The 57,671-nt window shown below is 43.7% G+C and carries 46 protein-coding genes (1 of these 46 running past the window's edge); 43 read left to right on the top strand and 3 right to left on the bottom strand.

Annotated features, from left to right (window positions below; genetic code table 11):
• Window positions 1-727: the 5' portion of a sulfatase gene (locus K6T99_10450; protein MCL6520242.1), read on the bottom strand. 686 nt of this gene lie to the left of the window's left edge; only the first 727 of its 1,413 coding nucleotides appear in the window; it begins with the start codon at window positions 725-727; its stop codon lies beyond the left edge, outside the window.
• 131 nt (window positions 728-858) lie between these two features.
• On the opposite strand from K6T99_10450, the gene K6T99_10445 reads away from it, so the two are divergent.
• Genes K6T99_10445 through K6T99_10435 form a run of 3 tightly spaced genes read left to right on the top strand, consistent with a single transcriptional unit; the run spans window position 859 to window position 5,294 of the window.
• Window positions 859-2,349 (top strand): hypothetical protein, encoded by a 1,491-nt coding sequence (locus tag K6T99_10445; GenBank protein ID MCL6520241.1) that lies wholly within the window; start codon window positions 859-861, stop codon window positions 2,347-2,349.
• 23 nt (window positions 2,350-2,372) lie between these two features.
• Window positions 2,373-3,371, top strand: a complete 999-nt coding sequence (locus K6T99_10440) for a hypothetical protein (GenBank protein MCL6520240.1) — start codon at window positions 2,373-2,375, stop codon at window positions 3,369-3,371.
• A 33-nt stretch (window positions 3,372-3,404) separates the two neighbouring features.
• Complete coding sequence (locus K6T99_10435) at window positions 3,405-5,294, top strand: hypothetical protein (GenBank protein MCL6520239.1); 1,890 nt, start codon at window positions 3,405-3,407, stop codon at window positions 5,292-5,294.
• Window positions 5,295-5,376: 82 nt separating this feature from the next.
• Here the strand turns inward: K6T99_10435 and K6T99_10430 are convergent, their stop codons facing one another.
• Window positions 5,377-5,925 (bottom strand): hypothetical protein, encoded by a 549-nt coding sequence (locus K6T99_10430; protein ID MCL6520238.1) that lies wholly within the window; start codon window positions 5,923-5,925, stop codon window positions 5,377-5,379.
• A gap of 415 nt (window positions 5,926-6,340) precedes the next feature.
• Between K6T99_10430 and K6T99_10425 the strand changes: the two genes are divergently transcribed.
• The 17 genes from K6T99_10425 to K6T99_10345 all read left to right on the top strand — a co-directional run bounded on the left by K6T99_10425 (window position 6,341) and on the right by K6T99_10345 (window position 22,961).
• Window positions 6,341-7,951, top strand: a complete 1,611-nt coding sequence (locus K6T99_10425; protein ID MCL6520237.1) for a D-aminoacylase — start codon at window positions 6,341-6,343, stop codon at window positions 7,949-7,951.
• Window positions 7,952-7,958: 7 nt separating this feature from the next.
• Window positions 7,959-9,035 (top strand): hypothetical protein, encoded by a 1,077-nt coding sequence (locus K6T99_10420; protein MCL6520236.1) that lies wholly within the window; start codon window positions 7,959-7,961, stop codon window positions 9,033-9,035.
• A 6-nt stretch (window positions 9,036-9,041) separates the two neighbouring features.
• Window positions 9,042-10,247, top strand: a complete 1,206-nt coding sequence (locus tag K6T99_10415) for a DNA adenine methylase (GenBank protein MCL6520235.1) — start codon at window positions 9,042-9,044, stop codon at window positions 10,245-10,247.
• Between the two features lie 36 nt (window positions 10,248-10,283).
• Window positions 10,284-10,928 carry a hypothetical protein gene (locus K6T99_10410; GenBank protein ID MCL6520234.1) on the top strand — a complete coding sequence of 215 codons (645 nt, stop codon included), beginning with the start codon at window positions 10,284-10,286 and terminating at the stop codon, window positions 10,926-10,928.
• 219 nt (window positions 10,929-11,147) lie between these two features.
• Window positions 11,148-11,615 carry a hypothetical protein gene (locus K6T99_10405; protein ID MCL6520233.1) on the top strand — a complete coding sequence of 156 codons (468 nt, stop codon included), beginning with the start codon at window positions 11,148-11,150 and terminating at the stop codon, window positions 11,613-11,615.
• A gap of 432 nt (window positions 11,616-12,047) precedes the next feature.
• On the top strand, window positions 12,048-12,911 hold the full coding sequence (locus tag K6T99_10400; GenBank protein MCL6520232.1) for a porin family protein: 864 nt from the start codon (window positions 12,048-12,050) through the stop codon (window positions 12,909-12,911).
• Between the two features lie 91 nt (window positions 12,912-13,002).
• Complete coding sequence (locus K6T99_10395) at window positions 13,003-13,173, top strand: Flp family type IVb pilin (GenBank protein MCL6520231.1); 171 nt, start codon at window positions 13,003-13,005, stop codon at window positions 13,171-13,173.
• Between the two features lie 105 nt (window positions 13,174-13,278).
• On the top strand, window positions 13,279-13,809 hold the full coding sequence (locus tag K6T99_10390; protein ID MCL6520230.1) for an A24 family peptidase: 531 nt from the start codon (window positions 13,279-13,281) through the stop codon (window positions 13,807-13,809).
• A 121-nt stretch (window positions 13,810-13,930) separates the two neighbouring features.
• Entirely contained in the window at window positions 13,931-14,107 is a 177-nt protein-coding gene (locus tag K6T99_10385; GenBank protein ID MCL6520229.1) for a Flp family type IVb pilin, read from the top strand.
• 54 nt (window positions 14,108-14,161) lie between these two features.
• Window positions 14,162-14,623 (top strand): pilus assembly protein, encoded by a 462-nt coding sequence (locus tag K6T99_10380; GenBank protein ID MCL6520228.1) that lies wholly within the window; start codon window positions 14,162-14,164, stop codon window positions 14,621-14,623.
• A 17-nt stretch (window positions 14,624-14,640) separates the two neighbouring features.
• Window positions 14,641-15,804 carry a Tad domain-containing protein gene (locus K6T99_10375; protein MCL6520227.1) on the top strand — a complete coding sequence of 388 codons (1,164 nt, stop codon included), beginning with the start codon at window positions 14,641-14,643 and terminating at the stop codon, window positions 15,802-15,804.
• A gap of 25 nt (window positions 15,805-15,829) precedes the next feature.
• On the top strand, window positions 15,830-16,741 hold the full coding sequence (cpaB, locus tag K6T99_10370) for a Flp pilus assembly protein CpaB (GenBank protein ID MCL6520226.1): 912 nt from the start codon (window positions 15,830-15,832) through the stop codon (window positions 16,739-16,741).
• Window positions 16,742-16,829: 88 nt separating this feature from the next.
• Window positions 16,830-18,473 (top strand): pilus assembly protein N-terminal domain-containing protein, encoded by a 1,644-nt coding sequence (locus K6T99_10365; GenBank protein ID MCL6520225.1) that lies wholly within the window; start codon window positions 16,830-16,832, stop codon window positions 18,471-18,473.
• Between the two features lie 11 nt (window positions 18,474-18,484).
• A complete protein-coding gene (locus K6T99_10360; GenBank protein ID MCL6520224.1) occupies window positions 18,485-19,702 on the top strand; it encodes an AAA family ATPase in 1,218 nt (405 codons plus the stop codon).
• A gap of 114 nt (window positions 19,703-19,816) precedes the next feature.
• The gene (locus tag K6T99_10355) at window positions 19,817-21,037 is read left to right on the top strand and encodes a CpaF family protein (GenBank protein ID MCL6520223.1); all 1,221 of its coding nucleotides are present in this window, start codon (window positions 19,817-19,819) and stop codon (window positions 21,035-21,037) included.
• Window positions 21,038-21,043: 6 nt separating this feature from the next.
• Window positions 21,044-22,006, top strand: coding sequence for a type II secretion system F family protein (locus K6T99_10350; GenBank protein MCL6520222.1), 963 nt, complete (start codon window positions 21,044-21,046; stop codon window positions 22,004-22,006).
• A 19-nt stretch (window positions 22,007-22,025) separates the two neighbouring features.
• Window positions 22,026-22,961, top strand: a complete 936-nt coding sequence (locus K6T99_10345) for a type II secretion system F family protein (protein MCL6520221.1) — start codon at window positions 22,026-22,028, stop codon at window positions 22,959-22,961.
• Between the two features lie 195 nt (window positions 22,962-23,156).
• Here the strand turns inward: K6T99_10345 and K6T99_10340 are convergent, their stop codons facing one another.
• On the bottom strand, window positions 23,157-24,029 hold the full coding sequence (locus K6T99_10340; protein MCL6520220.1) for a hypothetical protein: 873 nt from the start codon (window positions 24,027-24,029) through the stop codon (window positions 23,157-23,159).
• 564 nt (window positions 24,030-24,593) lie between these two features.
• Here K6T99_10340 and K6T99_10335 point away from each other — a divergent pair.
• From K6T99_10335 to K6T99_10225, 23 genes are all read left to right on the top strand, one after another.
• A complete protein-coding gene (locus K6T99_10335) occupies window positions 24,594-25,508 on the top strand; it encodes a polysaccharide export protein (protein ID MCL6520219.1) in 915 nt (304 codons plus the stop codon).
• A gap of 29 nt (window positions 25,509-25,537) precedes the next feature.
• Window positions 25,538-27,700, top strand: a complete 2,163-nt coding sequence (locus K6T99_10330; protein MCL6520218.1) for a polysaccharide biosynthesis tyrosine autokinase — start codon at window positions 25,538-25,540, stop codon at window positions 27,698-27,700.
• A 14-nt stretch (window positions 27,701-27,714) separates the two neighbouring features.
• Window positions 27,715-28,431, top strand: a complete 717-nt coding sequence (locus K6T99_10325; GenBank protein ID MCL6520217.1) for a sugar transferase — start codon at window positions 27,715-27,717, stop codon at window positions 28,429-28,431.
• 4 nt (window positions 28,432-28,435) lie between these two features.
• Window positions 28,436-29,368 (top strand): SDR family NAD(P)-dependent oxidoreductase, encoded by a 933-nt coding sequence (locus K6T99_10320; GenBank protein MCL6520216.1) that lies wholly within the window; start codon window positions 28,436-28,438, stop codon window positions 29,366-29,368.
• Window positions 29,369-29,389: 21 nt separating this feature from the next.
• On the top strand, window positions 29,390-30,283 hold the full coding sequence (locus tag K6T99_10315; protein ID MCL6520215.1) for an exosortase/archaeosortase family protein: 894 nt from the start codon (window positions 29,390-29,392) through the stop codon (window positions 30,281-30,283).
• Window positions 30,250-30,888 (top strand): EpsI family protein, encoded by a 639-nt coding sequence (locus K6T99_10310; GenBank protein ID MCL6520214.1) that lies wholly within the window; start codon window positions 30,250-30,252, stop codon window positions 30,886-30,888. The genes K6T99_10315 and K6T99_10310 overlap by 34 nt, the downstream gene beginning before the upstream one ends.
• Window positions 30,889-31,011: 123 nt before the next feature.
• Window positions 31,012-32,802, top strand: a complete 1,791-nt coding sequence (locus K6T99_10305; protein ID MCL6520213.1) for an O-antigen ligase family protein — start codon at window positions 31,012-31,014, stop codon at window positions 32,800-32,802.
• Window positions 32,803-32,938: 136 nt separating this feature from the next.
• Window positions 32,939-34,396 (top strand): flippase, encoded by a 1,458-nt coding sequence (locus K6T99_10300; GenBank protein MCL6520212.1) that lies wholly within the window; start codon window positions 32,939-32,941, stop codon window positions 34,394-34,396.
• Between the two features lie 2 nt (window positions 34,397-34,398).
• Window positions 34,399-35,583, top strand: coding sequence for a glycosyltransferase family 4 protein (locus tag K6T99_10295; protein ID MCL6520211.1), 1,185 nt, complete (start codon window positions 34,399-34,401; stop codon window positions 35,581-35,583).
• Window positions 35,584-35,595: 12 nt separating this feature from the next.
• On the top strand, window positions 35,596-37,929 hold the full coding sequence (locus K6T99_10290; GenBank protein ID MCL6520210.1) for a hypothetical protein: 2,334 nt from the start codon (window positions 35,596-35,598) through the stop codon (window positions 37,927-37,929).
• Window positions 37,926-38,786, top strand: coding sequence for a hypothetical protein (locus tag K6T99_10285; protein MCL6520209.1), 861 nt, complete (start codon window positions 37,926-37,928; stop codon window positions 38,784-38,786). The genes K6T99_10290 and K6T99_10285 overlap by 4 nt, the downstream gene beginning before the upstream one ends.
• Before the next feature lies 1 nt (window position 38,787).
• Entirely contained in the window at window positions 38,788-39,906 is a 1,119-nt protein-coding gene (locus tag K6T99_10280) for an NAD-dependent epimerase/dehydratase family protein (GenBank protein MCL6520208.1), read from the top strand.
• Between the two features lie 36 nt (window positions 39,907-39,942).
• Window positions 39,943-40,902, top strand: coding sequence for a glycosyltransferase family 2 protein (locus K6T99_10275; protein ID MCL6520207.1), 960 nt, complete (start codon window positions 39,943-39,945; stop codon window positions 40,900-40,902).
• Between the two features lie 17 nt (window positions 40,903-40,919).
• Window positions 40,920-41,600, top strand: coding sequence for a methyltransferase domain-containing protein (locus tag K6T99_10270; protein ID MCL6520206.1), 681 nt, complete (start codon window positions 40,920-40,922; stop codon window positions 41,598-41,600).
• Complete coding sequence (locus tag K6T99_10265) at window positions 41,593-42,798, top strand: glycosyltransferase family 4 protein (protein MCL6520205.1); 1,206 nt, start codon at window positions 41,593-41,595, stop codon at window positions 42,796-42,798. Before K6T99_10270 ends, K6T99_10265 begins: the two co-directional genes overlap by 8 nt.
• A gap of 6 nt (window positions 42,799-42,804) precedes the next feature.
• On the top strand, window positions 42,805-43,968 hold the full coding sequence (locus K6T99_10260; GenBank protein MCL6520204.1) for a glycosyltransferase family 4 protein: 1,164 nt from the start codon (window positions 42,805-42,807) through the stop codon (window positions 43,966-43,968).
• Entirely contained in the window at window positions 43,965-45,170 is a 1,206-nt protein-coding gene (locus K6T99_10255; GenBank protein MCL6520203.1) for a glycosyltransferase family 4 protein, read from the top strand. Before K6T99_10260 ends, K6T99_10255 begins: the two co-directional genes overlap by 4 nt.
• A gap of 1 nt (window position 45,171) precedes the next feature.
• Window positions 45,172-46,398, top strand: coding sequence for a glycosyltransferase family 4 protein (locus K6T99_10250; protein ID MCL6520202.1), 1,227 nt, complete (start codon window positions 45,172-45,174; stop codon window positions 46,396-46,398).
• A 43-nt stretch (window positions 46,399-46,441) separates the two neighbouring features.
• Window positions 46,442-47,608 (top strand): glycosyltransferase family 4 protein, encoded by a 1,167-nt coding sequence (locus tag K6T99_10245; protein ID MCL6520201.1) that lies wholly within the window; start codon window positions 46,442-46,444, stop codon window positions 47,606-47,608.
• Complete coding sequence (locus K6T99_10240) at window positions 47,605-50,196, top strand: hypothetical protein (GenBank protein MCL6520200.1); 2,592 nt, start codon at window positions 47,605-47,607, stop codon at window positions 50,194-50,196. The genes K6T99_10245 and K6T99_10240 overlap by 4 nt, the downstream gene beginning before the upstream one ends.
• A gap of 94 nt (window positions 50,197-50,290) precedes the next feature.
• Window positions 50,291-51,364, top strand: coding sequence for a DUF362 domain-containing protein (locus K6T99_10235; GenBank protein ID MCL6520199.1), 1,074 nt, complete (start codon window positions 50,291-50,293; stop codon window positions 51,362-51,364).
• A gap of 85 nt (window positions 51,365-51,449) precedes the next feature.
• The gene (locus K6T99_10230; protein MCL6520198.1) at window positions 51,450-55,220 is read left to right on the top strand and encodes a metallophosphoesterase; all 3,771 of its coding nucleotides are present in this window, start codon (window positions 51,450-51,452) and stop codon (window positions 55,218-55,220) included.
• Between the two features lie 275 nt (window positions 55,221-55,495).
• The coding region (locus K6T99_10225) for a GAF domain-containing protein (GenBank protein ID MCL6520197.1) at window positions 55,496-57,671 on the top strand (2,176 nt) is incomplete at its 3' end.

Raw genomic sequence — 57,671 nt, 5'->3', positions numbered from 1 at the left:
GACCAACTGTTTCATCGCATCTATGAACGGCAGTATAATACTGCGCCAGTTCTTTCCTAACATCAGGAAGGTCGCCAGGTAGGAATGGGGGGACGGTAATTTCTTTAGATTTGTAGGTTCTGCTGACTTTAGAAGCAGATTCCGCGCCAGGAAATGGTCTATGAGGGTCCATTGAGTTTGCCATAAGAAAGAATGGCTTCCCTGCGGCCTTAGCTTGTTCAAAAAAAGATTTTGATTTAACGTAGTATGCCTCTGGATCCCTACCATTGCCAAGATCTTTTGCAGGTATTTCAACATCCCAGCAAAATTTCCATTTTGGCGTAAGGTGTTCGATTTTTGCCATAATACCATTTAAATAACCAGCTTTTTGTAGATATTCCTGAAGCGTTGGGACGTTTTCATTGATCGGCTGGAATCCCAAGGCACCGTTTCTATGAGGGAATCTGCCTGTCATAAGAGCTGAACGACTGGGCTGGCAAATTGCACTTGTCACATGAGCTTGAGTGAAACGCATACCTTGCGCGGCTAATGCGTCTAGGTTGGGTGTAATATCTGGAACCTTGCAACCAGTAACGCCAAGGGAGTCAAAATTCATATCATCGGCGGTTATCAAAAGCACATTTAAACGATTGCTGCTATCTCTGGCAAAGGTTCTGGGCGCAAATGCCATTGCTGCCGACGCGCTAAGTGCTGTAATAAATTCACGCCTTGTAAATCTATCCTTCATTTCGTTCCTCACCTATCCCATGTCTAAATCATAGTATGGCATATTGTAAGTGGCAACGTCAATGCATCCGCTTGACGTCTTGAAATGCTAGGAATATCATAATTGCATATAAAAAGATTTCTGGAGGAAATATGCTCAACCAAGCGCACACATGGGCTGAAGCAGACCTTTTTCTAATGGCAGACGAAGAGATAATTGAGAAAAGCGAAAATGCCACACGCCGGCTTTGTCCTATTGAGAAACATGCCGAGCCAGTAATAGTGCCGAATAGACCTTGGGAAGGACTGGCACCAAATGGCAAGGTCGACTCACTTCAAGATCCCTTCTATGCGGTTGTTGTTTTTGACCCAATCGAAGAAGTATTCAAATGTTGGTATAATGCTTACACCCGCATCGTAAACCGTGCTAACTACTCTCCGTTTGCAAACCAAGGTTCGTCATGCTGCTACGCTGTGAGCACCGATGGCGTGCATTGGGAAAAGCCTTCTGTCCGCGAGGTACTTTTTGATAATTCTTATGATAATAACATTGTTCGTTTTATGGAGCACTCTGCAACACATGACACATGTGTGCTTGCTGAACAAGTGTGGAATGTTTTGCCTTATGGAACCCCAGATTCAGAAGACCGTTGGGTTGCAACATTATTTGCCGCTTATGACGACCCAATCTACTCTAAAGGCATTACAGTTTGCTTTAGTCAAGACGGACTTCGGTGGCGCATGCATTACCCTCCTGTACTTCCTTTAGATGGGGATTGTCACTCGCTGTCGATTGATCCAGTGAGCAAATGTTTCCTCATGACAACACGGTCCCACCAACACATGAATTTATGCCGCAGATGGGGACGCCCATGGAAGAGACATATAGCGTTAAGTAAGAGCAGAGACCTCTTTCACTGGACTCCCATGCAAACCATTCTAGAAGCTGATGAAAATGACCCAGAGGATACCCATCTATATTTAATGTACATCATCCCTTACGGCCATGCTTATCTCGGGCAACTGCTAGTTTTCAATACAAATGAGATGGTGCTCCACGAACAGCTTGCCCTTAGTCGGGATCTTGAAAAATGGCAGAGAGTAGGCGATAGGAAGCCACTGCTAGAACGAGGTCCAGAGGGAAGTTGGGACTCAAAGCATGTTGCCTTAACCAATAACCCTCCGCATCCCGAGGGCGATAAAATGCGATTTTGGTATGGTGGAGCATCGGCACCACACTACCAGGCGGGATATGGAGCACTAGGTACCGGAACCCTTCGTCGTGATGGATTTGTCTGCTGGGAGGCTGGCGAAAAGGAAGGCGTCATAACGACTATTCCTATGAAACCCATCGGGCCAACCTGGATTTTGCTAAATGTAGATGCAAGCAGGGGAGAAGTTCTAGTAGAAGTAACCGATAAGAACTTTAATCCAATCGAAGGATGTACAAAAGATGATTGCATTCCTGTCAAGGGAAATCACATACGTGCTGTCGTAAACTTTAAAGTGGAGCCTAAGGCCCTCTTTTCACGGGGAAACTTCATGCGCTTCAATCATGATGTGCGCCTCCGATTCTACTTGAGAAATGCGAAATTGTATGCGTTCAAGACGCCAAATTTGCAACCAATTTGGCGAGATTCTTAAGAGTTTCAAAAAAGAAGAATGCAATGAACAATATTGAGTTTGAAGAGCGATTATTCGAAATGCGAATGGCAGCTTACCGTCATCCGAAGATTGATATAATAAACGTAGGATTTCGACCAGTAAGCGGTAAGGTTGCCGACTTTTGCGTGATTGAAAATAATGGGCGTTATCATTTCTTCTATATTGAACGCCGGCTTCAAGAGGGAACCCCATTCTATCCTGGAAACGAAATTTATTTCGGCCACGCAAGTACTGAAGACTTTTTCAACTGGGAAGTTCATGATCCAGTTATGCTTATTCGTCCTGGGACATGGGAGGAAGCGCATGTTTGGGCGCCGTTTGTCTTCCGCTATGGCGGCTTATTTGTTATGGCGTACACGGGAGTAAACAGATATATTTCCCAAAATATTGGCTTGGCGTTTAGTAAAGACCTGTTTGAATGGGAACGCTGGGATGGTAATCCCATTTCACCGTGTAAGGACAGAGATTGGTCGTTTTGGCGTGAAGACCGCATATCTAGCTGTCGTGATCCCCACGTTTTTGAACATGATGGCAAGATATGGATGTGTTATACCGCAAATACGAGAAGAGGTGCATCCTGCATTGCTTTGACAAGTACTGATGACCTTATACATTGGGAGGATCATGGTCCTATTCTTATAGGCCCAGCTGATGGATACGAACCTAGGCTTGAAGGAGGTCACCCCCAGGGGAGCTTGGAATCAAGCAATTTGCTTATTAGAAATGATAGGTGGTTCCTTCTTGTTAATGCTGCAATTCGGGGAACGCCAATCAGATGCTGGGTCTTTGAGGGCAGTAGGATTGATTCTTTCAACTTTTCAAAGGGGAGAGAGTTTTGGCGTGGGGGTGGAGGAGTGGAAATCGTAAAAGAAAAGGGTAGCCGTGCGCTTCTCGCCAGCTTCGCATCAGGGACTATTAGATTTGGAGAGGTAGATTGGGCAGCAGAGCATCCCACAGCTAGATTTATAACAGAGGAACAGTTGAGGGGATGGCAAAAATAGGCAATTTTATGAAAAGAGGAGATTAGATTATTTATGTATAAACGAATCAGTTTGCAATTCTTGACGCTTATTGTATTGGTATCTGTCAGCGCGCTTCCTGTTTCAGCTTGGAAGGTAATTGATGCGCATTGGCGCCCAGATGCGAACCCATGGGCAAAAACACAAGTATGGGAGGGCACAATTTGGAGTGAAGGATGGTCGGAAGAGGAGCAGTTTTATCCAAAACACATGAAGCCATCGGGAAGTGTCCACGTAATACTTCGAAATAATTCGAAAACAAAGGATACTATTTGGTTGTCAAAAATTAATGATAAATCAATCGATAAACTTGTCACTAACTCACAAAAGGCAGGCAGCGTAATTTGGTACAAGGTAGAATCCCCTAAATTAATGGCTCCAAATGAATCATATTGGAAAGAAGACAAAAATTGGGATCAGCCTAAGCAGGTTGAAGTTGAATGCGGCGGCTGGGTTGAATGTATAGTGCGATTTAGAACCACTCCAAAAGGTATTGTCCGCCTTCAGTTCATTACAGGTTCACATGGCATTGTTGAAGTGCCTGTGTCAATAAAGGCTAAAAGGGCCCGCATCGAATCTATTTCATTTTCTCCAAAGATAGACAAGCTGTATGTGTACATTCGTTCGCTAGATGGCAATGCTATCAGGACAGGGATAGTAAAGCTTGATGGATATAAAGTGAATGCAAGGTGGGCCGAGGGGCCAAAATCATCCGGATTGTTGCTGGCAGAGATTGCCCTAAAACCTAGTTGGGAATATGGCTCATATCATCTTATTGAGGTTGAGGTTCCGGGTGGGTTGCAGCTGGTCCAACCTGTTCGTGCATGGGATAATTATTTTTGTATTGGCCTCTACGGCGTTTTGGATGCCGAAAGCATAAGTGATGCGAAGGCGCACGGAATAAATACTTATTTCACGTCAGGCGTTTCCCCCTTGCTTGATGAAGCCGGCCTAAACTACGTCCCCGCATACAACGTGGGCGAAGGTAGACCACGGAATGAAAACCAATCTGGCGTTCTTTTTTATCAAAATAAGGATGAGCCGGATGCGCACGATTTCTCAAGCGCCGAAAATCTGCCAGTCATGGACCGCCTTGGTGTTAATGCCAAAGCAGAGGTTTTGCCGAGATTACGCTACCAAAAAGCAAGGGATCCGCGGACACCCAACCTCTTGCTTGTAAACAATACTTACAAGCCTTTGAATTGGTTTGTATATGGCCAGATTGCTGATATTTATTGTACTGATCCATATGTGCCCTTGAATGGCAGACAACTAGATTACGTATGGAGAGCTCTTGACTGTGCCAGAGATGCGTGCACACCCAGGCCGCTAGTTTCAGTTCTCTGGGCTTGTGGACTTGCTGGGGCTCGAAAGTTTGGCCACCGTCCACCAACACCGCAGGAAGAGCGCATGATGGTATTCTATGCCATAGGATGTGGGGTTAAGGGAATTGCATACTTCATTGACTTGACTTCCGAAACTGGGGAAGGAAAGTTCACGGGGCTATCGGATATAAAACCGCTTTGGGAAGAGGTTGGTCGCACAAACAAGGATGTTCAAGCATTAGCTAAATTTCTCTCAATCGGTTGTCCAATTCCAATTTCTATTTCCGGGAATGACGTTTGGGTGCGGGCACTTCAATGTGGAAGAGATAGTTTGGTAGTTGTAGTAGTGAATACTAACCATTACATAGGTTTTGAAACGAAAAATGAATATGCATGGCATACCTCAGCCAAAAACGTTGAGCTAACAATTTCCCTGCCACCTCACTTTCGAAATTGCCATTTAGAAGAGGTAAAAGGTGGAAAATTAGTTCCTCTATCATTCGAAAAGCTTAGAGGCGCAATCAAATTTAGATTGGATATTCTTGATGATGCAAGGGCTTTTGTAATTTCAAATGGCTAAGAGCGCAGTTGACGGCTATGCTTCCAAATGGCAACAAGAATTGCCATTTTGCATAGAAGAATCCAAGTTGTTCGCAGCACCCCTACGAGACTAGCTTATCCACAAGATCTTCTAAGCTTGGAAAAAGAAGTTTTACATGCCGGCTACCGGGCATGCTTATAAAACAAATAAAACCCTCTTTTTCTGCTGTTTTAAGGAGGGAATCTATCTGAAGGCGATTCAAGAGGAATAACTTTGCAAAATCTCCGTTTTGGATGCGATCCAATGACTGAACTGCAGATGCTCCACTGTAAAGGGGTTCTTCGTATAAGCAGTAAATAAATGTCTCCAGGTGGGGAATACGGGGGCGAGGAAAGTAGCTTAAAGTATGCCGGCTCCCAATAGCAACTGAGACCGAGTCTAGTATCTCCGCCTGCTTCAAAATTCTAAGAGCAAGAGTAATCGTCTTCTCGCTTTCGAAACCCCATATCTTCTTTGCGTACTTAATTATCAAGTCCCTAGTGATAATGGAGTCAATGGGGAAGAGAGATGCCATGTTATCCATTCGAAATGTGTGCTCATCATAGTTCGCAGGCAGGCTTTGAAGCACAAAGAATGGATAAAAAATTTCCGATGCAATTGCGCTAATCAACAAATCGGTCCTGGCAGTTCTCCAAAACAAAAGGTCTTGCCTAATAGAATCATTTTTCATTCGTGAAATTAGTTTAAGAAATGCAGAAAATGGTGATTTGCCGTCTGGTGATTTAAAAAAGCGTTGTATAATTTTTAAAGCTATACGACAACGCGTTGATTCGGATTTATGAGGAAGAATCGAAGCGATTTTATCTCGCAAACCAGTAAGGCTAGAGACATTGGCAAACTTTTCAATAGCCTGGATGCTATAATCATAATATAATTCTTGACCGAATGTAGCTAACCCTTTGTATTTCACTCTGCCAGTATATCAAAAAATACACTACATCGAAAATGGCCCTCAAAGCATCTTTCCAAGTATCATAAGAATGGTCTAGAATAAATAAGATAGTGTGCAAGAAAGGAGAATGCCATTGTTTGACTTAGTAATAAAAAATGGCTTTGTGGTTGATGGTACTGGGAGGCCTGGTTTTAATGCTGATGTAGCTGTAAAAGACGGAAGGATTGCAATTGTTGGAAGCACGACTGAGTATGCGGCAAGGACGATAGATGCCGAGGGCCTAGTTGTTAGTCCTGGGTTTATAGATATTCATTCGCATACTGACGAGCTTGTTATCGCCAATCCAACGTGTGAGAGTAAACTTACTCAGGGAGTTACTACTGAAGTTTCGGGCAACTGCGGAGACTCGGCTGCTCCAAGGGGCGGCAAGCAAAATCTCGAAGAGGCTAGCAAATGGTTAGCTGAATATGGGATTAACCTGACATGGCGGAGCTTGGATGAGTACTTTAATGTTCTAGAATCAATTCAAATGGCAGTTAATTGCATAACTCTTGTAGGGAATGGAACTCTGCGCAGTGTAGTGATGGGTAATGATGACCGTACAGCTACGCCTAGTGAAATTTCTGAAATGCGCCGATTAGTTGAAGAATCAATGATAGCAGGCGCATTTGGATTGTCAAGCGGGTTGATTTACCCACCAAGTTGCTATGGCGATACTGAAGAATTGATAGAAATATGCAAGGGAGTAGCTCCATTTGGAGGGTTCTATGCTAGTCATATAAGGAATGAAAGTGAAAGACTTTGCGAAGCCGTTGAAGAAGCTATCACAATAGGAAAGGAAGCAGGTGTGGGCGTGCAAATCTCGCACCATAAAGCCTGCGGGATGCCAAATTGGGGATTGGTCAACGAAAGCCTTGCGTTGATTGATAAAGCACGTGCTGAAGGCTTGGATGTTTGGGCGGACCAGTATCCTTATGTAGCTACCTCTACAGGACTAGGAATCATGTTCCCAAAGTGGGCATATGCGGGTGGCAACCGAAGCCTAACAGAAAGACTAAGAGATGCCGATGAGAGAAGCAAAATTCGTGACGAAATGTTAAGCAATACAGATTCGGGTTGGATAAAGGATTTGTGCGGCTGGGAAGCAGTTGTAATTAGCAGTGTCCGAAAGGAATGCAACAAACACTTCGAAGGTCGAAGCATCGCTGAGATTGCGCAAGAGCAGGGGAAACATCCAGTTGATATTGCAATTGACCTAATGCTCAGTGAAAATGGCCACATTGGCATGGTACACTTCGTAATAAGTGAGGATGATGTTAAGAGAGTAATGGCACACCCAGCAGTCTTGATAGGCTCAGATGCAACAGCACGGGCAACAACCGGGCCTCTAAGCCGGGGGAAACCTCATCCAAGGGCTTTCGGCACTTTCGCGAGGGTTCTTGGTAAATATGTACGCGAGGAGAAGGTGCTTACGCTTGAACAGGCAGTGGCTAAGATGACAGGCTTGACAGCACAAAGGCTAGGCCTTGCCAATCGGGGCACAATTGCTGAAGGTTTTTGGGCTGACATAACGATATTCGATGCTGAAACGATTTTGGATACTGCAACATTTAAGGAACCGCTCACGCCGGCAATCGGTATAAAATATGTGGTTGTCAATGGTAAGGTTTGCGTTGATAACGGCCGAATAGTGGATAGTGGTCTTGGCGCAGGCCGGGTTATAAGACGTGGAAGGGATAGGTGAATAAATAATGAACCGAGGTATAATCCTTTTTTTGGCATCTGTGGCGGTACTCGGTGCGTTGGGGCTTTTTTTGCTAAAACAGGGTAGTACCTTTTTTCTGAAAAGCCCGGATGAAGTTCGGATTGCCTACGTTTCCGACGTTGGTGGGAACATAGATATCTGGACAATGAAATCCGATGGTTCCGATAAGCGCCAGGTAACCAATGATCAAGCAAACGATCGCCTACCTGTATGGTCACCGGATGGTAAAGAAATTGCTTCTATTTCTGACCGGCGGGAGAATATTTATCAGGTATTTGTCTCTGCATGGGATGGAAGCTATACAAAACAACTTACAGTGGCCACCGGTACAAAAGACTCGGTACAATGGAGTACTGATGGTTCGACGCTAGCATATATTTCCAGCGGCAGGGTTTTCACACTTCGACGTTATGGGGGAACAGAACAACAAGTTCTACCAGCGGTAGCAACAGGCGTGAATTTAGATAATACACCATATTCATTGGCATTGTGGTCTCCTCGTGACAAAAAGCTTGCTGTTATAATGAAAGCTGAGGAGGGTGAACGGGCACTAGTGCTTGAGAATTTTGACGAGAAGCCCTTTGGAATTACTGCCGCCCGGCGTTTAGGTATCGCATGGTCTCCGTCAGGAGAAATGCTTGCAGCTACGTTCATCGGACGTGGGCAAGAGAATGGAATTCTGATTGCCGATATCGCAAGAGTGTTGACGGAAGACTTGTGGAAAATAAAAGGGAATGCTGAAGGTCCGTTGTCTCCTGCTTGGTCTCCGAATGGAAAGCTCATTGCGTTCGAAATGTGGACACTTAGAGACGGATATCCAGACAAATGTAAGGGCATTTATACAATCAGTGTGGCGGGTGGAAAGCCCAAACTTATTGTTTCCGGTGATGCGCGAGAGCCCGCTTGGTCTCCGGATGGTAAGTATCTTGCGTACGTTTTGTTTCGCGCAGACGGAGGCAGAGATATTTGGCGCATAAATGCAGATGGTTCCAATCCTTTAAACCTCACAAATGGCAAAGGTGATAATTATCAGCCTTCATGGTCACCTTTACCAAAGAAGTAGAACAGCTTGGCACGCATGGAGCAGGAAAATTACATAACAGACCAGTTAATTCCGTACATTGGAAACAAGCGCAAGCTTATACGGCTAATAAAACATGCAATTGACGCTACTGGCGTTAAAAGTGGAACATTCTACGATGCCTTTGCTGGAAGTGGAGTCGTCTCAAGGCTTGCAAAGACACTTGGCTTTAGAGTCATTGCTAATGATTGGGAGCCGTATTCCTTTTATATAAACTACTGTTACATTGGCCATAACAAACCTCCTGCATTCGAGAATCTTGGTGGAATTGAGAATGCAATTCGCATTTTGAATTCGCTTCGGCCAATACAAGGTTATATTGCCTGCAATTATTGTCCCAAAGACGACGAGAATTATGACCCGGAAACCGAAAGAATGTTTTATACTCAGGAAAACGGCCGCAGAATCGATGCCATACGTGAAAAAATTGCCGAATGGCGCGCAAACAAAATCATCACAGATGGCGAGGAAGCAGTCCTCCTAGCGCCACTTATATTCCAGGCATCCTATTGTAGTAACACATCAGGAGTTTTTAAGGGTTTCCATAGGGGATGGGGTGGGGCAACTAAAACAGCCCTGTATCGCATTCGAAGTACTCTTACCCTTTCTCCACCGCTGTTTTGGGATAACGGTTGCCAAAATCTTATCTTTCAAGAGGATGCCAATGTTCTATGTGACAAGATTGAAGCTGATATAGCCTATCTAGATCCTCCATATAACCAGCACCAATATGGTGCTAATTACCACCTTTTAAATACCATAGCCCTCTGGGATAAGCCGAAAGTCACCCCAATTTTCCAATTTGGGCGTAGTGGTAATGGCAAAGCGGCAATTCGCGAAGATTGGCGTACTGTACGACGCAGTCCATACTGCTACCGCTGTTCTGCACTTCCAGCATTTTCAGACTTAGTTAATAGAACAAAAGCACGTTTCATACTGGTAAGCTATAGTACCGATGGCATAATTCCTTTTGATTCCCTTCTTGAGCTTCTTGCTGCAAGGGGTGAACTCTCTGTCGTGACACAAAGATATAAGCGGTACCGCGTAAGTAGCCAGCGTCCTTCGCCAAGATCGCATAATGTCGAGTTCGTCGCCATTGTAAATACTTCTAAGCCTGGAAACCCTTCAAATATAAAAGAGGTAAAACAAAAAGTTCTTGACGAACATATAAATAATCAAAATATGGTAAGCTAGACTTCCAACTACAAAATTAGCGGAAAGGAGTACATTATGAAAAAAGCCATGCTTTGCTTGCTTTTGTTAGTCTTGGGATGTTTAATGGTAATTAGCTATGCCAGCGCTGATAGGTTGATCTTAATACCTACAGGCAGTACCATAAGCACTGGCATAAAAGCTGAATATGCTGCAAGTGCTGAGGGTGACGACCAAAAAATTTACTGGGCGAGTATTGGCATGTCTCGATTTGAGGTTGAGGGTGCAAGGTTCCAAGATTTTCCCTCAACAGAAGAAACGGATGCTTTGAGTGCACAAGTGTGTGTAATCCCAGAAACATCGTTTACACCAGCCATAGCAATCGGAGTAAGGGATATTTCTGATGAAACAGAAGGGCTTGGGCTTCCCTACGACGGCCAATCATTCTATGCGGCCGTTTCCAAGACAGTGCCCATTACTGGGGGCATTCCTCTTATATTCCAAGATATGAAAGTTCACGGCGGCGTAGGCACCGGAAGCCTTGGCGGTGTATTCTTCGGCGTTGAGGGAACCTTGCCCATTGGTCTCCGAATCGCCGCGGAGTATGATACCGAAGAGTTTAATTGGGCTGCGATTTACAGTATAGCAGGCCCGCTGAAATTTAAAGTCTCTTCGATAAGAAACGATCTTTATTATGGTGCCTTTCTGAGCGCTTCATTTTAAAGAGAAATCAGCGCAAAATTGGATTTTTCAAGGGAGAGCTAAGGAAGTTGCTCTCCCTTGAAAGTTTTTGTGGCAGATATTAGGCAAGGCACAAAAGTATTGTGTCTTACGGAATAAAGGAATTATCGCATAATGCCGATACTTCTATTAGATATACCAGTAGAAATACCAGTACATTCCTTCGCTGATTGGCACAAGCAATTTTGGAGGTAATTAACGTTGGCAGAAGAAAATAAAATCAAATGTGATGAGAAAAATAATTCTGTATTTACCACTTGCTGGGAAGTAACCGGATGCAGTAGGTCAGACTATATTTCATGTCCAGCTTTTCAGCAGAGGAAAAACTGCTATGAACTCGACCGCGTGATTTGTTGCACAAAGCATAGGGATAACTGTGCTTCATGTCCAGTGTACATAGCAATAAACAAAGTTCCTGTTGAGAGAACCCGTGTTAGAGTCTGTACTGATCGCTTTGACATTGAAGGCGATTTGCACATGCCAGTTGGCGCACGTCTGTCAGACTATATAAATCGAACCGATAAGCCATTCTTGGTGCTTACCGATGCAGAGATTACTCAAATAGATAATCCAAATGACGCTACCCATGACTCGGTTGCCATCGTAAACAAGTCTCACATAATCCTCACCTGGCCAATTAAGGAAAACCCCCAGTCTAAAGCGGCTTAAAAAAAATATTATGGGTGCTATTTCTAATTTTTTTAGTGGTTGTGTTTAATTTTTGAAATAGAAGGGTAGAAAGCGATAAAACAGTGTGCCAGCGCTCATCTGTAACCACAGTTTTAATTAGTAAGTAGATTATTAACGCTCAAAACAAGAAAGCTGTAAACAATTAACTTGACAAAAAAAACAAAAATATGGTATCTTACCATTTAAATTACCAGTTTGCTGGAAATCTTGCATGCTATTGGCTGGTTGGCATATTTTTTGCAACACCTCAAGTTAAATAATAACTTCAGTGTGGTTGTTTTAATATAGCACAAAGGGCTAGGAAGGCTATTTGTTCCCAAAAATCTAGGTGCTCTGTTAAATGAAAATTTATGTCTTTATTGATAATTGGCAGTCATCTATATTTTTGCGTCAACAAGGAGGAGGAACGGCATGCACCTTAACCGACATTTAATTTGCTTGGCGTTATTGGTATTGTCGGCGTCTTTGGTTATGCCCGCATTATGTGCACAAGAGGAAGGCAAGCCAGTAAGAGGTATTGTAGTTGATAGATCTGAGAATATTCTGTGGCTTGGTTTGCCAGTGCAAGTTAAAAAAGGGACGGTATTTAACATCATGGTGATGCCGAACAGCAAGGTAATAGCGAAAGCTATTGTAACAGAATGCACACCGGATGAGCCTTATGTCGCAAAGGCGAAGTTCGTTTTTGAGGAAAAAGGTGCTTTCATTACAGTAGGAGCATATGCCGAGGCTGTTAGCGATGCTGCTGTTAATGACCGAGATAAAATAGATGGCTATCAGGAAGTTGAGCTTGGACCGAAGGGCGTCAATCCACTGAGTTTTTCCATAGGGGTTTTCTATCCTCTAGAAAGCAGCCTTCGCAGTGAGACGGTCAGCTTGTGGCCAGCAGTCCAGATTGGCTATCAATTAAGCAAACAAGGGAATACAGCGTTAGGTTTAAGCATCGGATACTTTCACGGCGATGGGAGCTTTACAGTAAATGAAGTAGAAGGCAGGCGTGATTTTAGGCTTGTTCCCTTGATTTTGGATGTTAAATTTTCAGAATCAGCCCAATTTAAAGGAACGCCTTACTTCAAAGCCGGCATAGGAGCTTTTTATGTCAAAGACGAGCGTTCCACAGGCAGTACTGAAGACAATTTAGACGTGGTTACTTTTGGGTGGAGACTAGGGCTCGGATACCAATCAAAGAAGGGCAGGCATGTAGAGCTAACATATACTGATGCCACAAGGTCAGATTTCAAGGGGTTAACATTTAACCTCGGCGCTAGGTTCTAAGGCTGGTGAACAAAGCATGAACTGGCGCGTCAACGCAAATATGTGGGATAAGGCAAAAAGTTTGAATTAGCGTTTTACAGAAAGGGGGTGAATGAAAATGGTTAAGAGGATGAAGGAGCTGCTCAAGGATGAAGAGGGTGCGACAATGGTCGAGTATGCCCTCATGCTGGCGCTGATTGCCGTAGCGTGCATTTTGATCATACAAGGCCTTGGCACGAAAGTAGGAAATACGTTCACTGAATGCGCAGAACAAATGCCATAAACGCTGCTATAAATAAGCAGCACCATTTTGGATTAAAGTGGACGGATTCTGCCCCGCTTCTGCGGGGCAGAATCACACTCTTTTTCTTAACTGTTCTGGGATAATATGAGCGCAAAAGTAATAGAAATGCTTCCGGTCGCCATATTGCTTTTAATGCTGGGAGCCGCTGTTTACACAGACATCCGATTGGGAAAGATATACAATAAGTTAACACTACCTTGCATGGCGCTTGGCATATTGCTTGGCGCAATGTCAAATGGGTGGATGGGTTTTCTCAGCAGTATAGGTGGAATTTTAATAATCCTTATTCCATTTTTATTATTCGCTCCTGCGGCAGGTATTGGCGGCGGCGACATTAAACTCATGATGGCTGTAGGGTCTCTGCTTGGATTCAAAGCGGCAATTTGGGCAGTGCTTATCTCGGCAGTTGTAGGGGGTGTGCTAGCAATAATAACGGTGCTTATGCACCGCAAATTACTCAGTACTACAAAAAACATTGCGAAAAGCGTTTTTCTCAGCGGAGTTCTAAAAGCACCAGCGGTTCTCACAAGAGGCTCGAAATGCTTAAAAGTTCGCTACAGCCCAGCAATAGCAATTGGTACAATTCTTACAATTATTTACCAATTTGGAAGATAAGCATCAAAAATACTTAGCGTTTGGCACAACCTATAGGCTCTGAAAATTGCATTTTGACGGTAGTCAGATGCCAAAGAAATTAGCTTTTGGTTGCTGCCGCTAAAGAAGGGAGCTTAAGCTAATGTTGGACAAAATAAAGAGTAAAGCAAAAGTCCTTGTTTTCGATGAGGATGGTCACGTGCTCATTGAATATGGAGTCGTGCTAGCGCTAATTGCTATTGCATGCATAACAATTGTTGGTGAGATAGGAAATAAGACCAATGTTCTACTAAGCAATACTGCATCAAAATATCCATAAAGGAAACAAAGTACAGACACCATCAAAAGCCTTGGGACAGGCGGTGACGAAGATATGAAAATGATGCGGCTAGGTGATAACAAAGGGGCAGCATTGGTCGAATTCGCCATAGTTGCCCTTTTGCTGTTCACAATGCTTTTAGGAATCATTGAATTTGGCATGCTAATAAAGGACTACTTCGCACTAAATCAAGCAGTTAGGGAAGGAGCAAGAAGCGCCGCCCTCCGAAGTGATGAAACTACCATTGTAAATAGGGTTAAAGGCAGTGCCCTAACGCTTGACCCATCAAGAATCAACAATGTTAACGTTTTTTACAGAGTCTACAACTCGAGTTCCAATAGTTGGGGCGATTGGATTCCAGGAACGCCTCCAGATACTATAGCTCAATATCATGTACAAGTTAGGGTTCACGCCGAGTATTCTCACAAATTGATTACAGGTCAATTCTTCTCATGGCTTGCAGATGGTGGAGATTCGATTACTGTCAGAAGTGAAATGGTGATGAGAAGGGAATAGCCGGGGAGGAGGGTAAAATGATGCGCTGCTTTAGAAGAAAACCACATGAAAAAGGAATTGTCATAATCTTGGTTGCAATTTTAATGGTTGTTATTGTTGGAATGGCGGCATTAGCAGTAGATGTTGGACAGCTGTTTATTGCCAGGCAGAAAGCACAGAATACTTGTGACGCCGCCGCACTCGCCGGCATTTGGGACTTGGTTCGCACAGATTTGCCAAGTTTAAGCGATCGAAAAGCAGCCGCAACTCAAACGGCTATTAAAACTGCTTTGGGTAATAATGAGGTTACGAACTGGCGAATCCTAATTCCCGGTTCGGAACCGCCTGAAGAAGGCATATCCGTTGAGTTTCCAACAACTGTTCAATACGATGATGGCACAATTTTAAATGTAAATGAGGGCGAAGCAATTCGAGTGAGGGGTGAAGTACTCGTTAATTTTGGCTTTGCACGAATATTCGGCTTCGACAAAAAGAGAGTGGAAGCAAGTGCTACTGCAATAGCAGAACAGATAAAGGAGCTGTGCAGTCCTTTGAAAGTTCCAATTGGAGTTTCGAGTCTTGAGATATTTAATGAAGACGGGAGTGTTAACGTTAAATTTGGTACTCAGGAAACACTTCGCTGCACAGAATGGAATGGTGGCTTTCTAGGACCGGGTAACTACCTTTCTCTGCGTCTCGACGAAGCCGATTCGGGCGCAAAAGATTATAGAATGAGACTTGCCGGTGACAAACCTACCGTTTGCCTATCTACAGAGGAGCCAAATAATACGTGCACAACGGAGCCAGGAAAAATGGGAAACGCAACTTACACCGGCATTATGGACAGATTGGCAAAAGAAGAAGTATACACTAACGATGACACTGCTTGGGCAGAATGGACAGCGGATTTCAACCCAGAAACAGGAATGTACCCGCATACTTGGCGAATAATAATTTTACCGGTATTGCTAGACTTCGAGGGAATTGACGATATTTCTGGGTCAAAGGAAGTTACAATAGTTGGATTCATTGGCTTTTTTATTGAGAAAGCAACCCATGATGGGCAGGATAAAGGATTAATTATAGGAAGATTTATTCAGGGAGCAGTTATTGGGGATAAGTTTATTCCACTTTGGAACGATGGCTCAAGTTTACCAGGTTCAAACAATTGGACTATGATAAGACTTCGCTTGATATATTAGGAGGAGGTTAAGCAGGATGAAACAAATGCCCAGAAACAGAGTTCTTGCCGCCGCTCTGTGTCTTGCAGCTGTAGCAGCAATACTTGTGTATGCTTATATGAGTAGGCTTTCGGATGAGACTAGACAACCGGTGGCAGTTGTGGCAGCAAGCAAAGACATACCTGCAAGAACAATTATCACGCAAGAAATGGTAAAAGTGAATGATTTCCCAAGAAAACTCATTCCGCCAAATGCCGCTGTGAGCATTGATTCGGTAATTGGCAAAGTAGCTTTACAAACAATTAAAGAAGGAAATCCCATATCAATGAACCAGCTAGCCCCAAGGGGTGCAGCTTTGGGCTTGTCCTATGCTGTGCCGCCGCTAATGCGCGCGGTTACGGTAGCGCTGGACCCTATTATCGGCGTTGCAGGATTCCTAAAGCCTGGCGACCACGTTGATGTTGTAGCAACCTTCGATGTAGGCGATGGAACGGTTACAAAAACTGTCCTCCAGGATGTTGAGTTGCTCGCAATTGGCTCGCAAGTTGTTGAAGGAGAAATTGACCCAGGAACAGGAAAACCTGCCAAACCGCAGACTCAGCCTAACGCAACGCTCGCTGTGACCCCGCAAGATGCGGAAAAACTAATCCTGGCAGAATCAAAGGGCAAGTTGAGGTTAACTCTTCGGTACTATGGCGACCAAGCTAAGGTTATTTCAAAGGGCATTACCAGCAGGCAATTAATAGGTTATGTGCCGCCCGATGTTCCAGAGAAAACATCGAGTACGGTAGCGGTGCGCCCTGCAGTTTCGAGGCCATCTCCTCCAATAGTTAGGGAGAGCCCGCCAATTTATAGTATTCCACCACTGCCTGCGCAGACTCCGGTACAAGAAGAACCCGGCAAGAAAGTTCAGGTTGTGCGCGGCACCAAGATTGAGGAAGTAGTGGTCAGCGAATAAAAGATAAGACAGGATGTCTTTAAAATAAATTCCTAGCAAAGGAGGTTATGGGGAGTAAAACATTGCACACGAAGAACCCCTTTCAAAAATGAGAATCAAAATATGCATTGTATTCATTTTAGCAATTCCAGTTTTTCTAGCAAGTCCATTGACCGCTGCTAAAGCGGTTGATAAGGCTAGCGATGAGAAGGCACTTCAAGTTGGTGAAAGCATTATCATTGAATGCAAGAATGTCACACGGGCAGCCGTTGGCGACCCCGTAATAGCAGATGTTGTGCCTTTGTCTTCAAAAGAAGTATTAGTCAATGCTAAATCACCAGGCCGAACCGTCGTCTACATATGGGATGACAATGGTAGGCGTGTATTCAAAACCGATGTCAAAGCAGCCGAATTGAATATGGAAAAGCTCGTAGAAGCCATAACAAATGAACTGAACGATTCAAGGATTACTGTTCGATCGGTTGGAAGCACAATTATGCTTGAGGGTGTGGTTTCTAGGAAAGCCGAGTCTGACCGAGCGGAAAGAATAGCAACCGCAGTAGCAGAAATGGCTGCTTTCCGTGGTGTTTATACGCCTGAACCAACAGGGCAGACAAAATCGGTAGCAAGGACCGAAGGCGATGTGATTCGTATTGAAAGCGTTAAGACCGATAGAACTACGCCTGTTACTGCGTCGGTTGATCTTAGATGTCCAAAAATAGTAAACCTCATTGAAATTGAAAAACCGATTGATGAAATAAGCGTATCCACGCTTGAAGCATGTGAAGCCTTAAGGCAGGCTCTCAACGGAACAAACCTAACTGTTCGAGGTCTGCCAGGAAATGTGGTATTAGTCGAGGGAAAGGTTGGCACGCAGGCTGAATTTGACAAGATAAACCTAGTTATATCTGGTTGGAAAAAGCAAAGCAACACAAGTGGACAAGCAGAGGGTGCAAATGAAGAAGTTTCGCTTGTCAACGCTGTAACCATTGATAGTTCGATTGCGCAGCAGGTAATGGTGCGTGCCCAAGTTGTGAGTATAGACAAGGCCGCTTTAAAAGATTTTGGTATAGATTGGGGTAGAATTGTTTCAACAGGCGAGGGAGGAGTGAGCTTTGGGGAACAACCTTGGCTCATCGGGCAAATTAAAATCCCTCCTTACGACATTTTTGGCGGTGGCGGTCTATACCGATTGGACCCAATTGCCGCAAGGATTAGAGCTCTAGAACAACAAAACAAGGCAAAGGTGCTTTCCGAACCCAATCTGCTTGTGGTTGATGGAAAAGAGGCGAAAATTTTAGTAGGCGGGGAAATACCGGTGCCAGTGGTTCAATCGGGCAATATTGGTGCCGCAGTAAGTGTAACTATTGAATATAAAGAATTCGGTGTGCGTTTGGAAATTCTCCCTACTATCACCAGCAAGGATACAATACAACTTAAAGTTATGCCTGAGGTAAGCTCACTTGATTTTGCAAATGCCGTTGAGTTCAGCGGATTCCGCATTCCAGCGTTGCGCACTCGAAGAGCTGAAACAATAGTAAGTGTAAGAGATGGGCAATCGCTAATACTTGGCGGTCTACTGCAAAGTGAGGTGTCAAAGCTGGTTAAGAAGATTCCAGTGCTTGGTGACATACCAATTTTAGGAGAGCTCTTCAAAAACACTTCGTTTAGTAAGGGTGAAAGCGAGCTTGTGATAATCGTTACACCGCAGATAGTCAAACCAACAGCCACCGCTGAAAAAGCCCAAGAATAACAGGTGCAAAAATGCCTGTGCGAGTTTTGGTAGCAGAAGAAAATCAAAGACTGCGCGAACAAATGCGCGACTATCTTAGCAACGAATGCAGTTGCGAGGTAGTTGGTCTTGCGCGCGATGGCCATGAAGCCATCCAACTTGCCATGCAGCTGCTCCCGCATATAGTATTCATTTCGCATGATTTGCCGGGAATAACAGGTTTGCAGACATGCGAAATAATAAATGCGCTTGCACCAGACATAATGATTATCATGGTGGCAGATACAAAATCTACTGAACGAGTCGAAGCTGCCATGAAAGTTGGGGCAAGAGCAGTTGTAACAAGGCCCCTAAAATCACCGGAAGTAGGCTATTTAATACAAGAACTTGCTGAAGTGCGAAATCGCCGTGATTCAGAGGATATTCAGGAGTTAAAAGACCCAGCTCGTTTCCCAAAGGTTATAAGCATAACAGGGGCAAAGGGAGGCGTAGGCAAAAGCACGATAGCAGTCAATCTTGCCGTAGCATTAGCAAAACAAGCGCCAAACAAGGTTGTTATTGTAGATATGTATACTCAATTTGGCGACATTGCTACTATGTTCAATGTCACGCCCAAGCATACAATTTCAGACCTTGAACCAGTTTTAAAAGACTTGGACCAGGATTTAATCCGAAACTACATGTCAGAGCATGAATCTGGTGTTCATATACTCGTAGCCACAATCAACCCTTTGCCGCTGGATGCTATTAGCGTTGAGTGCTGGGATATACTTATCCACCTTCTAAAACGAACATATCGGTATGTGATAATTGATATGCCGCCAATACTGCATCCGACAACTATTCACGTATTGATGCATTCAAATATTGTGCTCTTAATTGCTAATTTATTTGATTTGACAACAGCGATGGATACAAAAAAGTTTTATGACGCTCTCGACCAAGAGCGAATATCGAAAGAGCATATAAAGGTAGTTTTGAATAGGGTATCGAAGGTAAACAGGCTACATGCAGCAGACCTAGAACAGATGTTTCCATGCGGTATTTTGGCGCATATACCAAATGAAAGCAAGCTCGTAAATGCCATTAATAAAGGCATCCCTCTGGCAATGACTGATGGTGACTCACCTTATGGGCGAAGCATTGAAAGACTAGCCGCTACCATATTAGGCGTAGAAGGTAATATTTCAATTGCTATAAATGAAGCCGAAAGATGGAGCCTGCTACCGAAGGCTAGGAAGGGGAGGTAATCAGTGGGAATATTGGGAGCAGGGAGGACGAATTCAGAGTCAGAAAGCGGAAGCTTGGAGGGACCACTAAATACTCGCCGTCTTTTAGACCTCAAAGCCAAAATCCATCAAAAAATGATGGATGAAATGGACCCCAAAAGGCTTGGAACTCTCGACAGGCACGCTTTGAGTAGAGAAGTTCATGCCGTAACGGCTGATGTACTTGCAAGTGAGAATTTAGCTTTGCCAGTTCGAGTCCGGGAGCAAATAGTAGCTGATGTAATAAATGAGATTATCGGCTATGGTCCAATACAACCACTGTTGGATGACCCAACCATAACCGAAATTATGGTCAATGGTCCAAACCAAGTATACGCTGAACGTGGTGGAAAGATATTTCTCACCGATAAAATTTTTCGCGATGACCAACACGTAATGCGGATAATTGAGAAAATCGTAATGCCATTGGGGCGGCGAATCGATGAAAGCTCTCCAATGGTCGATGCAAGGCTTCCCGACGGCTCGCGCGTTAATGCAATAATTCCCCCATTATCAATTAAAGGGCCAACACTTACAATCAGAAAATTCTCACGCGAGCCATATACTGTAGAGGACCTTATTTCATTTGGCACCCTTACAAGAGAAATGGCAGAATTCCTTCGAGCTTGCGTAATAGCACGCTTGAATATCATTATTTCGGGTGGAACAGGAAGTGGTAAAACAACTACGCTTAATGTCCTTTCGTCATTTGTTCCGAACGACGAACGCATAGTCACCATAGAAGATGCCGCGGAGTTTCAACTTCAGCAAGATCACGTAGTTTCATTGGAAAGCAGGCCTCCCAATCTGGAAGGGAAGGGTGAAATAACAATTAGGCAGCTCGTTAGAAATGCCTTGAGGATGAGGCCTGACCGCATAATCGTAGGCGAAGTCCGAGGCGGCGAGGCTCTTGACATGCTCCAGGCTATGAATACAGGCCATGATGGCTCGCTTAGCACTGCCCACACCAATAGCCCACGTGATACGCTTTCGAGGCTTGAAACAATGACTCTTATGGCCGGTACAGAACTTCCATCACGCGCAGTAAGAGAACAAATAGCTGCTGCTCTTCATTTAATAATTCATCAAAACAGATTAAGAGATGGAAGCCGCAAAATAACACACATCACTGAAGTGCAGGGAATGGAAGGGGATGTCATAATCTTGCAAGATTTATTCCTGTTCCAACAGGAAGGTGTGGATGCAAGCGGTAAGGTAATCGGCAGGCACGTGGCAACTGGGCTACGTCCAAAGTTCATGGATAGATTAATTCAACAGGGATTGGAGCTACCGGCAAGTATCTTTAATATGAGGTGATGTGGAATGCCTCCATTAGTATGGGCTCTTCTAGCATTCGCTGCTACCGCTTTGGTCGTAATTCTTATTGGTTTTGCCGCAACAAAAGAATCTGCAGAAGCTAGAACCAGGTTACGGCAGTTAACATCAGGTCCCAAAGAGGAGCGACCGTCTGTAGAGTTCAAAGCACCTGCAGAAAAGAGAGATATGCTTCCAACGGTAACGCGCTTCCTAACGGCGCGCAATTTGATTGAGCGCCTCTATGTCGAGCTTGCTGCTGCAGGGTTGCCTTTACGACCAAGCGAATTTGTTGGCATTGTAGCGGCTTCAGTATTAATTTCACAGATATTAGGCGCAATTGTTGCGAGAAACATAATTGTTTATTTCGCATTTGCAATTCTAGGAGCAAGTATTCCATTCTTCGTCGTCAAGGTGCTCCAGCAAAAAAGAAGGGCAATGTTTGACAGCCAAATAGTCGATGCGCTTGTGCTAATAGCCTCGTCCATTCGCTCAGGTTTTAGTTTTCTAAGAGCTTTGCAAATGGTCGCTCAAGAAATGCCACCTCCTATTTCCACAGAATTTGAGCGAATAATAAGCGAAGTAAACGTTGGGCGCTCAATGGAAGATGCTCTTCGGGGTAGTGTCCAGCGCGTTAAAAGCTACGATTTTGATCTAGTAGCAACTGCCGTGTTGATTCACCTTCAAATAGGAGGCAATTTGGCAGATATTTTGGAAACAATTGCTGAGACTATACGCGAGCGCATGCGAATAGCCGGTGAAATAAAGACGCTGACTGCCGAAGGAAGAATCTCTGGAATAGCATTAGTGCTAATACCAATATTTGTCGCGGTAGTTCTAACCTTAATAAACCCACCATACATGCACACATTATTTTATGAAGATGTCGGGCGCATTTTATTGGTCGTAGCAGCCATCTTTCAGCTACTAGGATGGCTTGTTATTAAAAGATTACTTGTGCTGGAGTATTAGGAATCAAAGGAGACGTGAAATGCTAATACTCATTTCGGCATTGACTTTTGGAACTGTCGTGTTGTTATTCCTCGGGCTAACTATGAAAACCGAGCGCGAAATAATTCAGGACAGGATACGTCAACATCAAGAGATGGATGCATCCATATTAAGTTCAATCGAAGCCGAGCTTGAAAGACCAATCAAACAGCGAATAATAGCACCAATACTTCTAAAACTTGCCAACTTAGTAAGCAGCTTCACCCCTGCCGGAGCTCTTCGTGCCATTGATGACAAGCTAGAAACAGCAGGTCGTCCATGGTCGCTAAGTGCAAAAGAGTTCGTAGGGCTTAGAGTTCTTTCTACTGGTGCATCTATTGTCTTTGGCTCGCTATTATCCAATTTCATTGATGCTCAGCCACCAATTAGGATTTTAGCGTTCGTTTTGATTGTTTTCATCGGGATAATTCTTCCTGATTACCTGTTGCAAAGAGCAATTAATAATAGGCAAACACAGATTAGAAAAGTTCTTGCAGACACGCTAGATTTGCTAACCGTGAGCGTCGAGGCTGGTTTAGGTTTAGACGGTGCAATGCAAAAAGTGACTGAGAAATTGCACAATCCGCTTTCCGACGAAATGACTCGTGCCCTTCAGGAAATAAGAATAGGTAAAATGCGGATGGAAGCACTAAGAGATATGGCTAGGAGGGTAAAAGTTACAGAGCTGAGTTCTTTTGTAACCGCAGTTTGTCAAGCTGACCAGTTAGGCGTAAGCATTGCGAAAGTTCTTCGCGTCCAAGGAGAAACGCTGCGAACCCAGCGAAGTCAGAAAGCAAGAGAAGCCGCAGCAAAGCTACCAGTCAAGATGCTTTTCCCCTTGGTATTCTTTATTTTTCCTGCGTTATTCGTAGTGATTGCAGGCCCGGCGTTTATTCAGATATTTCGCCAGCTCGGCAGTGTGATTGGCAGCAGATAGAACAAAACAAAGCATATAAACTATTTGCTTGCTGATGCTTAAGACAACGGCCTATTTCATGATTGGGGAAACTATTTATATCTTGTAAAGGTCCTCCCCAAATTTTATAAAGCAAGAACCAATTAAAACAAAAAGAAGGGTGTATCAAATTGGTACACCCTTCTTTTTGTTGCTCTTTCTAATAGTTGCTGTTAGCTATTTACGCCGGCGTAGGATTCTGACGGATGCTAAGGTAGCTATTCCTGAAGCCAAAGTTAATATACTAGTAGGCTCTGGGACAACTGGAGGATTTGTTCCTCCGCCTCCGCCACCACCATTATCCGGAGGGTTATCTGGAGGAATTATTATGCCATTATCGCCTCCGCCTCCGCCACCACCCATCGCAACTGCAACGCCTACAACACCCAGCGGAATTAGCCAATTTACAGAACCCAGTCCAGAACCGGTTCCAACCGGTGAAGGAGTTGATGGTATCTGAACGCTCGTGTTTGCCGCCACAGTTTCAGCGGGTTTAGCCAATGCTGCACCCTGACCAGCACTTTCAGGTGTAATCTTCGGAAGCTCTGTTGGTGGTTGCTCGAGAACTTGAACTGCAACTTTATCATTTTTCACTGCTGAGCTTGTATTCGATGCCTTCAGCCCATCAATTGTCTTCTTTGGAAGTGCGCCTGTTAAAAGCGTGGAAGCAAGTGGATTGCCTGTTCCTATTTCCAAGATTGGTGCACCTGCTTTGTTAGCAAATACCCATGTGCCGGCTTTAAACTCTCGGGTTTCGCTTACTATATTATGTGCTTCATCAAGATAATAGACTTGAAGCGACATATCCTCTGGAAGTTTAACAACCGACAGTTCATTCCTGAAGAAGGTAAGCACGCTGGATGGGTCCGTGCGGAAATGCTTGGCATACCGCAGGGCTACAAGTCGGCTATCTTCAACTTGGCTAACAAGCTGCTGGATTGTGTCTGAATATTCCAAAAGGAATGCTCCTTGCCCTGCAGGCTTTGCTGCGACGGCTCCGAACAGCGCCACCGTAAGAATTAACGTTAAAAATATGGCCCTTATTCTCATTTCACCACCCATCCTTTCAAAATCAATTAAGTCAACAACGGTTTATGACCATCTAAACTTTGCTTTGTACAGCATTCAAATATGACTAGTGCAAGAATTGGGCCAATTTGATAAGTTTTGCGATAAAAAATTGTTTTTATTGATTAGTGGTAATTGTGAAGACCTAGTGTCGCAAACTTGACAAGAGTTTGCAGGGGTGCTAACATCTTGCTGATTTTAAAAAGTTAAAGCATTATTTTCATAAATAGTGAGGCTGAAAGTAGGTTTTTGAATTTCCCTTTATAAAAGGTACTACCTGCAGTTTTAGAGGTATTTGACGAGGGATAGAGGAACCAAATTATTATCGTTTGCGTAATTTAGCACAGAACGCTTGCAGATTTTCTGCATTCAAGATGCCTTATAGCTGCTGGATAGCTAAAGGTGAATGTGATATACGCCATAATGAAAAATGGTGCTGGTATTTTTACCATGGTCGAGCTGTGCGTTGGTGAGCTCTATTCTAAAGTTACAAGTACTCTCACATCGCTTTTTACGAGTGGGAGGTAGTTTTTAATGAGGTTCGCAATGAAAATCAGCTTTTTTGCGCTACTTTTCCTGTCCTTCTTGGTCTCGCAGGTTGGAGTTTCCCTTGCTGCTGAAGCAGTTCCACCACCAGGGTATGTTCTGGATGTCGAGGATGTTATAGAAATTCAATCAATAGGCGATCCAGCGCTGTCTACAAAACAAATGGTTGATCCTGAAGGTAATATTTCTATTCCATTGGTAGAAGAACCAATTCGTGCCAAAGGACTTACACAGCAACAGCTTTTAAAGGTAATAAAAGAACGACTTAGTCCGTATTTGACTGACCCCAATATCCAGGTTACTATAGTTCAGTTTCATTCGCCCAAAGCATACGTTCTCGGTCAAGTAAACCGCCCTGGTTTGCATGAATTTCGTCCAGGTGATCGCGTACTGGAAATCATTGCCCAAGCAGGTAGCTTTACAGAACAAGCTGATTTAAAAGGAGCAACAATTACTCGAAAAGGTAGTAATGAAGCCCAGCCTCTAAATCTTTATGATCTCTTCTATAAAGGCGATATGACTCAGAACTTAGAAATTCAAGCAGGAGATGTAATATACATACCAGAAGACACAAAGAATAAATATTTTGTGCTTGGAGAAGTGCTACGGCCTGGTCAATACCGTTGGAAGGAAGGCATGACCGTTATGGATGCGATAGCCAACGCCGCCGGACCAACAGACCGTGGTATATTAAGCAAGACGACAATAATCCGCGGAGATATAAATAATCCCGAGAGAATCGAAGTTAATATGAGCAAAGTTTTGAAGAAAGCTGATCTAAGCCAGACTATAGCACTCAAGCCAGGTGACATAGTTTATGTGCCTGAGACATCCAGACCTGATTGGAACAAGATCTCGGGGGTAGTAAGCGCTGTTGTTAACACTACATACTTATTTAAAATACTCGGATTCTAACAAGCCCCATTTGGAGGTGTTATATCTAATTGGAACTTTGGCGGTATTATAGGATACTTCGCAAGAGAAAGTGGCTAATTGTTACCACTACCCTGGTTTGCGTATTGATTGTTGGGCTAAGCATTCTTTTTACAAAAACCAGATGGGAAGCTTATACGACGGTTATGGAGCGGCGCCCCGAGCAGGCGGAAGTAACAATCTACCAACCGCCGTACATATATAACATGGAAGTCCAAATCAGGGTATCGAACCTGGCATACATAGCAGGGAGTCAAACAGTACTTGACCGAACTGCACAAACACTATATGAACTTGGCATAACATCAACGCCGGAAGAAATCCTGAGAACCGTAGTTGTCGAGCCTGTAAAGAACACTGAGATTCTTCTTATCAAAGTAAACTCAACAAGCCAAGCGGAGGCAAAAGCAACCGCTGATACTTTGGCGGCTGAGTTTAAACGTTTTTATAACGAGCTACAACGTGGCGAAACTACAAAAAGCAGACAGTTCATCGAACAAAGACTGCCTATTGCAAGGCAGGAAATGCTAGAGGCGCAAGCTGCCGTAAGAGATTTTAAAGAAAAAAATAAAGTTGTTTCTCTCCCAGAACAAAGCACATTGCTGATGCAGCGCTTGGAAAGTATACAAAATCAAGCGGCATCAGCGCGAATAAAAGCCGATGAAGCAAAAAGCCAGATGGAAATCCTAAAGCAACAGCTGGCAAAAGAACCGATTATGAGAAAAGCCAGCGAAGTAATAATGGAAAATCCAATCTGGCAAGAACTCCAAAGTTCGCGTATCAAACTAGAACTTGATATCCAGCGAATGCGCGAAATTGGCGGAAAAACAGATGCCCATCCGGAAATGAAGCCGTTACTGGCTCAGTTGAAAAAAATTGACGAGCAAATTGAAGACTTAAAAAAGAAAGAACAAGAGCGAATAATTTCCAGTCTTTCGACAGCTTCAAACCCAATTTATGACTCAATTCTTTCTAACTTTTTAGAGTCGCAAGCAACTTACGTAGCCGCGCAATCTCAATATATAGCAGCAAAACAATTAATAGACGAGCTAACCCCTGAACTAGAAACACTTCCTGAAAAAGAAATGAGGCTAGCTCAGCTTACTCTTGATCAAAAGAATGCTGAGGAGACATATTCTCTCTTAAAATCAAAACTCGACGAGGCAAGAATCAAAGAGCGTGAAGCACAAAACGCTAGTTCTATACAGCAGATTGACCCCGCTATAGTGCGAAGACTTGAAATGCGGAGAGGCTTAAAGCTGATGTTAGCTATTATCTTTGGACCACTTCTTGGGGCGGGGCTTGCGTTCTTATTCCATTATCTAGATAACACCATTAAGACCCCAGAGGAAGCAGAGGCTTTGTTGGGTGTGCCGGTGTTTGCGGTAGTACCACTCTCAGACCAAAAAGCTTTAATTGGCGATACGCAATTACCAGTAATAGAGGCCTCTTATCAAATATTATCAACAAACCTATGGTTTGCAAATCAAGAAGCCAGAACACCAGCAATTCTGATTGCAAGCGCCGAGCCCGGTGTTGGTAGATCTACTACAGTTGCAAATCTAGGGCGAACCCTTGCAAGAAATGGCGCTAGAACGATAATAGTTGACAGTGATTTTAGGCGGCCCTCGTTGCATATATTGTTTGGCGTGCAGAATGAAAAAGGGCTTAGCAATATCCTCGCCGGACAACTTGGAATAGCAGATGCGGTTGTGCCAGTTGGAGAAGATGGTTTACTATTAATTCCATCTGGTCCAGTTCCTAGCAACCCAGTTCGATTGTTCCGGTCGCCGGAAATGAAGAAATTTGTAGAGGATATTAGCAAGCTAGCCGATTTTGTATTGTTTGATAGCCCCTCGGGCGTCGCCTTTGCAGACAGTACACTGCTTGCGGCAATCATAAAAAACGTAATTATCGTGCACTCAGCGGGTCGTGTGCCTCGTGGAGCAGAAGCTGAATTCCGAAGCAGACTGGAGCAAATCGGCGCAAACACTATTGGTGCAGTTCTAAACAGAGTGAGGCCAGAGGACAGCCATGGCTACTACCACTATAGGCGTTCATATGAGGACTTCATAATCAAGGACGGCAAAGTTAAAGAGCCAATGGAGTCTAAAATACTTGGCGCAATTCCAGAGAAAACAAAAGAGCAAGACGAAAGTGAAGTAGATCAATAATAAGGTTGGTCCTGATGAATACAGGCAGCTTAGATAAAAGTGGACACCATACGACTGTAGGAGACAAAGAGCTGACGCAAAAAAAGAACTCATTAGAAGAACCTTTAGAAATACAGTCTCCGCTTTCGCCACTAGGACAGATAATCAAGCGCTGTCTAGACGTAGTAATTTCCCTTATGATGCTAATTATCTTGGCTCCGTTAATGTTGCTTGTTGCATTGGCAATTAAACTGGAATCGGAAGGACCGATAATTTACAAGCAGACTAGGGTAGGAAAAAACGGGCGGGAATTTACTTTTTACAAGTTTCGCTCAATGTTCAGAGACGCTGATAAAAGACTTGCTGAACTTAGACATCTAAACGAAGCGGATGGGCCGATATTTAAGATAAAGAATGACCCAAGAATTACTAAAGTCGGCCGCATTATACGCAAGACTAGCATTGATGAGTTACCACAGCTATTTAATGTTTTAAAAGGTGATATGAGCTTAGTAGGCCCTCGCCCACCATTGCCAGTTGAGGTAGCACAATATACTGCTCGCGATCGCCAGCGTCTGAATGTTATCCCAGGCATTACATGTCTGTGGCAAATATCCGGTAGAAGCAACATAGGCTTTGACCGTTGGGTTGAGCTTGATCTCGAATACATTCGCAATCAGTCTTTATGGCTGGACCTAAAAATTCTTTTGTTGACAATACCCGCTGTTATTAAAGGTACGGGTGCACATTGACCTAATGACAAAAGTCACGGTATTGGTTACTGGGGGGGCCGGGTTCATAGGCTCCCATATTGCTGATAGGCTTATCTCAGAAGGTTATCGGGTGGTAATCGTTGACGATTTATCGAGTGGAATGCTCAAAAACGTAAATCCAAAGGCATCGTTTTATCAAGTTGACTTGCGTGATTACAAAGCAATAGAAGAAGTTTTCGACAAAGAGAAACCAACAATAATTAATCACCATGCAGCTCAGGTGGATGTCACTAAATCTGTGAGCGATCCAGCAACCGACGCTCATATTAATATAATTGGAGGTATTAACCTCCTTAAAAGCGCGTGTGAGCACGGCGTTCGGCGCTTTATATATGCATCTACTGCTGCTGTTTATGGCGATCCGGAGTACGTTCCGATCGATGAAGACCATCCGATTAAGCCACTTTCGGCTTATGGTATTTCGAAGAATACCTTTGAAAAATATTTAGAATTAGAAGCTTCAAGAGTTGGTATGCAGTATGTCATTCTAAGGTATGCAAACGTCTTTGGCCCACGCCAAGTGCCACATGGTGAAGGAGGCGTTGTAGCAGTTTTTGCCAACCGAATGCTTGCTGGCGAGCCGTGTCGTATATTCGGAAATGGAAGCAAAACTAGAGATTATGTATACGTCCAGGATGTAGTTGAGGCTAATATTCTTGCAATGCAAAGTGAGGCTTGCGGAGTTTTCAACATAGGAACAGAAAAGGAAACTACTGACCGGGAGGTCTTCGATACCGTTCGAGCCGCCGTAGGAAGCTCCCAAGAGCCGATATATGCAGACGAGCGCCCGGGTGAAATCAGAAGGAGTTGTTTCGATGCAACCAAAGCAAAGACTAAATTAGGATGGAAGGCTAAAATATCATTTGCCGAGGGCGTAGCCAGGGCTGTGGAATTTTACAGAAGAAATAAGCAATAAACAAAGTGCGGGGAAGTAATAGTGGAAAAAGAAACAAGGCTTGAAAGTTCCAACACCATTAAAAGCACAAGTGATTGGAATTTGCTTACATATTCGCTAATTGCTGTAAGCTGCGTCTTGCTTTTGGTGCTTTATGTGCCTGTTTTTAGATGGTGGTACCAACAGTGGACTGTTAAAGATAGCTACTATTCACATGGATTCCTGATACCACCAATTTCTGCTTTCATCATATACCTAAAGAGGAAAGAGCTAAGAAAACTAGAAATAAAACCCTCTGCTCGCGGTTGGCTTTTCATTATACCCGCCGGTATTATTGCGCTGCTTTCGCTTTGGGGCGACGCACGAAGCGTTGCTGGGTTGATGCTTCCCATAATTCTCTGCGGCATTGTGGCTCTTCTTTTCGGCATGGAAATACTAAGAGAGCTCCTTTTCCCAATCCTATTCTTATTTTTCATGTGCGTAATTCCAAGCTTTCTTATTGCAACAATGAGTTTCAAAATACAAATACTCTCAACAATCGGCGGCACATGGTTGTTAAAACTATTTGGATTCAATGCAGAGAGAGCTGGAGTAATTATCTATCTTCCTTATATTACTGTAGAAGTCGGAGCACCGTGTAGTGGGTTTAGGCTGTTAATATCTTTGTTTGCGTTCTCAACGCTTTTTGCCTATATCAAAGAGGGCCCTCTTTGGGGTAAATTGGTGCTCATCTTGTCCACACTGCCTTTAAGCCTTGTCATAAATTCGCTCAGAGTCGCAATGATTGGGATGGTTGGCGACCTCATGGGTTACGAGGCTATGCATACTTTCCATGATTATTCTGGATATATAGTTCTTGTTTTTGCCTTTGTCTTTCTTTCACTACTATCGAGGTGGGTCGGTTGTCGAAAATACAGTCAAATGTTATATTCCTAGTTATTTTTTTCGCCATTTTGCTCGCTGCTGCTCGCCTGGTAAAACCTTTTGCTCATGAAGGCAGAGTAGTTACTTCTTTTGAGGGAATACCTAAAACTATAGGCTCTTGGACTGGCGTTGACCGTCAATTTGATGAGGAAGTTAAAAAACAGCTTCCAGGTAGCAGTTTGTTATGGCGGGATTACACTGACAGGGATGGCAACATAGTAAGCATTGCAATCGTCTATGGCACAGCTTTAGGAATCTTTCACCAACCTGAAATGTGCCTGCAGGGTTCGGGATGGACGATATTGGACGAAGGCGACACTAAAATTCCAGTAAATTCTGGCACTTCGATAACGGCAAAGTACTTCGTGATGGAAAATGAGTACGTCGGGAAGTCCGCTGGAGTATATTGGTTCAGCACAAGAGGAATGACTTCTACATTCCTAGGCACTCACAAAACACAATTATATCTTTATCGTATATTAAGACGTAAAATTGAACCTTCTGCACTAGTAAGATTCACATCGATGGTTCAGTCTGACGACGCAACAACCCTGAAAAAAGTGAAGGAATTGGCAGGATTGCTTTTTCCGTATGTGCAGGAGGAGCTGAAAAAATAAATAAGTGTTTGTCTAATCAATTCATTGCTTTATAAGGATACTTAGTATAATCAACCTGGCACCTAAAGTTCTTGCGGAAATAATATTAATTTCCTTCTCCAATATTACAATTGACTTTGCGCTATGGCTAAACGATTCTTGGCATTTCTAAAAACTTTGTATGCGTTTTTGAGAGTTGTACTTCTGCCGATTGGATATACGGCTAAGGGACTCTATGCGATCCTAAGGCATCCAGTTCGGTCAGCCAAGATTGCAGGCGCCGCTGTATACTTCGTTGTGCGACATCCTATAACGTCGTGGCGAATATTCTACCAATCCCTGCGCAGGATCCATAAGCGATTTGTTAGGCCAGCGGCTCAATACATCTTTTCTATCTTCAAGCTTATCTTCCCGTGGGTTTTGGCTGTTGCCTCCGCGTCTCTATTAGCTCATTCGATACTTTCTCTATCGCCAACAAAAGTTGTGGCAGTTTTTTTAGCCAGTTGTTTGATGGGTATTATTTGGCGGCGGATTGAAGTAGGAATTGTTCTGCTTTTAATAATGGTGGCAACAATTTTCTACGCAAGCGTGTTCCCTAAAGTAATTACTATCGGAGGTTTCGGTCCGTGGGGTGCTGAGACTTTATTGATTACTCTCATTGCTGTGGGCACAGTGCGATTTCTTGCAAATCGCAATTCAATATTTCCGCGAAGTCCCATTACTTTGCCATTGGTAGTGTTTTACATCTCAATACTCGTTTCAATGGCTAATAGCTATTTTAATTATTTGCAGAATCCTAGGGGCTGGTTTGACTTCAAAACAGTGTATAACACATGCCGGCCCCTGTTCTTCTACCTATTCTTTTTCGTAATAGCATTCGGGCTTCAGACTGAACGTGAGCTAAAAATTGTTCTCAAATCAGCAGTCGTAATGAGCGTAATTGTTTCAATACTGATGGTGGTCCAAGCCGCCTTGGGCACCTCGCACCGCGTTTTCTTTGGGACAGAATGGTCGCCAAAATTCGTTAATCCACTCAGTCCTGAGGAACAAGAAGTTGCACGTTCGCTACCACCAGGCCTTTCTTTGTCACAAATGATATTCATTCCAGTGCTTTATCTTACCGCATGCCAGAAGGGGAAATCTGCCTTAATATATGGAATTGCTTTTTTATGCATGCTTATTGGATTGGCATTCAGCTTTACAAGAAATTATTGGTTTACAGCCGCCGTATGTTCAATATTGCTAATTATTCTTGCCGGCCGAGGCATTAGGGGACGCTTGATTGGCATCACTGCGATTTTACTGGTAAGTTCAATTTTACTTAGTTTTATAGTTGGAAACTTGATGTCAGCCGCAGGCAGTGAATTTGGGTCTGCCATGGTGCGCAGATTTCAGTCACTCATAAACAAGGAAGCATTTGAGTCAGCCTCCTTTGAAAACCGCCGCGAGGAAGTACGAAGAACATGGCCGCAGATACTCAGAAACCCAATCTTCGGCGTTGGACCGGGCAAGCCTTTCTATTATGATGAAATCAGGCTTAAGAGCGGTCAAAAACTACTGGTTGAACACTCCGCTCTTCACAATAGCTATCTGGAACTTTGGCTCGTTTACGGTGCTTTTGGACTTGGAAGCTTTATCTGGCTAAGCATAGCCTTTTTCGTTCGCGCTTTTAGTGCCTATAGACGCCTAAAGAATCCGTACTATAAGGCATGGGCGTTGGGACTTGGCATAGCTTATTTAGGATTTCTTATTCGGGCTAACATAGGTATGCATATACTGCACGAGCCGCCACAAATGCTTTCCGTGGCGCTTTCATGGGGTATTATTGATGTCATGTTAAAATTGGAACGTGCTAAAGCTGAAGCTTTTGCTCTTCAAACGGCGCAGAAACTGCCAATGCCACGTCGTCCGCTAGTTAACCCTACAATCTCTTAACGTTTTGCAAGCTTTTGGAAACTTTGAATATGTGTTTCAATCATAATGCTGAAATTAAATTGCTATCCGATGTTGCCCATGTATTGTTTGAACAAAGTCGGGATGCAGAGTTCATAAGATTAAGCTTAGGTAAACTGTGAGTAACGACGCAAGAAGTGCAGTAAAGAACTCCTTTGCAAGCATAACGGCTCAGTTAGCAAATTTGCTGGTAGGCCTTGCCTCAAGCGTATATGTTGCGCGAATGCTTGGCAAGGAACAGTTCGGCATATACAATTGGGCACTTGGGCTCTGCGGACTTGTTGTTGCAGTTGCAAATGTTGGCGTTGACAATGTTATTTCGCGAGAAACGGCCAAAGAGAGGACAAGAGCTTCGGAGTACTTAATAAGCGGTTTCCTTATTAAGGTATTTACTTCCACCATTGCCTATCTGGGCATTGTTTTGTATCTTAAGCTTAGGAATTATTCTGGGCTTCAGCTTGCTGTTGGATACTTGCTATGCACAACGGTAATTACGGAGAGTTTTAATGCAAGCTGTCGGGCGGTTCTTATTGGAATTGAGCGTCAAGATGCTTCGGCAGTTATTTCTGTTGTAACAAACCTCATAAGGGTTAGCTTAGTTATTCTTCTAGTCACCCTAAAATATGACATTCTAGCTGTCGCATGGGTAACAGTAGGAATTTTGATTCTAGCGCTCATACTGCATCTTCGGGTCATATCAAGGCTTGCAGGTGGTACATGGAAGCCGAAGCTAGCTACTACCAAGTATTTATTGGCGACTGGTTCAACCTTTCTTATAACAAGCTTATTTGCTAGTTTGTTTGATAGGGCAGATTATGTAATATTAGAATACTATAAAGATATAGGAACTGTTGGAATATACGGCGCTGCCTGGCGAATGGTCGAAATTGTTACAATGATTGCATATAACGCCAGCATTGCGCTGTTTCCAATTTTATCTAGAAGGTTTCAAACCTCCAAAGAGGAACATGCTAAGGCACTGGAAAAAGCTACAAAGTACATGACGGTCTTTGGGTTTCCGTTTACCGTTGGCATTCTACTTTTAAGTAATCCTCTTATGGTAGGTCTTTATGGTAAAAAGTTCGCCGAATCAGGGACGGCACTTGCCATTCTCATGTGGAGCAGAGTTTTCGCGTTCCCAATTCTTCCAGGTCAGCAATCGGTAGCGGCTCGTAATGCTCAGCTTAAGTTATTCCCCCCTGTTGTAGTGCGAGCAATTTTAGCTGTTGGTCTGGCTGTCTATCTAATCCCCAAATATGATTATAAAGGTGCGGCTGTATCGAAGGTAGTTGCTGAAAATGTACATTACATATTGTGCTATTTAATTGCCTTCAGCGGTCCTGAACGCTTCAACCCGATAAAGCTGTTTGGCAAGCCAGCACTAGCAACAGCAGTGATGGCTGTGGCAATCCTTTTCCTGCGAAGGTTTGGAATATTCGTGGCCACTGGCGGCGCAGTTGTAGTCTACATTGGCGCTATTCAGCTTTTTAGGGTTCTAGATAGCGAGGACGTTAAAATACTACGTAAAGTTGCTATGAGTTTTATCCGCCCAGGTCTAAGTGTCAAAGGAGATTGAAGATGGAATTATTAGCTTCGTCACAAAAGAACCGTTCACCTGTGAAGGTCGCTTTGATTATGGGCGCACTATGCCATGCGCGAGTATCTAGTTTATATGAAGAGTTTGATCCAAATTATGAAATAATTGCAGTTGGTTCCAAAAGATGTGATATTGGAGAAAGCGACATTAAACAAGAGCACAGAAGGATATTGACGCTGAGAGATATTCTTCGCCACATGCCTAAACTGCGGCACAGGATTCCATGGGAAACTCAGCAGTATTTTTTCGGCTTTGAAAAAGCAATGTCCGACATTGGAATTCTTTATCCTGCAGGATCGGCTATGAAGTTCGCATATCAGTGCATTCAAATGAAGCGCAAAACTGGGGTAAAAGTGGTAGTTTCCGACTTTGAAAACGTGCCGCTCAGGTTTTTCCATCACAGCGAAACGCGCAGAGCAGAGCGGCTTGCCGTCCTGCATGAAGCAGATGCAATAGTTGCGGTTTTGCACCAAGTTAAAACTTGTCTTCTAATGGAAGGAATACCAGAAGAAAAGATTCATGTTATTTATCACGGTGTAAATACTAAGAAGTTTTATCCTGCCCCAAAAAACGAAGATATGCTGAGAATTCTCGGCTTATCAGAAAATGACATTGCGGTGCTTTTTATAGGCCACTTTGGTTGGCAGAAGGGAGCTTTGACCTATCTATATGCCGCCAAGCTTTTAGAAATGGATTCAGAAGTTCGCGATTTCCCTATAAAGCTCATTGTAGTAGCGCGTGGAGGAAAGGACTTCAAAAAGCGAGCTGAATACCTGGGAATTGCTGACAGAGTGGTGATTCACGAGCGTATTCCTTTTGAAAAAATACCTCAGTTATATCAGTGCGCTGATATAGTGGTAGTCCCAAGTATTCCAATATTTCAAGCGTATGAACAAACATCAAACGTAACACATGAAGCTGCTGCATGTGGTAGGCCTCTATTGCTCTCATACACAGGAGGCCTTCCAGAGTTAATGGGGGGTGACGCATTGTACTTTGCGCCTGCAGACTATCAAGGGCTATACAAAAACCTAAAAGAACTCATACTTGACGAAAGAAAACGCGAAGAATACGGCAGACGTGCTAGATGCCGAGCAACCGAAGTGCTAGACAGTGCAATAATGCGTGAGAAAACAGCTAGGCTGTTCGATCAAGTACTTGGTTAAATAAGGAAAACTATGTCGGCAAAGTCCTCAATTTACAAAAGATTGCTTCCATCAAAGCCAGTATACAGCTTAGTTGGTGGAATGTGGTATGACACCTCACTTCTCCCTAACACATCATCTACTTATTCGGCAAAGGGCTACTCTGGTGAAAATTATGCCTATTTTAGGATTTATAACGCCGTCGAAAACTCTCGGACATATCGCTCGACTATCTATGCAAACCTCCCCATGGCAATCTTTCAATATGAAAAAGGAGCAATCGGTCTGGTTTTTGAGCCTTTAAGCGAGGGGCGTCCATTGTCGCTGTGCGTATCCTCAACGGAAGACGATGTTACCTTCGAGTACAGAAATGATGTAAAGCATTTATTAAGAAGCAAATCGAGAGGATTTGTTGGTCCATGGGAGAGGGAAGAAGATTTTATATCCAATGCACAGGTTCCTCCCGTGCAAGAAATTAGCGCTGATAGCTGGATGGAATTAGTCCGCCGGTACATTTCTAGGCACTTACGCAATGAACCCCGACTAAAAGACCTATCGGATGCAATTCATATGGCAATTGGTTTCTATGACCGTGCATTCGACGCTGGAAATTGTGTTCACGCGGATACTCTTTTGACTTTTGCGCCTTCAGATTTTGGGGATCCGATTTATAGCTATCCCAGCTTTGAAGCATGTCGGCTGGCATCATTGGCGCGCGCTGACGAATGGCGTCTCGAGAGATGGGAGAAAATAGCAGATAAGTTATTAAGTGATGAGGCATCTGTTCGACTAGTTGAACTAGGAGATGTGCGCGTTTGGCACAACGCACTTGTGCCAAATGGTGACATGAGCAAGCTTAAGTATACGACTGGCTATGGTACGGGATATTGCGGCTGGCCCGGGGGAATGGCTTATACACTTAGAGGTCTAATCGAATACTGTATGAAAGTGGGCAGATCGAACGCATGCGAACGGATTCGCTCTGGGTTAAACTGGTTCCTAGCAATTCAACTTCCAGATGGAGGATTTCCATTTAATGTCCCAACATTTATCGATTTCAATAGCATGCGAGGCCGATGCCTAACAGGACCTAAAAGCAGGGCTGTCGGCGGCGCAGGCGAAGCTATAAGAACATTATGTGCAGGATATAAGTTTCTTGATGATGAGCATTATCTTGAAGCAGCTAAGAGGGCTGTAGAGGCAGTTAACCCTCGTCCGCCATATTACGGATTCCGAGGTTATGGCGACCTCAGGGATGCTGGAGATTATGAATCTGACTCGACTTCTGGTTGTTCACTTGGAAATGCAAACCTAGATTTGTTCGAGGTAACTGGCGACCGCAATTATCTTGAAACTGCAACAGCACTAGGCTATTACCTGCTTACCTGGCATTTTTGGTGGACGCCGGGACCAAACGAGATATTAGGTCTTATAGATCCTATGGCGGAGTCTTTCAGCCCCCACGCATCGCCTTGGAATACCGCATTAGCTGCCGAATTTTACCTTCGACTTTATCGCTATACTGGAGACGAATTTTGGTTCAAAGTTGCTCAGTATGTACTCGCACAATGTTTAAGATTTCAGAATAGAAGCACTGGTGGAATTTCGGAAACATATCCAATACGTTTGGACGGCACCTATACCGACATGGGTGGCGAGTCGGCAATGGTAACCTGGGCTTTAATCAATGGCTGCTTGGCAATGCTTGAAGCATCTGGTGTTTCGCTTGAGGCCCGCAAAGATAATGCACATTTAAGTTGCGACTCCCAAGTAAGCTTTTATGCAGAGGTATCAGTCTATAGCAATGCCAAAAAGAGCAATCGCGTACAGAAATTGAAGAATGTGCTGGCGCACGCCATCAGGAAAAGAATATGGAAGAAGCTCCCCATCTCAGTAGCCAAGCGCCTTAAGAAGCTTGTAGAAAAACCTAGCGTTCATAATATACCGGTACCACACGAAGGTCCTGTACGCAGACTTCTTTTAAGTCCAGGAAATTCTCTGGAAGGCTTCGCTTTTTCAGTTGACCAGGTGGCAGAAGAGTACGTGGTGTCGTTGAAATCCTTTACATATACGGCAAATGTTAAGCGAGTGTTTATGCCAATACTAAGATTCCCTTCACCGGTGGTTAATTTAATAGAAAGTGAGAAAATTGGCGAAACAATCACTTCCGTCAAAGTGAAAACTCAGAGTGGCAGGTACTATGAAGTCCGTTTTTTGCCGGGGAGTTACGGTCTAGGTGCATCAGCGGTCGAGCTTCAGGATGGACGCCTGGCATTCGACGTCACACTCAAAGCTTTATGGCAGCGTGGCGGAATTTGTACGCAACGGATTTTAGTTGTTCCTATTGAAGCGGAGGAAAACTCATGAAGGGCAAGAGGCGAGTAATCCTTGCGGTGGAATGTGATTTCCCCGGTTATCAGCCATATGAAGGATTGTGCACTTACGACCATGCCCAAAGTCAAAGATTGGTTTCTTTGACAGTCGATTTTGTACTAAAAACTTGTGGAGGAAAAGGAGTATTTTTCATCCACACATCCCCATTTATGAGGCGAAACTACGGCAATCCATTTTTTACTGACAGCGAATATCTTAATCTGTGGAAAAAAGTGCAGGATGGCGGAGGAGAAGTCGGTTTGCATCCTCATGAAGAGGAGCCGGATGGAAGCTGTTATTATTATTATTATTCGAGGCATATGGAAAGGGTTATCACTGAACATACCGAACTTCTGTGTTCTCATGGCTTTGACGTTAAATCTCAGATGATTGGCTACTTTGGCATGAACGAGTGGATTACGCCGATTGCCGAAAACCAGGGCCTGGTCATAAGCATGAACAACGTTGGGAAATATGTTAAGTTTTCGCACAATAATTGGAACGAAGCTCCGTTGAAGCCATACTTTCATTCGTATGATGACTCAAAGTCGCCTGGTGATTCTCGTGTCCTAGAGATACCCTTGGGTATGACAGACCTTATGCGCTTTGAAGATGGGTTGGTGCTTGATGCCAATAGCTTATGGGATCTAAAGAGAACTTGGCGACAAATGGAAGCAGAGGGGAAAATGTGGCCATGTTTTGTGCTTCTCAGGGCGAGCAAGATTGAACAGTGCCGTGCAACCGCTGAGAGGTTTCTTGGTTTCATAACAAAAAGAGGAGCACTGATGTCAACGCCCTCAGAGATATACAAAATCTACGTGGAAGGACAGCTTTATTGGGAGGAGATATAACATGAAAGTCTTGGTAACCGGAGGAGCGGGCTTTATAGGTAGGCGGTTGGTAAAGGCACTGCTATCCAATTCACATACTGTTCGTGTGCTTGACAACCTGACTGCCCAGGTTCATGGAGAAAATCCAGACCCTGGCCGAATTTTGCCAGAAGAAGTGGAGTTCATCTACGGAGACGTTCGCAATGCTGATATAGTGCGGCGTGCGCTTGAGGACGTAGAAATTGTTTTCCACTTCGCAGCTCAAACAGGCGTGGGGCAATCGATGTATAAAATAAAGGAATATATTGACTGCAATGTTGGCGGCACGGCCCAGTTGCTCGACATATTGGCAGCCGAACGCGGAAGTGTCAGGCGTATTGTTCTTGCCTCCTCAAGAGCTGTTTATGGTGAGGGCAAGAGCCTATGCCCGCTATGTGGGCCAGTTTATCCCGACCTCCGAAAAGAAGAGCAGTTGGCAGTGGGCGAATGGGAAGTTAAATGCCCATCCTGCGGTCATACTACAGAGCCAATGCCAACGGACGAGGATAAGCCGCTTCGCCCAGGTTCAGTTTATGCTATCTCTAAAAGAGACCAAGAGGAACTTTGCATCTGTGTAGGACGTGCTTACAGCATCCCAGTAGTTGCATTGCGTTTTTTTAATGTTTATGGTGCTGGCCAATCACTTATAAACCCATATACTGGGATTATTTCAATATTCGCATCGCGTATTAAAAATGGGGAACCACCTTTAATTTATGAAGATGGCTTGGAAAGCAGAGATTTCGTCCATGTAGACGACGTTGTTCAAGCATGCATGCTAGCGATGACCAACGAAAATGCCGATTATCAAATTGTAAATGTAGGAAGTGGAACGGCGCTTTCCATAATTGACGCTGCACGCGTAATGATTCGTGTAATGGGCGCTTCGTTGGAGCCCCAGGTCATTGGGAAGTACAGAGTTGGTGATATACGCCATTGCTATGCTGATTTGAAAAAGGCCCGAAAGCTATTGGGTTATAAGCCTAAAATTTCTTTTGAGGATGGGATTACAGAATTTCTTAATTGGGCAATGAGCGAGGAATCAAAAGATTTGCTGGCGGCGGCAACTTCGGAGTTAGAACAGCGCGGTCTTTTCAGATAGTTTTGTATTCTAGCGCTACCAGGTGGACACTTCATAATGAAAGCAAAAATGACTGCGGAGACTCTTGACCTTTCAATAACAATTGTAAGTTTCAACACAAAGGATTTAACTCGGCAGTGTTTGCAGTCAATTTTCGACGGTTCTTATGGCATTCGCTTTGAAGTCTGGGTTGTCGACAACAATTCGTCGGATGGCAGTGTTGATATGATTCGCCATGAGTTCCCCAATGTGAATCTAATCGTCAACAACGAAAACAAAGGACTCGCTGCCGCCACAAATCAAGGCCTAGCGAAAAGCACCGGAAGATATGTGCTTGCTCTCAATAGCGACACAATTGTCCGACCGGGAGCACTAGAAATCATGGTGCGGTTTATGGATGAACATCCGGACGTTGGTGGAGCTACGCCAAAACTAGTCCTACCGGATGGAGGCGAGCATCCCCAATTTTGCGGCAGTATTCCATCGCTTAAGACTGAACTTGTAGAGGCTTTGGCACCTTTGTTCGGCAATGCAGCGGAAGCCTTGCAAAAGGATAGGTTTGGAAAACCCATTGATTATAACACCAGCCAAGAAGTTCAATGCATCTTATGGGGATCTTCTTTTATCGTTAGGCGGGAGGTAATGGAGAAAATAGGCCTCCAAGACCCAAGGTTTTTTGTGTATGCAGAGGATATTGATTGGGCAATGAGGATTCGTAAGGCGGGCTGGAAACTCTACTATATAGCGGAAGCTGAGGTAGTCCACTATGGTGGCCAAAGTACAAAGCAGTCATCATCAAGGATGCTTGCACAAAAATACCGAAGCAAATGCCGGCTAATTCACAAACACTATGGATTTTTTTCAGCTTTGATATTGAGACTTGCTATTGCGTTAGTGGCAGGTATTAGGTTGGCAAAGTGGGTTGTGATTTTTATTCTACGAAGCAGTGAACGCAGTAAGGCAAAATCTAGAATAGACCAGATGTGGCTTCTTATACGTGCCGCTCTTGAGTGTTAAAGGATTTGGTGAGGTATATGGAAAAAAACAGTTCTAATTCGGCTGGATATCGCGCCAAGACCGCCTACCAAGATGAAAAAGAGGTAATGACATATGATAGGGCGCGGTTCAAAAGCCTGAAAGGACGTATAACAGACTGGCTGGAGAAGCGCGCTGTTTGCCGTGCCCTAGCAGTTGTTCCACCGGGAAGTCGAGTGCTCGATATACCCTGCGGCACTGGCCGCATAACTGCTTTGCTTCTTCAACTAGGATACCGCACAGTCGGTGCCGACATTTCGACAGGGATGCTCAATCTGGCACAAAAGGCTCTTGAGAAGTTCGGAAACCTTGAATCACTCGATGAGGCTGATGCGGAGAAACTGCCATATAAAGATGAAGAGTTTGATGCAGTAACCTCGATTCGGCTAATGAACCACCTGCCTCCTAATATTCGAGTCAATGTGCTCAAGGAAATGGCGCGCGTAAGCCGATTAGCAGTAATTGTTTCCCATTGCAATCCAAGGTCAATATCAGGAATAAAAAGGCGGATAAAATACTTGTTCAAACAGCCCCATGCACCGTGGAACCCGGCGGCATACGAGCAGGTAAAGAAGGAAGCAGCTGAAGCTGGGCTATACATAGCGGCTGTGTTTCCGATTCTCGGCCCAATTGCAGAAACAAACGTTTATTTGCTAAGAAAGGCAAGTTGCCATGGCTGAAATCTTGATAATTTCGGCTGAGATGCCTTACCCCGTAAGAGGTGGCGACCAACTCAGACAATATAATCTTATAAAGCGAATAGCACAACACCACAATGTTTATTTAGCTACCTTTCTGCATGGAAAGGAAGAGGAAGAAATTGGCGTTCAAGAGATGCGCAAATACTGCAAAGGCGTCCATGTTGTTCATGCGCCCAAGTTTAGAGCTCCTGTTCTAATGCGGCGCTTTATCAGCAACTTGGCGCGTTGGAGGCCACTTTGCGAATCATACCATTTCGTGCCTGTCCTTGAAGCGAAAGTCCGCGAACTAACGTCCAAAAAAGACTTCGACATCATTCAAGCCGAGCATGTTTATATGTCAGAATATGCGCACTGCACACCCAAAAACTCGGCCCACAAAAAGGTTTTGACATTAATAGACATAGAATCAGTCAGAATAAAGCGCCAATTCTTCCTTGAACCAATAGGTCAAAACAAAATTCGCTATTTAATTGATTGGGTGGTTATGAAATCGTTCGAACCTCGGTCTATGCGTCGCATGGATAAGTGTATTGCCATGTCGGAAATTGAAGCAAAGATTGCTAAAAAAATGGCACCAATGGTAGATGTTGAGGTAGTGCCAAATGGAGTAGATTCAAAACTCTTAACACCTGTAGTCCCTAGTAAGGAAAAACAATTGCTGATGATTGGGAGTCTTTGTTATCCGCCGAACATTGATGGTGCAGAATACTTTGTTAAAAAGATCTTCCCATTAATAAGAGCCCAGGATAGAGAAATCAAGCTCAACATAGTAGGTCGTGCGCCAACATCAAGAGTACAAGCCCTCGCATGTGTGGACGGCGTTGCGTTGTTCAGCAATGTGCCCGAAGTAAGACCTTTCTACGAAAGATCTGCAGTTTCAGTCGTTCCTCTGCGTTCTGGGGGAGGTACAAGACTCAAGATATTAGAATCCATGGCATTTGGTGTGCCGGTAGTATCAACTACGATAGGCTGCGAGGGCTTAGATGTTACTAACGGCGAAAATATATTAATTGCCGACACGCCAAAAACGTTTGCAGAAAATGTTATTCGCATTCTCAATGATCAATCATTGCAAGATAAACTAATTCAAAACGGACGAAAATTAGTAGAGGAAAAGTATGACTGGGATATCATCGCACAACGTCTTCTAAACATATATGATGAGCTATTGGAGTAGGAAAAAATGAGCGTTAGAAATGGCAATCGCATAAAAGTTTTAATGGTAGAACCAAGGGGCGTTCGAGGCATCAACCATTATACGTACTTGCTATGCAATTCATTATCTGATTATGCAGATGTCACTATGGCGACAAAGCCGAACTTTGAAACGGCGGATAAAGAACGGCTTTTTAACGTAGAAACAATGTTTACGCGTACACGCAATTACCCTATCGAAGCACTCAAACTCTTGAGCTATATCCGCAAGAACCGTCCTGATATTGTGCACTATCAGATGTATTTCTATTGGCCATTTGATTTAGTTTTCTTCAGGCTTCTTGCAAAGTCTACCGCGAAAGTAATTGTAACAGCCCACGATGTTCTTCCACATAATGCTAAACCGTTCCATAAATATATAATGAAAGCACTTTACAAACCTCTAAGCCACGTAATCGCACACGATGACTACTGCAAACGGCTTCTAAAAGACCTGCTTTGCATTCCCGAAAAAAAGATATCCGTTGTACCAATGGGCAATTTTTCAGTTTTTCATGACAATGTAAAAAGTTTAGAAGATGCAAGAAGAAGTCTCGGCATACCATTGGATGCAAAAGTTGTTCTGTATTTCGGCGTCATCACAGAACGCAAAGGAGTCCCTCACCTGATTCAAGCATTCCCTCAGGTTTTAAAAAATATTCCCAATGCTTATCTCATAATCGCAGGGCTCCCACATAAGATTAATTGGGACGATTATGTGTCCTTAATAGAAAGCACAGGAATCTCAAACAAAACGCTAACTATGCCAAAACATATTCCAATGGAGGAGGTAAAGCAATTATTCTTATCTGCTGACGTCGTGTGCTTGCCTTATCTAGGCGTATATCAAAGTGGCGTGCTTCAAGTCGCTTATACATTCGGAAAACCTGTTGTTGCAACAACTGTTGGTGGTTTGCCGGATGTTATAGAGGAAGGAAAATCAGGCTTTCTAGTACCGCCTGGCGACCCAAAGGCAATTGCTGATGCGCTAGTTCGAATACTTCGGGACAGCGAGCTGCAAGCCAAGATGTCGGCGTACATAGACTATCTCAACGAGACAACTTACTCCTGGACGAATATCGCAGCAAAAACTTACGAGACTTACCTCAAAGTTCTCGGGTGTCCACTTCCAGGTAAAGGAGTGGCAGAATGAGATTGGTTCTAATAGGCGTTGGGTTCTTTCCTTGGATTGTTGCCGGGGACAAGAACTTTTTCACGCGCCTAATACCGCTCTTGGCTAGTCGGTGCGAAAGTATCGACGTATTTTCAGTCAACGATCGCGAGGGTAGCGAGAAAGTAATGATTAATAGCTGTCCAGTCACATACCACAGCGCACCACGGCTGCTCCATTTAGGTAACCGCAGGCGGTTTTTTGCAGGCAGTGGTATCCTCATGGACTATCAGCACAAACATTCACCCCCACGAGAAATTGCCGAACTTCTGCTGACAACGATGCTATGGCTACCAAGGCTACGTCGGCTTGTTCGTGAGAAAAAGGTAGACATTATCCATTTCATGGATAACATGGGTCCTTCAATGCCCCTAATAAAAGGCGCACTCAATGACGTAATGGTTACTCATTCGGCGATGGCTTATGCTCCAAGGGGACGGTTTTACGATAAGTACCTTCGTTTTTGCATGAGCAAACTTGATAGAATAATCCCATACTCCCAAGCATATGCATCAAAACTCTTACAATTAGGGATAAGCACACAAAAGATAGAGGTAATCAGATGGGGAGTTCAAATAAGCAAGGATGAACTAAGCAAGGAAAAGAAAGCCATTATTCGTAAAGAATATGACGTGCCAGCCAATGACCGTTTCATCCTTTGGACTGGATTCATCCAACAAATACAAGAAGCTGACTTTCTAGCCGCCGTAGAAGTTGCCAAGAAAGTAGTTGCTGTGAGACCAAACTGTCGCTTTATTTTCGCATTCAAGCCTCGAAGCTTTCGGCTTGAATACAAGCACCTTGAATGCGAAGGAATCCTAATAGAAACAGATATTGAACACTTTTCAGAACTTCTGGAAACCGCAGACTATTTGTATTCGCCCCTACTTAGAACCGACGTAATAGTTGCTCCACCTCTTACGTGGCTTGAAGCAATGAGTAAGGGAACGCCAGTCATTTCGACAGCCGCTGGCGGTGTTGACGAGGTAGTAATTCACGGCAAGACGGGCTTTATAGCTCAATCATTTGAAAATCTAGCAGAGACTTTGATTCAGGCAGTTGACTTCGACGACTTACAAGGCATGAGTAACGCCTGCAGGAACTTTATCGCTGAGAACTGCGATATAAATGACGTAGCTGAGAGATACCTCCGAATGTGGGAAAGAGCCAAAGGTGTAAGGTAATATGAGAATCCTGCTTTGCAACAAGTTTTACCGTCCTGTGGGCGGTCCCGAATGGATGGTTTACGACATGACTCGCCGCTTCGAAGAAGCTGGCCATACGGTCATAATTTTTTCTATGGAACACCCTGACAACTGGCAATCGCCATATTCTAAGTACTTCATGCCAAACGTTGAATATTCAGAAGGAACAGCGTATGGCTTAAAACGCAAAATAGAGGAAGCATTCAGGATTATATATTCATTCGAAGCTAGAAAACGAATAGAACTTCTGATAAAAGACACAAAGCCGGACATAGCGCATTTACATAATATTTACCATCAGCTTTCACCTTCCATAATTCATGCGCTTAAAAAGCACAATATACCAATTGTCATGTCTCTGCATGATTATAAACTAATATGTCCAGCTATTCGGATGTTTGTTAGGGACAAAGTTTGCGACAAATGTATTGGCGGAAGGTTCTATAATGCTATTAGATGTCGATGTGTAAAAGACTCGCTTGTTTACAGCCTAATTTGCTGTTTGGAAGCTTATGTACATAGAATACTCAAGGTTTACAATTGTGTAGACTTATTTATCTCACCAAGCGATTTCCTGCGCGAAAAGATGATAAAGTCTGGAGTACCCGCAGACAAAATTATCACCCAACATGTTGCCGTCGAGTTGTCGCAATTCAAACCATCAAAAAATGGTGGGCATATTCTTTATATGGGGAGGCTCACAAAGGAAAAAGGAGTACTTACGTTAGCAAAGGCGGCGGCAAAACTACCCAACGTCAGGTTCTGCTTCGCTGGCGAAGGTGAAGCTAGAGCAGAAATAGAATCTATGATTGAGCAGGAAAATATTAATAATATCGTTCTAGCTGGTTTTAAGGCTGGCAAGGACCTAATTAATCTAATAGAAGATTCACTGGCTGTTGTAGTCCCGTCTGAGTGGTATGAGAACTGCCCAAGGACTGTATTAGAAGGTTTTGCATGCGGAAAGCCAGTAATTGGCTCGCGAATTGGCGGTATTCCTGAATTGATTTGCGAAGGCGTAGACGGATATCTTTTCGAGCCAGGGAATTACGCTGAATTGGCAGATAAGATTTTAGAGCTTCTTTCCGACGAAAAACGAAGGGTAGAAATGGGGCTGGCGGGACGTCGCAAAATGGAAGAGCATTTCTCTCCCGACGCTTTTTACAGCGGCACGCTCGATATTTACCGGCGGGTTGCAGGTATCCAATAAGAAGTGTAGAAATTAGAAAACCTTGGTTTTCAGGATAGTCTTAATGAAGATTGCAATGCTTGGGACAAAAGGCATACCGGCTACATGGGGTGGAATCGAACATCACGTCGAAGAAATTTCCACTCGCATGGTTAATCTGGGACACGAAGTGACCGTGTACTGCCGACCTTACTATACTACAACAAACGAACAATACTACAAAGGGGTGCGGCTAAAGAAACTCCCCACAATAGCCACAAAAAACTTAGATGCTATCACACATACATTTATGGCAACTATGCATCTTCTACTTGAGGATTACGATATTGTGCATTACCATGCCATTGGGCCTTCGACTTTATCTGCCTTTCCTCGTCTAGTTGGGAAACGAACTGTAGTAACCGTACACGGCCTTGATTGGCAGCGCGAAAAGTGGGGGAGCAAAGCCAAGCTATTCCTAAAATTTGGTGAGTATGCCTCAGTGGTTTTTCCACATGCAACAATCGTTGTCTCCAAGTATCTCAAAAAATATCTGGAGTATAAGTACGGAAAGACTGTTAATTACATTCCGAGTGCCGTTACAGATCCCATAATTAGGCCACCAAATAAGATACGCGGATACGGACTTGGCGAAAGAGATTACATACTGTTTGTTGCAAGACTTGTTCCAGAGAAGGGCTGCCATTTCCTTTTGGAAGCTCACAAGCGCCTGGGAGCAAAATTGAAGCTTGTTGTTGCAGGCGGATCAAGTCACTCGGATGACTATGTTGAAAGCCTTCATCGGATGGCTGGAGACAATGTGATATTTACTGGCTATGTTTATGGCGAAACTCTGCAAGAACTTTATTCAAATGCCTACTGCTACGTCCACCCTTCCACTATCGAAGGATTGCCAGTAACCCTACTAGAGGCTGTGGCATATGGGAACTGCGTCATTGCAAGCAATATCCCTGCAAACAAAGAGGTTGTTCAAGACTCAGGCATAATTTTTGAGAGCGAGAATGTCGAAAGCCTTTGCGAAGCGCTTGACAAGATTGTCAAAGACTCTGAGCTAGCCCGGAATTTGGGTGAAAAGGCAAAAGCCCTCGGTGTAAAGGAATACAATTACGACAGCGTTACTCAAAAAACCCTAGCACTTTATCAAGAGGTATATGAAAGGAGTCTTCATTCACCAACTGCAAAAATTGAAAGCAAACTGCAACCGCCTGTTGACTCCAAGGACGCTCCATGAATAATGTGTTGGTGAAAACGCGCACTAAAAAGGTGCGGAACACATATATAAAAATCCTGCTGCTTTTGTACCTAACGATACTATTTACCGCGCCTTCAGAAATGCTTGCTGCCATTGAAGTATTGGATATTGGCGGTGCCTCTAGAGTTGCTGAAGTTATTAAATACCACCCAGGTTGGTCTGCACACGAAGCAGGTGGGGGAAGCCTCTCCATTATACAATCCGACTTGGTTCCTAATGGCCGAACATTTAAAGTTGACATTCCATATTCCGAGAGCGCCGCATTCCTTCGCTTTACTCTTGCAAAGCCTGTAGAAGAGATATGGGTTGCATTTTCTATTCGAATTTTGAACGCAAGGCCAGATTGCAATTGGGCAAGACCTTTTGCTTTGGTTGGTGATGATGAAAAAAACCAATTAGAGATGCGATTGCGTGAATCAAAGCTAGTAGAACTTGCAAGCCAACCGCAATCAAGCACCTACACAAGGACCCATCTTACGGGATATCCATGGTGGCCAGGACAGAAATATCGCTATATCATTGGTTTCAGAAAAGGTGACGAAGGATTTGTAAAGTTTTATGTTGAGAACGCAAAGATATACTGTCTTGACGGTGTAGACATGGGCGAAGGAATGATTTCCAGGGTTGAGATTGGCGGCTTTAGTACCATTGGAGTCAACCTTGGTGGGTCGTTGGAAATTGGAGATATACGAATTTCTACCAACTCAGAAGACTTAATCACCCAGATTCAGCCAACTATTAATATTACCGACAAAGTTTTATCCACGGTAAACTTTGACTGCTTTGGAATAAATACCTCGCACCCAGGAATTGACTGGCCTGCTAAAGCTTTTGATCTAGAGCGAACACTTAAATTCAACACCTACCGATATGGATACCGGTGTACCGAAAAAGATTGGGACGGCGAAATGACATGGCAGGCAAACCCGAATCGTAATTACTGGTATGCAAGCGAAGGAGTTGGAAATGCAAAATCGTTTCTTTGTTCAAGTTTTTATACTGCTTGCACGAAAGACCCCCTTTTTATTTGTATTTTGAACTGCATGGGGGAACGCAACTCCAAATGGGATGCTGAGCATGCAGTAGAGTGGGTGAGGTTTAACAACAACTACAGAAAACCTGATGGTACAGTTGGTCTTAGAGCCATTTACGAAGCGGGCAACGAGGTTTCTCTACCTCAATCTCTTACCGAAGGCTGGTGGTATGATGGCAAATCATATATACAAATAGGGAGTGGTGAGGCACTTTGGGATGCCAGACATGCTAAAGAAGTTTATCCACTTGAGAATGGCCTTCCCGACTGCCTTTCGAACGAAAAAATGAACTTTAAACTCGACTTCGGGCCGGGCAAGTATCTTTATTTAGGCTTTCGGTGGAAGTTCAATGAAATTATTTATGAACTTGCAAACCTACCGAAAGAGGAGACAGCAGGAAGCATCAGGCTCAATTACGAATATTGGGACGAAATCACTCAGCAGTGGCGGAACTTTAATCAATGGGTGAATGGATGGGAAACTGATAAGCATCCTCACTTCCTTGCTACTGGCCAATTGAACAGGGTTACCTTCGATTGGCGCCGTCTAGAAGGCTGGGGTAAAAGGTCAATTCGAGACGAAGCAGGAGAAAATAACTCTTCGATTTCAGATGACCGATTATATTACATAAGATTGAGCCTTTATTCACGTGGCACGCTTTTTGCAGAAGCTCCAATAGAGAAATTCATACGTGTTTGCATGCCGGGCGAATCCTATATTGAAATATTAAAGCACTTTGCCCCGGTGCGCAAAGCCGGGGGCATATTATACGCATGGATTGGGATGGTTGGCAATAAAGGCTTCGAAAAGGCTCTTGCAGAAAATACTGATCTCTACGATGGAATAGTCTCTCATTTTTACACTAGCTATGACTGCGAACCCAATAAATCAAATGGCCCTTTGCACATTATGATTAATGCAGGGCTTTGGATGCCAGAATTGGTAAGCAAGTATGGTGAATATTTACGTAATAAATTTCCAGGAAAGAAAATCGGTCTCACCGAATGGGACTTTTCAGGCGTTCATCCATCGCTATTAACTTGCCATATAAATGGACTGCGTGCCGCCATAACGCAGTGCGAAATTCTAAAAGGTGGGTGGGATTTCGCGGCATATCATACAGGCTTTTTCCCATATAAACTTGGGTATTCATATATGACTAATTCTTCCACTAATCCCAGGCTTCGACCTACGGGGTTAGGGATTAAGCTTGTCCGTGACTGCGCCTTAAAATACGTACTTGATGCGCAGTCGAATCATCCGTGGCTTTACGTCTGTGCTTTTCGGGGTGAGACTGAAAAAGACATAAACCTGGTAGTAGTTAATAGGGCAGACTCCAACCTAACTGCTACGATAAACCTTCCAATCGAGGGATGTAGTTTCCGAATAAAGGATTTCACCGGCTCTCCTTATGAAAACAATGAGGAGTCTTATGAAATTAGGTTTCGCTACCATTCTTCAATTTATGCAGGGCGTTCATTTGCATATACTTTCCCTGCTTATTCTGTAACGGCTTTCGAAGCGAAAATATAGCCAATAATTAGACTCTTGATATGATTAGATGAGATTGTTCGATATTTACGTGCTATCCTTTTAAAAACACTTGCTTTTGCAGGAGGAAAAAATAATGTCAACGGTTGCAGTGTTGAGAACAAATCCGGCTACGGTACTTGATGACTATGAAAAGTTAATGCATCTAGCAGGTTATAAAGATTACTTACCAAGCCAAAACGATACCCTGCTCAAGCTAAACCTGTCATGGACGAAATTCTTTCCCGCATGCTCAACGGCACCTTGGCAGCTTGAGGGAGTAATTCGAACAATGCTTCACGATGGCTGGGACACCACAAAGCTAATCCCCGTGGAAAATAAAACTGTCGTTACTAATCCGCGACTTGGGGCGAAGAACAACAAATGGATTCCTGTGTTGAACAAGTATGGGCTTAAGTTTGTGCCACTGACCGACGTAGAATGGACTAAATACGAGTTCAAAACACCTTTGCTAATGCTGGACAAAATCTTCCCCAAAGGTATTGAAATACCAAAGATGTTTATCGGTAAAAATGTCCTTCATCTTCCTACTGTAAAGACGCATGGTCATAGCATAACTACAGGGGCGATTAAAAATGCGTTTGGTGGTCTTTTGAAGGAAGTTCGGCATTATGCGCACAAGTACATCCACGAAGTGCTCGTCGACCTACTAATAATGCAAAAAGAACTGCATCCGGGCGTTTTTGCTGTAATGGATGGCACCGTTTGTGGCGATGGCGCGGGGCCGCGGACGATGGAACCCAAAATACAAAATTTCATCCTAGCGAGCGGAGATTCGGTGGCTATCGATGCTATAGCTGCAAAAATGATGGGCTTTGAGCCCATGGAAATTCCATATATACGAATGGCTACTGAGATGGGACTAGGTTGCGGCAATCCAAGTGAGATTAAGGTTGTTGGAGAGGATATATCAGGTGTTAATTTCGGATTCCGAACAAAGAAAAGCCTGGTTATTTTGGGGGACCAAATTATCAGAAAGGGATGGCTGCAGCCATTAGAAAAGCTACTTCTACATTCCCCACTTGTGTTTTGGGCTCCTCTTGCGTCAACGATATACCATGATTGGTATTGGTATCCGACAAAGGGTAAAAAGGCTATTCGTGAGTTCATGGAAACTGGGTGGGGCAAGTTGTTTGCAAGCTATTCTTAGTAAACTAGCATATCTACTAGTTGACGGTAAGGAAGAAGCAAATTAAAATGAAACAATAACTTCCAGCAGGCTGTTGAAATGTAGTATGTTTAGAACTTGTATGACTGTCAAGATGAGGAATATAAATGCCAAACTAGGGTTGGTAGCGGTTGTTATTTGTTTGATTCTTGCAAATAGGGTATTTGCGACCACATACGGCTGCAACATTAATTACGCTTCTTTTACACAATTAAGGCTTTATATTAATAATCCAGCAAAAAAGATATCCTACCGATTTGTGGTTCCTCCATCTCTCAACGGCAAGACCTTGTACGGAGTATACATTTATTCGACTGATGGCAAAGGTAGCATCCCCATATGTCGCGTTGGTTTGCAAGCAGACATTAACGGTTTGCCGTCGGGATCTTGGCTCTCAACAGGACAAGTGCCGGTTGCAACCGCATTCTTGCCAGCTGGTCGTGGCACTTTTGAACCTATCCAACTACCGGCATATACGTTAACCGCAGGAACAGCATACCATTTAGTAATATGTTATGAATCAGGCGTCGCCAATAGCCAAAATTATGTAGCTTTTGCTTATGCTGCAGGCCATGATAAAGCTGACATGTCGGTTCTTACTGATTACGGGAACGGTTGGGTTTTACATAAGAATGCAGACCCAATATTTGCGCTACATTTCGGACAAGGCCAGTTTTATGGTCAAGTTTATACAAATTGTACAGACCAGCTTATATACGGCAGTGGCTCTAACTCCGGCTTTGGTCAACAGTTCGTAGCCACCAATACCACTACCATCAATCGCATATCATTCCTTATGCGATTGGCAGGCAGTCCAACAGCTTCTTGTCGCATAGCGATCAAAGATGTGCAATCAGGCGCAGTTCTTGCCGATGAGGTATTTTGCACCCCTGCTGATTTTCCACGATCCAGTTCAAAGTTTTCAAATTGCTACTGGGTAGGCCATGATTTAACATTTCCAGTGACATTGACTACAGGTCGAACTTACCGCATATGGTTATATGAAGACGGGTATGGGGGCAATGCATATAATTGCTACAGGGTTAGATATTTCTCAACCACGTCAGGAACACTATCGCCATTAACTTGGGGGGGCTCGGCTTCCTGTTCAATTACAATAACAGGAGAAGGCAATTTAACAACTCTGCCTAACGCCGATACTCCTTTTCGCCTTAATACAGCTTCTATGGAAATCAACTATAGACATCTAACATGTGTTACGCCTGCCTCCGCAACAATTGTAGTAAGTACAAATAGAACTTCAAACGTAACAGTAGAATATGGCGAAACAAGCCAATATGGTATGACAGCAAACTCAACAAATCTCTCACGCCATGAGATAGTATTAACCGGACTTCAAGCTGGAAAGAATTACCACTATAGATTGACATGCATTGATTCTAGCAATCCCAACAATTTAATAACTACCGAGGATTCTGAATTCAGAATTCCACTTCCTGACGATACAGTAACAGTTGACGTTATCGGCGACCTTCAACAATGCTCTAATAGTTATGCAATTGCTCAGGTAATGGGAAGACGTGGCGACATTATTTTGACAGCAGGCGACAATACAGAACTCGGACAATTTATACCCGGAGTTAACCCTACAAAAGAAGAAGCAAAGTTCGAATGGCAATTATTCCTTGGGCTGCTTAATCCTAGCTCTTGGTCACCTGCGCTTTATTTAACAACAGGCAACCATGATAATGTATCAGCAATAACGTGCGCTCAGGCTTGGCAGGAAGAACTGACATTGCCTACAAATGGTGCCTCTGAAATGTACTACTCCTTTGACTATGGACCTGCGCACTTTGTAGTCCTGGATTCTGCGTCTATTGACCGAACCATCAGCAGCCAGCAGTTAGATTGGTTACAGCAAGATTTAGGAAGTACAAACAAGCCTTGGAAGATTGCGGTAATTCACTATCTTATAAAAGGAATGAGCCCTTTAGAGGAAATACATAACTGGTGGATTCTAAAAAATGCAGATACTTTGCACCAGATCTTCACTCAATATGGGGTTCGGCTTGTATTGCAGGGCCATAGACATGTATACAACCGTTACGTAAAAGATGGAGTATTCTATGTAATTAATTCGACAATGAGTTATGATCTTTCTTACGCTCCTTTTGGTTGGGAAACTCCTTATAGTGGTGTGGAAGCATTAGAGAATATCGATGGCGAATCAGGTACTATACCTGCATATATTGACTTTGCCGGCTCAACCCGCTTGGAGATATCACCAGACCAACTTACTGTGAGCTTTATCGATGCAGCCGATCGAGTACTAGATAAGTTCTCGTTAGCACCTAGCAATTTTGATTTAATTTCTCCCGCAAATGGAGCAACTGTATCGTCAGCAACCCCAACTTTTTCATGGGCTCCTTCAAACGATGATGCCAGCGGATTAGTTGAATACGAACTATGGATAGATAATCAACTATGTGTCGACAATATTCCACCACAATGGACACATTGTATTCCATTTTCACCTCTAAGTGATGGAGCACATACTTGGTGTGTAATAGCCAGGAACCGAGCTGGTCTTAGTAGATTATCGGAGACTTTCACTGTAAATATTAACGTTAGCTCCGAGCCAGACATAACACCTCCAACTAATCCAGTAACTGTCATTGTGTATTCTAACTCGGATAGGGAGGAGATTCTTCAAAGCAACCATTGGTACAGCTTCCAAACACCCCTAATTATGTGGAACGGTGCAACAGACAATAGTTCAGGCGTTGATGGCTATTATGTATATTTCGGTACAAATCCGAATGCAGAACCAGTTTTTTCTGGTACTTACTGCAGAGTGAACTGGTATATTCCGACCACGCTAAGTTCGGATGGCTATTACTACCTAAGAATACGCACTGTAGATAACAGAGGCAACTTTTGCCCTGAAGTCTTTGAAGGTTTCGTTTATTGGCTAGATGCCACTTCGCCAACGCAGCCTGGTATACCCTTGACAATTACTCCAACGCTGGACTCAACGCCAGTATGGCAATGGGCGCCTTCCACGGATAATGCATCAGGCTTAGCAGGATACCGAGTAGACGTGGTAGTTGAAAAATCAGGTTATTTCCACATATGCAACCTTTGGGTGGGAAATACCACAATTTGGGAGCAGTCTTTTCCTTTGGAACCAGGTACCTACATGTGTAGAGTTCAAGCAATTGATAATGTTGGGAGAACCAGCTTATACTCGGAATGGGGAAAAGTATTGATCTTGCCTGTTAATAGCATTGCCTGGGCTAAAACTTTAAAACTAGGCCTCGGGGTTTCCCTTAGTGGCAAGGTTGTTACAGCTTCTTTTGCTGATTGTGTTTACGTCGAAGAACCTAACCGCTGTTCAGGACTTCGCATAAACGGCTCGTTCCCGGTAGCAATTGGCGATGAGGTAAGTGTATCTGGCACGACATCTTTGACTGATACCGGCGAGTTTTGTATTTCCAATGCTAGTGTTTCAGTAACATCTTCTGGTATTAACATTAGACCCCTGCTTACAAACCAAAGAAATATTGGGTATGGAATTCTTTATAACAAGATAGGGTTGGGGCCAAATGTTACGTCAATGCTGATGAAAGTTCATGGGCGAGTAACAGGAATCCTTTCGGATGGCTTTTATTTGGATGATGGCTCTATGTTTGAAGCACCTTATGGCGCTGTTGGAATCAAGGTATCTACTTCCGACCTTTCACCTGGTAGTTTCACCCCACCTAACGTGGGCGACTATGTCATAGCAACTGGAATAGTATGTCATTATAAAACAGACAGTAATGTTTATCCTTACATTAGGTGTCGAGTTCCTTCGGATCTTGTAATTTACCGATAAGTAGTTACTGTAAATAAACGTTGGGACTCAACATCCACACTTTTTCAGCCTACGCCTTAAGCCTCCAACAAACATCGCCGATAATAAGTATTGAAACCAAAAATGTAAAAACCGTGTTTGCAATAGGCGGTGGTATTAAGTTTCAATATTAGGCTGTATTATTAGGAGCCATCTTCTTAAAAGGGGATGGCTTTTTGTACTTGCAAGATTTATAAGAACTTGTCGCCCTGATGACCCTGTGATATAATTTGGCTGTAAGCCCCAAGGAAAAAACAATGTCTGACCCGGCAAAAAAGCGCATTCAAGAAGTTTCCGCAATTTACGAGATTAGTCAAGCCATCAATAGCCTCTCTATAGAAGAGCTTTTGAAGCTCATAACAGAGAAGGCTACTGACGTTATGGATGCACAGGCATGCTCGTTGATGCTCAAAGACCCAAATAAAGACGAGCTGGTCATCAAAGCGAGCTTTGGCTTGTCTGAGCAAATAGTTGAAGAAACTCGGGTTGCAATTGGAGAGGGCGTCGCTGGCAGAGTTGCGTTGACAGGCGAGCCTATGCTACTAACTAATCTTCAAGATGACCCTAGGTTCATCAATACAGACGTTGTACCACGACCAGAAATTGCCTCTTCAATATGCGTGCCACTAAGGGACGAGGGGTCAAATATACTAGGGGTGCTAAGCATCCGGCGAATCTCGCCATCTAAAATGTTCACCGAAGAAGATGTCAAGCTGTTTAGCGTTTTTGCAAGTCAGGCAGCCCTCGCAATATCAAACTCCCAACTTTACGCTAGCCTAAGAGATAGGGTACAGGAGCTTTCTGTTCTGCACGAAGCAAGTAAAGAGTTAAGTGGTGCATACAGCCTCGAAAATGCGGCCCATTCACTAGCCCGCCTTGCAACGCAGATGATTGACGGCTCGTCTGCGATGGTACTTTTACATGAGCGTAGGCATGGGGTCAGAATCCAAGCAGTATCTGGTGTAGCTGCGAAAATGCAAAACACCATAGCAGAAACAATAGACGAAGGTTTCATTGCATGGATGCATGGTTTGCGTGAGCCAAAAACCATTTTGACTAAAAACAGGAACCGATGGCCAACGAGTTTATACCGGCTAGCAGAGGTACTAAAACGTTCATTCGCAAGGATTATAGCTATACCGCTAATTGCAGAGGGCAATGTAATAGGCTTACTTTTGCTTTGTAATAAAAAAGATAAGCAAATCGAGAAACAAAAAATTCGCTTGCTTTCAATAATCTCTTCGCAGGCTGCCACAATCATTAAAAATACCACTAGATATAAAGAACAGATTGAACAGAAGGTGCTTGAGCTAACCGCCTTGTACCAACTTTCAGAGCGCATAAGCACAGCCGCAAACCTAAAAGAAGCGTTGGATTCGATTCTTGATATAGTTCGCGATATAGTTTGGTATGACCAGGGATATATATCAACAATTGACTATGAAAAGCAAACAATGATCCTTCAGGCTTGGAGAGGTATTGATATCAAGCCATCAGAAACAGAAGTTCCACTTGAAAAAGCGCCCTTAAGCAGGTGGACAATCAGCGAAAGGAAAGCTATTGTTGCCCCAGATATAAGCAAGGACAACCGTTTTAATAGGCTAGCTGTCTTTTCAGGAATAGTAAAATCACTCATGTCAATTCCGCTGATTGTTCAAGACGAAGTAGTTGGCGTCCTAAATATCGGCAGTCATGCGCCAAATCTTTATACTGAGGAAAACGTTCGGATACTCTCGATTATCGCTTCTCAAGCAGCCGCTTTATATAAAGAGCTAGAGACGTCAAGTGCTCTTGCAAACTATACTGACAACATTCTTCGAAGTATTGCCGCAGGCGTTGTAACACTTGATAGCGAAGGTAGAGTATTGACATGGAACAAAGCAGCTGAAGAGATTGTGGATATACCTGCAAATCAAGTGATTGGAAAACACTTTGCAGAAATTGTACACAATATAGGTATTTCGGAAAACGATAAGGAACGAACCCTTTCTATTATTAAGAATGTATTTCGTTCAGGGCATGGATACCTTGGGCACAAATTGGAATATCATCCAACCAGGGGAGACGCAGAAGTAATCTATATTAATATGAATATCACCCAACTACGTGATCATACTGGCGAAGTCCTAGGCCTTGTTCTAATATTCGAAGATGTAACAAAAGAAATAGAAATGGAAAACGAAATGCGGCGTATTTTAGAGCTTGCAGCCGTGGGCCAGCTAGCTGCAACGATTGCCCATGAGCTCCGGAATCCTTTAAGCTCTATAAAAGGCGCCGCACAATTCTTGCGAAAAGAATATGAGGACCATTCAGCCATAAAGGAATTTCTTGATATTATAATCGATGAAGTCAATGTTTTGAGTAAGATTACAACCGAATTCTTAGACTTTGCTAGACCAACGAAGTTGAATTTGAAAGAAACGGATGTAAATG

It is taken from the genome of Armatimonadota bacterium, assembly GCA_023511795.1.
In the GTDB taxonomy this organism is placed as follows: Bacteria; Armatimonadota; UBA5829; order DTJY01; family DTJY01; genus JAIMAU01.
This window is presented reverse-complemented; position numbering and strand designations above follow the sequence as displayed.

What these genes read in the sequence shown, in the direction of transcription:
- K6T99_10445 (MCL6520241.1), top strand. Translation starts at nt 859, where the DNA reads ATGCTCAACCAAGCGCACACATGGGCTGAAGCAGACCTTTTTCTAATG.
- K6T99_10440 (MCL6520240.1), top strand. Translation starts at nt 2,373, where the DNA reads ATGAACAATATTGAGTTTGAAGAGCGATTATTCGAAATGCGAATGGCA.
- K6T99_10435 (MCL6520239.1), top strand. Translation starts at nt 3,405, where the DNA reads ATGTATAAACGAATCAGTTTGCAATTCTTGACGCTTATTGTATTGGTA.
- K6T99_10420 (MCL6520236.1), top strand. Translation starts at nt 7,959, where the DNA reads ATGAACCGAGGTATAATCCTTTTTTTGGCATCTGTGGCGGTACTCGGT.
- K6T99_10410 (MCL6520234.1), top strand. Translation starts at nt 10,284, where the DNA reads ATGAAAAAAGCCATGCTTTGCTTGCTTTTGTTAGTCTTGGGATGTTTA.
- K6T99_10400 (MCL6520232.1), top strand. Translation starts at nt 12,048, where the DNA reads ATGCACCTTAACCGACATTTAATTTGCTTGGCGTTATTGGTATTGTCG.
- K6T99_10395 (MCL6520231.1), top strand. Translation starts at nt 13,003, where the DNA reads ATGAAAATGGTTAAGAGGATGAAGGAGCTGCTCAAGGATGAAGAGGGT.
- K6T99_10390 (MCL6520230.1), top strand. Translation starts at nt 13,279, where the DNA reads ATGAGCGCAAAAGTAATAGAAATGCTTCCGGTCGCCATATTGCTTTTA.
- K6T99_10385 (MCL6520229.1), top strand. Translation starts at nt 13,931, where the DNA reads ATGTTGGACAAAATAAAGAGTAAAGCAAAAGTCCTTGTTTTCGATGAG.
- K6T99_10380 (MCL6520228.1), top strand. Translation starts at nt 14,162, where the DNA reads ATGAAAATGATGCGGCTAGGTGATAACAAAGGGGCAGCATTGGTCGAA.
- K6T99_10375 (MCL6520227.1), top strand. Translation starts at nt 14,641, where the DNA reads ATGATGCGCTGCTTTAGAAGAAAACCACATGAAAAAGGAATTGTCATA.
- cpaB (MCL6520226.1), top strand. Translation starts at nt 15,830, where the DNA reads ATGCCCAGAAACAGAGTTCTTGCCGCCGCTCTGTGTCTTGCAGCTGTA.
- K6T99_10365 (MCL6520225.1), top strand. Translation starts at nt 16,830, where the DNA reads ATGAGAATCAAAATATGCATTGTATTCATTTTAGCAATTCCAGTTTTT.
- K6T99_10360 (MCL6520224.1), top strand. Translation starts at nt 18,485, where the DNA reads ATGCCTGTGCGAGTTTTGGTAGCAGAAGAAAATCAAAGACTGCGCGAA.
- K6T99_10355 (MCL6520223.1), top strand. Translation starts at nt 19,817, where the DNA reads ATGATGGATGAAATGGACCCCAAAAGGCTTGGAACTCTCGACAGGCAC.
- K6T99_10350 (MCL6520222.1), top strand. Translation starts at nt 21,044, where the DNA reads ATGCCTCCATTAGTATGGGCTCTTCTAGCATTCGCTGCTACCGCTTTG.
- K6T99_10345 (MCL6520221.1), top strand. Translation starts at nt 22,026, where the DNA reads ATGCTAATACTCATTTCGGCATTGACTTTTGGAACTGTCGTGTTGTTA.
- K6T99_10340 (MCL6520220.1), bottom strand. Translation starts at nt 24,029, where the DNA reads ATGAGAATAAGGGCCATATTTTTAACGTTAATTCTTACGGTGGCGCTG.
- K6T99_10335 (MCL6520219.1), top strand. Translation starts at nt 24,594, where the DNA reads ATGAAAATCAGCTTTTTTGCGCTACTTTTCCTGTCCTTCTTGGTCTCG.
- K6T99_10325 (MCL6520217.1), top strand. Translation starts at nt 27,715, where the DNA reads ATGAATACAGGCAGCTTAGATAAAAGTGGACACCATACGACTGTAGGA.
- K6T99_10320 (MCL6520216.1), top strand. Translation starts at nt 28,436, where the DNA reads ATGACAAAAGTCACGGTATTGGTTACTGGGGGGGCCGGGTTCATAGGC.
- K6T99_10305 (MCL6520213.1), top strand. Translation starts at nt 31,012, where the DNA reads ATGGCTAAACGATTCTTGGCATTTCTAAAAACTTTGTATGCGTTTTTG.
- K6T99_10295 (MCL6520211.1), top strand. Translation starts at nt 34,399, where the DNA reads ATGGAATTATTAGCTTCGTCACAAAAGAACCGTTCACCTGTGAAGGTC.
- K6T99_10290 (MCL6520210.1), top strand. Translation starts at nt 35,596, where the DNA reads ATGTCGGCAAAGTCCTCAATTTACAAAAGATTGCTTCCATCAAAGCCA.
- K6T99_10285 (MCL6520209.1), top strand. Translation starts at nt 37,926, where the DNA reads ATGAAGGGCAAGAGGCGAGTAATCCTTGCGGTGGAATGTGATTTCCCC.
- K6T99_10280 (MCL6520208.1), top strand. Translation starts at nt 38,788, where the DNA reads ATGAAAGTCTTGGTAACCGGAGGAGCGGGCTTTATAGGTAGGCGGTTG.
- K6T99_10275 (MCL6520207.1), top strand. Translation starts at nt 39,943, where the DNA reads ATGAAAGCAAAAATGACTGCGGAGACTCTTGACCTTTCAATAACAATT.
- K6T99_10270 (MCL6520206.1), top strand. Translation starts at nt 40,920, where the DNA reads ATGGAAAAAAACAGTTCTAATTCGGCTGGATATCGCGCCAAGACCGCC.
- K6T99_10265 (MCL6520205.1), top strand. Translation starts at nt 41,593, where the DNA reads ATGGCTGAAATCTTGATAATTTCGGCTGAGATGCCTTACCCCGTAAGA.
- K6T99_10260 (MCL6520204.1), top strand. Translation starts at nt 42,805, where the DNA reads ATGAGCGTTAGAAATGGCAATCGCATAAAAGTTTTAATGGTAGAACCA.
- K6T99_10255 (MCL6520203.1), top strand. Translation starts at nt 43,965, where the DNA reads ATGAGATTGGTTCTAATAGGCGTTGGGTTCTTTCCTTGGATTGTTGCC.
- K6T99_10250 (MCL6520202.1), top strand. Translation starts at nt 45,172, where the DNA reads ATGAGAATCCTGCTTTGCAACAAGTTTTACCGTCCTGTGGGCGGTCCC.
- K6T99_10245 (MCL6520201.1), top strand. Translation starts at nt 46,442, where the DNA reads ATGAAGATTGCAATGCTTGGGACAAAAGGCATACCGGCTACATGGGGT.
- K6T99_10240 (MCL6520200.1), top strand. Translation starts at nt 47,605, where the DNA reads ATGAATAATGTGTTGGTGAAAACGCGCACTAAAAAGGTGCGGAACACA.
- K6T99_10235 (MCL6520199.1), top strand. Translation starts at nt 50,291, where the DNA reads ATGTCAACGGTTGCAGTGTTGAGAACAAATCCGGCTACGGTACTTGAT.
- K6T99_10230 (MCL6520198.1), top strand. Translation starts at nt 51,450, where the DNA reads ATGTTTAGAACTTGTATGACTGTCAAGATGAGGAATATAAATGCCAAA.